The following is a 57,165-nucleotide window of genomic DNA, read 5'->3' as shown; positions in this document are numbered from 1 at the left end:
AATTCGACCGCGATTCCGGCCGCTTCGGCGGTCGGAATCGCGACGGTCGTCAGCGTGGGCCGCGTGTCGCGGGCGAGGTGAATATCGGTAATGCCGACGATCGACAGGTCCTCCGGCACGCGCCTGCCGCGATCGGCCGCCGCGTGCAGCGCGCCGATCGCCGGCAGGTCGTTGGTCGCGACCAGCGCGGTCAACTGCGGGTGCGCATCGAGCAGCCGGCCCGCCGCGCGCAGGCCGCCCTCGATCGAATCGCGCTCGGCCTCGACGATCGACGCGTCGAGCCCCGCGTCGCGCATCACGTCGACGAAGCCGTCATAGCGCGCCGCCTGCACACCGCTCGCCGCGCCGCCGACGATCACGCCGATTTTCTCGTGACCGAGTTCGAGCAGATGCCGCGTCGCGATCCGTCCCGCCTCGCGGAAATCGATGGCCACGCACGGCAGCCCGTCGGGCGGCGCCTCGGGCCGCTCCCACAGGCACAGCACGACCGGCACGCCACGCCGCGCGACGTCGAGCAGATCCGGCAGGTGCAGGTTCGCATTGGTCACGAGAATGCCTTCGGAGATCGTGCCGGCGATCTGGTCGAGATACGCGCGCCCCTGCAACGGATCTTCGTTCGTATTGCAGACGATCAGGAACTGCCCGTTGCGCCGCACCGCACGCTCGACCGCGAGCGCGAACTCCGGGTAGAACGGGTTCGCGATGCTCGATACCATCAACGCGACCGTCGGCGCACGCCCTTCCGCCAGCGCCCGCGCGGCGAGGTGCGGCCGATACCCGAGCGCGTCGACTGCTTCGAGCACCCGCGCCCGCGTCGCGTCGCCGACCCGGCCGCGGTCGCGCAGCACGTTCGACACCGTCGCGGCCGTCACGCCGGCGCGGCGCGCCACTTCATCCAGAGTAGCCATCGTTTGCCCACTATATGAGACGTCGATCCAGTATTTGCTTCGCTCAGCGAAGCGGCGCACTATCGCCGCACACCTTGCCGCCCGACCGACGGGCGCGACTCGGCCGCGATCACCTCGCCTCTTTTTTTGATCGCGATGATTAAGCGCTTAATCACGCAGTACGGCGCATTAGAACATGGAGCGGAGACAATGGCGAGCATCTCGATGCGGCGCGTGCAGAAAGCCTATGGCGAGCATGCGCCGGTCATTCGCGACGTCGATCTGGAGATCGGCGCGCACGAGTTCTGCGTGTTTCTCGGGCCGTCCGGATGCGGGAAATCGACGCTGCTGCGCATGATCGCCGGGCTGGAGGATCTGAGCGCGGGCGAGCTGTCGATCGACGGCCGCCGCGTCGACGACGTGCCGGCCGCCGAGCGCGGCGTGGCGATGGTGTTCCAGAGCTACGCGCTGTTTCCGCACATGACGGTGTACGAGAACATGGCGTTCGGGCTGAAGCTCGCGCGCGTGCCGAAGGCCGAGATCGACCGGAAGGTGCGCGACGCCGCACGGATCCTGCAGCTCGACACGCTGCTCGAACGCAAGCCGAAGGCGCTGTCGGGCGGCCAGCGGCAGCGCGTCGCGATCGGCCGCGCAATCGTGCGCGAGCCCGGCGTGTTCCTGTTCGACGAACCGCTGTCGAATCTCGACGCGGCGCTGCGCGGCCAGACCCGCATCGAGATCGCGCGGCTGCATCGGCAGTTCGAACGCGCGAGCGTCGTCTACGTGACGCACGACCAGACAGAGGCGATGACGCTCGCCGACAAGATCGTGCTGCTGCACGCCGGCGCGGATACCGCGCGGCACGGCAGCATCGCGCAGGTCGGCGCGCCGCTCGACCTCTACCATCACCCGGCCAGCCGCTTCGTCGCGGGCTTCATCGGCTCGCCGCGCATGAACTTCCTGCCGGCCGTCGTGACCGCGTGCGACGCGCATCGCACGACCGTCTCGCTCGTGCCGTCCGGCGAAATCTTCGTGCTGCCGCGCGACGGCTCGGCGCTCGGCGCCGGCGCCGCCGTGACGCTCGGCATCCGCCCCGAGCACCTGACGCTCGGCGCCGCGCCCGATGCGACGACGCTCGCGCGCGACGTCGCGCTCGTCGAGCGCCTGGGCGAGCAGACCTACGTGCACCTCGATCCGTGCGGCCAGCCCAGTGCGACGCCGCTGATCGCGAAGGTGCCGGGCGACGCGCAGGTGCACACCGGCGAACGCGTGCACGTGCACGCGCCGGCCGCGGCCTGCCATCTGTTCACCGAAGACGGCCGCGCGGTGCCCGCGTGCGCCGACGTCCACGTTCACCACTACGCATAAGGATCGGCATGCGCCTCGGAGTCTGCTACTACCCGGAACACTGGCCGGAATCGATGTGGGCCGACGACGCCCGCCGGATGAAAACGCTCGGCATCGCGCAGGTGCGGATCGCCGAATTCGCGTGGAGCCGTATCGAGCCGTCGCCGGGCGAATACGACTGGGGCTGGCTCGACCGTGCGGTCGACGTGCTCGGGGCGGCCGGCCTCGAGATCGTGATGTGCACGCCGACCGCCACGCCGCCGAAATGGCTGGTCGACCGCCATCCCGACATCCTCGCGATCGGCGCCGACGGCCGGCCGCGCGCGTTCGGCTCGCGCCGCCACTACGATTTCTCGTCGCCGACCTATCTCGAAGCGTCGCGCCAGATCTGCACGGCGGTCGCCGAACGCTATGGCCGCCACCCGGCCGTGCGCTACTGGCAGACCGACAACGAGCTGGGTTGCCACCAGACCGTCGTCAGCTACTCGCCGGCCGCGCTCGTGCGCTTCCGCGAATGGCTGCAGGCGCGCTACGGCACGATCGACGCGCTCAACCGTGCGTGGGGCACCGTGTTCTGGAGCATGGAGTATCGCCATTTCGACGAAGTGGACGCGCCCGTGGGCACCGTGACCGAAGCCCATCCGTCGCATCGCCTCGACTACCGGCGCTTCGCGTCCGACGAACTCGCGCGCTATCACCGAATGCAGGTCGACGTGATCCGCGCGCACTCGCCGGGCCGCCCGGTCGCGCACAACTTCATGCAGCTGTTCACCGAGTTCGATCACTACGAAGTCGCGCGCGACCTCGACGTCGCGACGTGGGACAGCTACCCGCTCGGCGCGCTCGAGGAGCTGTGGTTCGCGCCCGACGTGAAGGCGCGCTGGCTGCGCACCGGCCACCCCGATTTCGCGTCGTTCAATCACGACCTGTACCGCGGCATGTCGAAGCTGCCGTTCTGGGTGATGGAACAGCAGCCGGGCCCCGTGAACTGGGCGCACTGGAACCCCGCGCCGCTGCCGGGCATGGTGCGGCTGTGGAGCTGGGAAGCGTTCGCGCACGGCGCCGGCTGCGTGTCGTACTTCCGCTGGCGGCAGGCGCCGTTCGCGCAGGAACAGATGCACGCGGGCCTGCACACCCCCGACGACCAGCTCGACGAAGGCGGCCGCGAAGCGCAGCGCGTCGCGCGCGAGATCGTGGCCGTGCACGACGCCGGCGCGGACGCGGACGGCCCGGTGCGCGCACCGGTCGCGCTGGTCTTCGACTACGAGGCGAAGTGGCTGTTCGAAGTGCAGCCGCAGGGCGCCGATTTCCACTATCCGCGTTTCGCGTTCGAGTACTACTCGGCGCTGCGCTCGCTCGGCCTCGACGTCGACATCGTGTCGGCGCACGCGCCGCTCGACGGCTACCGCCTCGTCGTCGTGCCGCCGCTGCCGATCGTACCGGACGATTTCGCGTCGCGGCTCGCCGCGTCGGGCGCGCATGCGGTGTTCGGGCCGCGCACCGGCTCGAAGACCGCCGACCTGCAGGTTCCGCCGGCGCTGCCGCCCGGCCCGCTCGCGTCGATCCTGCCCGTGCGGGTATGGCGCGTCGAATCGCTGCGGCCGAACGTGACCGAACGGATCGACGGCACGTTGCGCGACGGCGCGCCGTTCGCGGGCGACGCGCGTCACTGGCGCGACCTCGTCGAACTGCACGACGACACGCGCAGCGTCGTGCACGCGCGCTTCGCCGACGGCCATCCGGCGTGCATCACGCACGGTACGCTGCACTACTGGGCCGCACCGTTCGACGATGCGACCACCACGCGACTGTTCGCCGATGTCGCGGCCGAAGCCGGCCTCGCGCCGACGCCGCTCGGCGACGCCGTACGCGTGAGCCGGCGCGGCGGGCTGACTTACGTGTTCAATTACGCGAGCACACCGCACACGATCGACGCGGTGCCGCCGTCCGCGTTCGTGGTCGGCGCCGCACAGGTCGAGCCGCAAGGCGTCGCCGTGTATCGAAGCCGTTCGTAACCTCCCCCGGCGCCGCAACGCGCCGGTCACGCACAACGACACACAGGACTGGAGACACCATGACATATCGCCCCCTTCGCGCCGCCGCCCGGCTCGCCACGGCCGCCGCCGTCGCCTTCGCGTCGCTCGGCACGACGGCGCCCGCCGATGCCGGCACGCTGACGATCAACATCGCGTTCAAGGGCGCGAGCCAGCGCGCCGTGTGGCAGTCGACGATCGAAGCGTTCCACAAGGCGCATCCCGACATCGACGTGAAGCCGACCTTCGTCGACGAGGAAGCGTACAAGGTACAGCTCCCCGCGTGGCTCACGACCGTCGCGCCGGACGTCGTGAACTGGCACGCGGGCGAGCGGATGGCGTACTACGCGAAGCGCGGGCTGTTCGAGGACCTGAGCGGCGACTGGACGAAGAACGGCTGGGATGCGATGTACGCGTCGACGCGCAGCGCATCGTCGTACAACGGCAAGCAGTACGCGGCGCCGACCGTCTATTACTCGTGGGGGCTGTTCTACCGCAAGGACCTGTTCCGCAAGGTCGGCATCGCCGACGAACCGAAGACGTGGGACCAGTTTCTCGATGCGTGCAAGAAGCTGAAGGCCGCGGGCATCACGCCGGTGGCGATCGGCGGCCGCGATGCGTGGACGCTCGCCGGCTGGTTCGATTATCTCGACCTGCGGCTGAACGGCAACGCGTTCCACCAGCAACTGATGGCCGGCGACGTGCCGTACACCGACCCGCGCGTGAAGAAGGTCTACACGACGTGGAAATCGCTGATCGATGCCGGTTACTTCATCGACAACGCGCTGTCCTACGATCTCGACGGCGCGCAGCCGTTCCTGTTCCAGGGCAAGGCCGCGATGATGCTGATGGGCACCTTCATCGCGGCGGGTTTCCCGCCGAACGTCAAGCAGGAAATGGGCTACTACCGCTTCCCGATCATCGACCCGAAGGTGCCGACCGCGGAGGACGGCCCGGTCGAATCGCTGCATATCCCGACCAAGGCGAAGAACAAGGCCGACGCGCACACGTTCCTCGCGTTCGTCGAAACGCCGGAGATCGGCGCGAAGCTGGCCGAAGGGCTCGGCTCGCTGTCGGCCAACAGCAAGTCGCCGGAGCCGGCCGATCCGATCTCGCGCATCGGCTTCCGGATCCTCGCCGACACGAAGGGCGGCGTCGCGCAGTTCTACGATCGCGACATGACCAAGGAAATGGCCGACGAAGGGATGAAGGGCATGCAGCAGTTCCTCGCGAATCCCGCGCAGCTCGATACGGTGCTCGCGCAGCTCGAACAGACCCGCAAGCGAATCTACAAGAAGTGACCGCGTGACCCAACCGGCGGCCGCGCGCCGCCGTGTCCGTTCAGGAGGCTTGCCGTGTCCAGTCCGATCGCGTCCCCCCCGCCCGCCGGCACCGCGCCGCCGCGCGGCCCATCCGCCACCACGCTGCCCGCGCGCCGCCCGTCGCCCGCCGTGCGGCGGCAACGGCGCGCCGCGTGGCTCTTTCTCGCGCCGGCCTGCGCGATGGTAGCCGTCTATGTGATCTGGCCGATCCTGTCGACGCTGTGGCTGAGCCTGTACAACTGGGACGGGATGACCGAACGCACCTTCGTCGGTCTCGCGAACTATGCGGAGCTGCTGCACGCGCCGACGTTCTACACGGCGCTGCGCAACAACGTGATCTGGCTCGCGCTGTTCATGCTCGCGCCGCCGCTCGGCCTCGCGCTCGCGCTGTACCTGAACCAGGCGGTCGGCGGCATCCGGCTCGTGAAATCGCTGTTCTTCGCGCCGTTCGTGCTGTCGGGCGTGGTCGTCGGGCTGATCTTCTCGTGGTTCTACGATCCGACCTTCGGGCTGCTCGCGCTGCTCGCCGGGCATGGCATCCCGGTGCTCGGCGACGCGCGCTATGCGACGTTCGGGATCGTGTTCGCCGCGCTGTGGCCGCAAACGGCGTACTGCATGATCCTGTACCTGACCGGGCTCACGTCGGTCAACCCGGAACAGATCGAGGCCGCGCGGATGGAAGGCGCGCGCGGATTCGCGCTGCTGTGGCACGTCGTGCTGCCGCAACTGCGGCCGACCACCTTCATGGCGATCGTCGTCACGGTGATCGGCGCGCTGCGCAGCTTCGACCTGATCTCGGTGATGACGGGCGGCGGCCCGTTCGAAAGCTCGACCGTGCTCGCGTATTACATGTACGACCAGGCGATCAAGTACTACCGGCTCGGCTATTCCGCGTCGATCGCGGTCGTGCTGTTCGCGATCATGCTCGTCTACATCGTGTTCCAGTTGCGCCGCATGCTGCGCAACGAGCAGTGACCTTTCGGGAGTGCGCTCATCATGTTTCCGACACCCGTTGCCCACTGGAAGCCGGTATCGCGCCGGCTGTACAAGCTGTCGCTGCCCGTCGCGCTGCTCGTCTGGCTGCTGCCGATGATCGCGGTGTTCGTCACGTCGGTGCGCTCGACCGAGGAACTCGTCGAAGGTCATTACTGGGACTGGCCGCGCCGCTTCGCGATGATCGAGAACTATCGCGACGCGCTGACCACGTCGCCGATGCTGCATTACTTCTGGAACAGCGTGCAGATCACCGTGCCGTCGGTCATCGGCTCGATCGCGCTCGCGGCGATGGCCGGCTTCGCGCTCGCCACCTATCGGTTTCGCGGCAATACCGCGCTGTTCGGCACGTTCGTCGCCGGCAATTTCGTGCCGGTGCAGGTGTTGATGATTCCGGTGCGCGACCTGTCGCTGCGGCTCGGCGTGTTCAATACCGTCGAAGCGCTGATTCTGTTTCACGTCGCGTTCCAGACGGGCTTCTGCACGCTGTTCCTGCGCAACTTCATCAAGCAGTTGCCGTTCGAGCTGATCGAGGCGGCGCGCATCGAAGGCGCGGGCGAATGGACGGTGTTCTGGCGAATCGTGCTGCCGTTGATCCGGCCGGCGCTGGCCGCACTCGCGATTCTCGTGTTCACGTTCGTGTGGAACGATTACTTCTGGGCGCTGTGCCTCACGCAAGGCGACGAGGCGGCGCCGATCACGGCGGGTGTCGCGGCGCTGAAGGGGCAATGGACGACGTCGTGGAATCTCGTATCGGCCGGGTCGATTCTCGCCGCGCTGCCGTCGGTCGCGATGTTCTTCGCGATGCAGAAGCATTTCGTCGCGGGGCTCACGTTCGGCGCGACGAAAGGCTGAACGCGCGCCGGCTGCGTCTTCGTATCTCCCCCTCCGCATCGTGAGGTTGCCCGCTTCGGCGGGCTTTTTTTTGCGGATTCTGTTGCGGATTCGGGTAGGGTCCCCTGGCGAACCTGGCCCGCCGTCCAGGCTTCAACGCCATCGACCGATTACACTCGTCGCTCGCCGGGGGTTCGACGCGCGTGGGCGTCAGGGCACGACTTTGCCCGACATCGATTCAACTAGGCATACTTGTCGCCGACCGTACTGCGAATCGGATGGGTGTCGTACACGATGATCATCCGTTCGATGAGCCCCGCCGTGTCGAACTCGAACACGTCGACGCACTCGAAGCGCGCCACCGAACCGTCTTTCAGGCCCCAGTCGTAGATGAAGTAACCTGTCGCACGTCGAGCCCCGCTCGTGCTGACGCAGATATCGATCGGTGTAATCCTGCTTTCTCCCGATGCGGCAGCGACCTTCGAAAAGAAGGGCTCGGGGTGCATCCAGCCGAGAAATGGCGAGAAAATCCGCGCGTCCGGCGTAAATAGCGCGCAAATGGCGCAGACGTCGCCTCGCTCCAGTTCCCGAAGGTAAGCGCGAACCTGTTCCGTGTAGAGTGATTCCGACGTTGAGCCCAAAATTATCCTCCGATCATTCGTCGACGACCCCGTTCATTCGCGAGAACAGGGCATCCGGTAGACGCACGATAGCGACGCACCGATGACCGAACAATCGAAAAATTTGCAACCCGGGTATGCGGCGCATGCATATCCGCTGGCCGATCTGACGCGCCCGCTCCCGCCGCTGGCGGCGATTCAGTCGTTCGTCGCCGCGGCGCAGCTGGGCAGCGTCAGCAAGGCCGCGGATCATCTATGCCGCACGCAAGGCGCAGTGAGCCGCCAGATACAGCAGCTGGAAACGCATTACCGATGCGCACTGTTCGTGCGCCATGTATCGGGGCTGACGTTGACGCCGGAAGGCAATGCACTGCTGACGGTCGCGGTCGACGTGCTCGCGCGATTGGTCAGGCATGCGGATGCCCATGCACGGGCGACCTCGGTTCTCACGTTGAAGTTGCCGTCCACGTTCGCCGTTCGCTGGTTGCTCCCACGGCTGCCGGACATTCATCGCGCGATGAGCGGGACGGAGCTGCGTCTCTCGACATCCGCGGACGACACGCCGGATTTCGCCACGTCCGACGTCGACGCCATCATCGTGCGGGGCACGGGGCAGTGGACCGGTATGGACGCGGTACCGCTGTTTCCCGAGCGGCTCACGCCAATGTGCGCGCCCGCATTGGCGACATCGCTGCGATCCGTTGCCGACCTCGCGCATGTCGATTTGCTCCATCCCGGGCCCAGCCGCGCAGAGTGGCGATGCTGGCTCGATCACGTGGGGGCACGCCAGATCGATGCGGGACGCGGGCTCGTATTCGATACCCTCGAATTGACGCTCGCGGCATCGACGGAAGGACACGGCATTGCAATCGGCGACCCGCGAATGGCGCGAGACCGACTCCGTGCCGGATCGCTCGTGACACCGTTCGAGGATGTGGCTGAAGACGGCCTTTCCTACTTCCTCGTCTATCCGCCCCAACGGGCGGCACAACCGAAAATTCGAGCCCTCGCCGATATCCTGCTACGACTGGCGCGAGAAGATTGATTGACAGGCGAGCATCCGATACGTGGCTCGGAGCCGATCTTCAAATGGCGCCCCCAACCTGCCGACGAATGACGGGCCCGGTCAGAGATCGCCGCGTACTTCACCGGTTCCCAGCGCGCTGCGCTGCCGGTTGACTTCCGCCCACAGCGCATCGCTGTCGTCTTCGCGCAGCACGACCATGCAGTCCAGTTGATCATCGGTTATGCCGAAGTACTCCAGAATTTCCCGCCGGACCCCCTCGATGAACTCCGCGTATTCCGGCGTTGCCTGCGCCTGCGCGTGCAGGGCGTCGTATTCCGCATCGTCCACGCCGCCGCCGTGCTCGTCGATATAGCGCGAGATCCACTGGTCTCGTTCGTGGTCGTAATCGGCCTCGGCGCGCATCGCTTGCACAGCCGTGTAGAAATCCAGTTGGGCAAATGCGGCAATCGCCGCCGTTGTCGCCTCGTCGAATGTCGTCGTCATTCCATCTCTCACTTCAGTCATCGCCCATCATGGGTCACGCGGGGAAGCCGCTATCGCACGCGGTTTCAGGTCGCGAGCGAGAAAACCGGCAGCGCGGTTCCGAACCGCCCGTATGCGTTCACTGCATCGGACGGTTCGATCGTATCGGGCACGTTGAAAGGGAAGGGTTCAGTCTATCGGGACGGTTTGCCAGGTTTGCCACGCCCGCCGGCAGATTTGCCCGCAGCCTTCCCCGCGGGCGGCTTGGCCGCCGGTTTGCTGCGCGGCTTCTGCACGCTGAACGGGCTGCCGATGGTGTAGTCGGGACCCTTGCCGGCACCCGTGGCCGTCGCATGCTGCGCCCCGGACTTGCGCTTGCCTTCGCCGCCCTGCGTATGCGGCTTCTTGCCCGGCCCCGGTTTGGCGACCGGCACGGCTTGCTGCACCTTGGGCTTCTTCGGCTTTTTCGGCTTCTTGACGATCTGACCCGTCGCGCTGGTTTCCGGCACGCGGTGTTCGGCTTCGAAACCCGGCTCTTCTTCCCGACGCAGCGTCTGCCGGATCAGCGCTTCGATCGCGGCCAATTGCGGCGCTTCATCGGCGCACACGAGCGATACCGCGACACCGCTGGCGCCCGCACGGCCGGTACGGCCGATACGGTGCACGTAGTCTTGCGCGACGATCGGCAGATCGACGTTGATCACCAGCGGCAGATCGTCGATATCCAGCCCGCGCGCCGCCACGTCGGTGGCGACCAGCATCTGCACTTCACCCGTCTTGAAACGCTCCAGCGCGCGCAAACGTGCGGGTTGCGGCTTGTCGCCGTGGATCGTATCGACTGCGTAGCCCGCTTTCTCCAGCATGAGCGCCAGATAATCGACGCCATTGCGGGTCTTGACGAATACCAGCGCATGCTCCCACTTGTTTTGGGCCACCAGGTGCATGAAGAGATCCGGCTTGTTCCGCTTGTCGACCGGCACCACCCATTGCTTGATCTTGCTCGCCGTGGCGTTGGGCGGGCTGACGCTGATGTCGACCGGGCTGCGCAGAATGCCCGCCGCCATCGTGCGGATCTCGTCGGAGAACGTGGCCGAGAACAGCAGCGTCTGGCGCTTGGCGGGCAACGCGGCAAAGACCGCGTCGAGTTCGCGCGCGAAGCCGAGATCCAGCATGCGGTCGGCTTCGTCCAGCACCAGCGTCTGCACCTGATCGAACTGCACGGCGTTCTGGCGATGGAGGTCGAGCAAGCGGCCCGGCGTGGCAACGAGCACGTCCACGCCCTTGCGCAGCTTCATCATCTGAGGATTGATGCTCACGCCGCCGTACGCGGCCAGAAATCGCAGATCGAGCCCTTTGCCGTACGCAACGAAGCTCTGCAGCACCTGTTCGGCCAGTTCTCGCGTGGGCACCAGCACCAGCACGCGCGCACGGTTGCTGGACACCGCCGGGCCGTGTTGCACCAGCCGTTGCAACAGCGGCAGCGCAAAGCCGGCCGTCTTGCCGGTGCCGGTCTGCGCGGCGGCCATGACGTCCTTGCCGCCGAGCACGGCGGGAATCGCCTTGGCCTGCACCGGCGTGGGTGTCTGGTAATTGAGGCTCTGCACATTGCGCAGCAACGGCTCGATCAGGCCAAGCGAGGCAAAAGACATGGACGTATTCCGGGCGAAAACCACAATTCTAGCGGTTACCGTCCCGGTTGCGCCCCACCCGCGCCGCCGCGCAACCGCATGTCCACCGCCCCGCGTCGGGACCGTGTCGAGCGACCGGATCGCGTCGACGAGCACACTGCACCAGCGCGCCTCGTCCTGGCGGATATGGGCGGCTCGGCCGGCCCCCATTCGCTGACGCAACCCGAACTCGCGACGACACTCCGCGACAACAAGCTCGATGCGCTGGAAGCCGCGCAGCCCGACCTGATTGTCATCGCCAACGTCGGCTGCCAGACTCGTCTGAACGGCGCGGGCCGCACGCCCGCGCGTCACTGGATCGAGCTCGCCGACAACCGGCTGGTCGACTGACCGGCGATTCCGGAGGAAAGCCATGCAAACGAAACCCGAACTCGAACTGGCCGATGCCGAGCGCATGCTCGCCGCTGCCCGCGAGGAAGCGGAACGCCACGGCTGGGCCGTGTCGATCGCCGTCGTCGACGATGGCGGGCACCTGCTCGCGTTCGCGCGGCTGAACGGCGCATCGCCGGCCAGCAGCTACCTTGCGCAGGACAAGGCGCGTGCGGCGGCGCTCGGCCGTCGCGACACGAAGGCGTATGAGGATATGATCAACGGTGGCCGCACCGCGTTTCTGAGCGCGCCGCTGACGGGATTGCTCGAAGGCGGCGTGCCGGTTACGGTCGGCGGCCGGATAACGGGCGCGATCGGCGTGTCTGGCGTAAAGTCCGAACAGGACGCGCAGATCGCCCGCGCCGGCACACGCAGCGTCGCGGAATAACCAGCCAAGCCGCGCACGCGTTTTTCATTCCCCGGGAGGATTCACGATGATCGACCAAGCAGGACTGCAAGTCGCGCCAGCGCTGAGCCAGTTCATTGAAAACGAAGCGCTGCCGGGCACCGGCATCGACAAGGCCGCGTTCTGGAGCGGTTTCTCGGCCCTGGTGCACGATCTCGCGCCGCGCAACCGCGAGCTGCTCGCCGAGCGCGACCGCCTGCAGCAGGAACTCGACGCGTGGCATCGCGCGCACCCCGGCCCGGTACGCGACCATGCCGCGTATCGCGCATTCCTCGAACGAATCGGCTATCTCGTGCCGGTCCCGTCGAACGTCGCGGCAGCCACCGCGAACGTCGACAGCGAGATCGCCACGCAGGCCGGCCCGCAGCTCGTCGTGCCGCTGTCGAACGCGCGCTATGCGCTGAACGCCGCGAACGCGCGCTGGGGCAGCCTGTACGACGCGCTGTACGGCACCGATGCACTGCCGGAAGACGGCGGCGCCGAACGCACGTCGGCCTACAACCCGACGCGCGGCCAGCGCGTGATCGACTACGCGCGCGGCGTGCTCGACAACGCCGCGCCGCTCGCGAGCGGCTCGCACCGCGACGCACTGCGCTACCGCGTGCAGGACGGCCAGCTTGCGGTCGAAACCGGCAAGGGCGTCGTGCATCTCGCGCAGCCCGCGCAGTTCGTCGGCTACCAGGGTGCGGCCGACGCGCCGTCCGCGATCCTGCTGAAGCACAACGGCCTGCACCTCGAGATCCAGATCGATGCGTCGACACCGATCGGTCGCGCCGATCTCGCGAACGTGAAGGACGTCGTGCTCGAAGCCGCGGTCAGCACGATCATCGACTGCGAGGATTCGGTCGCGGCGGTCGACGCCGACGACAAGGTCCAGCTCTACCGCAACTGGCTCGGCCTGATGCAGGGCACGCTCGCCGAGGAAGTCGCGAAGGGCGGCAAGCTCTTCACGCGCCGCCTGAACGCCGATCGCGAGTACACGACGCCGGCCGGCGGCACGCTGTCGCTGCACGGCCGCTCGCTGCTGTTCGTGCGCAACGTCGGCCACCTGATGACCAACGGCGCGGTGCTCGACCGCGACGGCAACGAGATTCCGGAAGGGATTCTCGACGGTGTCGTCACGACGCTGTGCGCGCTGCACGACCTGAAGGCCAAACGCAATTCGCGCACGGGCTCGATCTACATCGTGAAGCCGAAAATGCACGGCCCGGCCGAAGTCGCGTTCGCCGACACGCTGTTCGCGCGCATCGAGGATCTGTACGGCCTGCCGCGCAACACGCTGAAGATGGGCATCATGGACGAGGAGCGCCGCACCAGCGTGAACCTCGCCGCGTGTATCGCCGCGGCCGCCGCGCGCGTCGCGTTCATCAACACCGGCTTCCTCGACCGCACCGGCGACGAGATGCACACCGCGATGGAGGCGGGCCCGATGATCCGCAAGGGCGACATGAAATCGTCGGCGTGGATCCAGTCGTACGAGCGCAACAACGTGCTCGCGGGCCTGTCGGCCGGCCTGCGCGGCCGCGCGCAGATCGGCAAGGGCATGTGGGCGATGCCGGACCTGATGCACGCGATGCTCGAGCAGAAGATCGCGCATCCGCGCGCCGGCGCGAACACCGCGTGGGTGCCGTCGCCGACCGCCGCGACGCTGCACGCGCTGCACTACCACCTCGTCGACGTGCAGGCCGTCCAGCAGGAACTCGAGAAGACGCCGTACGCGAGCGAGCGCGACGCGCTGCTCGAAGGGCTGCTGACGGTGCCGGTCGTCGAGCGCGCCGCGTGGAGCGAAGCCGAGATCCTGAGCGAGGTCGAGAACAACGCGCAGGGCATCCTCGGCTACGTCGTGCGCTGGGTCGAACAGGGCGTCGGCTGCTCGAAGGTGCCGGATATCCACGACGTCGGCCTGATGGAAGATCGCGCGACGCTGCGCATTTCGAGCCAGCACATCGCGAACTGGCTGCGCCACGGCGTGATCACCGAGGCGTTCGTGCTCGACGTGTTCAAGCGGATGGCCCGCGTCGTCGATCAGCAGAACGCCGGCGACCCGAACTACCGCCCGATGGCGCCCGGCTACGACCAGTCGACCGCGTTCCAGGCCGCGTGCGCGCTCGCGCTGCAAGGTACGTCGCAGCCGAGCGGCTATACCGAGCCGCTGCTGCACCGGTTCCGGCTCGCGTTCAAGGCGCAACAGCACGGCGCATGATCCTGCGCATGCGGGCGCTCCCGCATGCCGGGCGCCGGCTGCACGCCGGTCTTGCGAAACGGGCAGCCTCGCGGCTGCCCGTTTTCATATTCGCGTTCACCCGACCGTCGAAACCGATAATGGGCGCCTGTCGCGCACTTTCGTGGACGATGCCGCCGGCCGTTAATCCGCCGGTATCCGCAACCGTTTGCCGCGCGACCTGTCCCGCCGCCCCGCAAAGCCTTGCGCCGCAACGCTCCGCCCGATATCGGCAAGCGCCGGATTACGCCGTAATTTGACCCTGATCAACAGGTTGCGACATTTTCCGCGCACGCAAACACGCGCGTTATACTCCGTGGCATTCGCATCGCGCGATTCGTCGGACCGTCGAATTGCAGCAGACGTTACCTGTGAATACAGGCTTCATCGGTTTATCCGGCCGCGATTGCCGATAATCGGTACCCGTTTTCTCCGCTGAACGCAACGCATCCACGGGAAGGGCTGCGCACCGGATCGCCACCGGTAGTCATACGAACAATCGCATCGGCCCGCCGCGCGGCGACGATGCCCCCGATCCACGGACCATGGCAGAAACCGACTACGCAATGCCCAGCGAATCCGGCCTGACGAGTCGTGTCGCCGCTCATCTGCGCCGGTTCCTGCTGCCACACCTGATTTTCTATACGGGGCTGCTGATCGCGCTGATCCTGCTGCTCCTGTGCGGAATCGTGCTGTACGAAGGCCGGATCGACGCGCGCGACCGCTCGCGCAGCATGCAACAGAACCTCGCGCTGATGGCGTCGTGGGACATCGAACGCAACATCGAGATCTATTCGCTTTCGCTGCAGGCCGTCGTCGAAGGCATGAACGACCCCGCGGTCGTCGCATTGCCGATGCCGATGCGCCGCCAGGTGCTGTTCGACCGCGCGACGACGGCCAAGTACCTCGGCGGCATCTACGTGCTCGACGCGAAAGGCGACATCGCGGTCGACGGCAAGAGCGACGTGCCGCGCAAGGCCAACTTCGGCAACGAGCCGTACTTCACCGTGCACCGCGACCGGCCCGACGTCGGCCTGTATGTCAGCGATCCGTATCATTCGCGGCTGCGCGGCGGCTCGCCGAGCATCGCGCTCAGCCGACGCATTACGCGGCCCGACGGCTCGTTCGGCGGCGTCGCCGTGATGTCGATCCGGCTCGAATATTTCCAGAACCTGTTCTCGCGCCTGTCGCTCGGCGATCGCGGCTCGGTCGCGCTGATCAACACGGACGGCAAGATGGTCGCGCGCGAGCCGTACGACCCCAAAATCGTCGGCCGCGACATCAGCCGCGCGAGCACGTTCCGGCACTTCATGACCGCCAGCGAAGGCAGCTTCGCCGATACCGCGTCGATCGACGGCGTGCGGCGCCTGTACGTGTTCCGGCACCTCGAACACCTGCCGCTCATCGTCATGGTCGCGCGCTCGGAAGCGGACACCTACGCCGCATGGTACGACCGTGCGATCCCGATCGGCTCCGCGATGGCCGCGCTCGCGATCGGCTTCGTCGGCCTGTCGCTGCTGCTCGACGTGCAATTGCGCAAGCGTCATCGCGCGGAAACCGAGCTGCAGGCGCTCGCGCGCACCGACGGTCTGACGGGCCTCGACAACCGCCGGATGCTCGACGTCACGCTCGCGCGCGAATGGCGCCGCGCCGCGCGCTCGCAACATGCGCTGTCGCTGCTGTTCATCGACGTCGACGACTTCAAGCGCTACAACGACACGCAGGGCCACCAGGCCGGCGACGACGCGCTCGCCGCGGTCGGCCACTGCGTCGCCGGCTGCCTGCGCCGCCCGGCCGACTATGCGGCGCGCTACGGCGGCGAGGAATTCGTCGTGGTGCTGCCGGACATCGACACGGCCGGCGCGGTAACGATCGCCGAAACGATCCGCACGGGCATCATCGATCTCGGCATCCGGCACGACGCCGGCACGGTCGGCCGGCTGACGGTGAGCATCGGCGTGACGACCAGCTATCCCGAACGCGACGACAACATCCAGGCTGCGCTCAAGCGTGCCGACGATGCGCTGTATCGGGCGAAGGAAGGCGGGCGCAATCGCGTCGTCGTGCAGGCGGCCACGCTGGCCGACGATCTCGAATCGCGGCGGGCCTGAGCGTCCAGGCAGCGGGGGCGGCCGCCGTCCGCATGCAAAATCGTCGACAATACCGGCTCGATACGCCGCCGCGCGGCCGCGCGGCTGATGCACCCGGCCCGCGGCGCCTGGCCGGCCGCGCCTAGCCGGCCGCGCCGCTTCGCACCACCATGAGACTCAAGGCAAAGATCTTCCTTCTGGCCATCGTGCCGTTCCTGCTCGCGATCGCCGGCATCGGCTTCGGCGTGCGCCAGCAGGCGACGTCGCTCGCGCGCACCCAGCATGCGACGATCCAGGCCGCGTACCTGTCGAGCAAGGAAGTCGAACTGAAACACTACGTCGAGCTCGCGACCAGCGCGATCATGCCGCTCTACGACGCGAGCGGCCGCAACGCGCGCGACGACGCGCTGCTGCGCACGCAGGCGCTCGCGATGCTGCAGAAGATGGATTTCGGCCCCGACGGCTATTTCTTCGTCTACGACCTGCACGGCAATTCGCTGATGCATCCGCGCGAGCCCGAGCGCGTCGGCCACAACTTCTGGTCGATGCGCGATCCGCAAGGCGCGCTGACCATCCAGAAGCTGATCGGCGCGGCCTCGCAGGGCGGCGGCTACGTGCGCTACGCATGGCAGCGGCCGTCGACGGGCCGCGTCGCGCCGAAGCTCGGCTACGTCGTCGCGCTCGAGCGCTGGGGCTGGATGGTCGGCACCGGCATCTATCTCGACGACGTCGACACCGCACTGCAGCGCATCGACGCGCGCGCGTCCGCGAACATCGAGCGCACGATGAGCTGGCTCACCGCGATCGCGCTCACCGGCGCGGCGGCGATCGCCGTGTGCGCGCTGGTGCTGAACGTCAGCGAGTCGCGCAGCGCCGATGCGAAGCTCAAGCTGCTCGCGCAGCGCGTCGTCGAATCGCAGGAGCAGGAGCGCGCGCGGCTGTCGCGCGAACTGCACGACGGGATCAGCCAGATGATGGTGTCCGCGAAGCTGATGCTCGAATCCGCGCTCGCGCGCTTCGAGCGCGGCACGTCGCGCATGCCCGAAGCCGAGCAGGCGCTCGCGTCGGGCGTCGGGCGGCTCGGCGACACGCTGCGCGAAGTCCGGCGCATCTCGCATGCGCTGCGGCCGTCGATGCTCGACGATCTCGGCCTCGCGGCCGCGCTCGAGCAACTCGTACGCGAGCTGGGCGCCGAAAGCGGCATCGACATCGGCTATACGCAGGTCGCGCACAGCGGCACGCGGCCGCTGCCCGAAGCCGTCAACACCGCGCTGTTCCGGATCGCGCAGGAAGCGCTGAGCAACATCGTGCATCATGCGCGGGCGTCGCGCGCGGCCGTCACGCTCGACGTCGGCGCGCAAACCGTCACGCTGACGATCGCCGACAACGGCTGCGGCTTCGACGCCGAACGCTCGCAGGCCGACGCGCGCCGCGGTATCGGCCTGCGCAACATGCGCGAGCGCCTCGACGCGCTCGGCGGCACGTTGTCGATCACGTCGCAGGTCGGCCATACCGTCGTGGCCGCACGTGTGCCGCTGCAGCGCGCCGCCGCCTGAGCACGCGCCCCCCAACCGGAGACCTTTGCCCATGAGCGCCCCCGATACCGCCCGTCCCGCCGCCCGACTGCTGCTCGTCGACGATCACCCGCTCGTGCGCGACGGCTTGCGGATGCGGCTCGAAGCGGCCGACCTGTCGGTGGTCGGCGAGGCCGGCAACGCGGACGAGGCGCTCGCGCTGGCCGCGTCGCTCGAACCCGATCTCGCGCTGATGGACGTCGGCATGAACGGCATGAACGGCATCACGCTCGCCGGCGTGTTCCACGAGCGTTTTCCGGGCATTCGCGTGCTGATGCTGTCGATGCACGACAACATCGAGTACGTGACGCAGGCGGTGCGCGCCGGCGCGAGCGGCTATCTGCTGAAGGATTCGCCCGCGAGCGAGATCGTCCGCGCGATCGGCGCGGTGCTGGCCGGGCAGACGTTCTTCAGCGAAGGGCTGGCCGCGCGGATGATCCAGGCCAGCGCGACCGCGTCGCCGCTGGATCGATTGACGCCGCGCGAACGCGACATCCTCGACGCGCTGGCCGAAGGGCTGTCGAGCAAGCAGATCGCGCAACAGACGGGGCTGTCGGTGCGCACGGTCGAGACGCACCGGCTCAACCTGAAACGCAAGCTGGAGATCGAAGGGCAGGCCGAGTTGATCAAGTTCGCGGTCGAGCATCGGCGGCGGTAGGCGCGCCTGTCGAGCCGATCCGCCGCGAAAGGCGCGACCGATCACATCATCGCGGCGCCGGAAACGGATCGCGCCGCGTTCGTCGAAGCGGTGGTCGACGATTGCGTGCGGATGCCCGGCGTCGGCGCATAACGCGCAGTCGACGCGCCGCGATGAAAAAAGGGCGCCCTCTGGGCGCCCTTCGTGCCTCCGGACCGCGGCGTTGCAGCAGCCGTCAGTTCGTCCGCGAATTGTGCTTCTGCAGATACGCGATCAGCCCGTCGATCCCGCCCGTCGCGATCTGGCTCTTGAACTGGCCCTGGTAGACCTGGATCAGCCACGCACCCGACATGTCGATGTCGTAGATCTTCCAGTCGTTGCCGACCTTGCCCAGACGATAGCCGACCGACTGGCTGTCGCCCGGCGTCGTGACCGTCGACTGCACGAGCGCGTCGGCGCCCGACGCGCCGCCGGCCTTGAACGAGAACTTCGCGTCCTGGTTGCCGAGCTGCGCGAGCGACGCGGCGTAGGTGCGCGTCATCAGCAACCGGAACTGCTTGTACAGCTCCTGCTGCTGTTGCGGCGTGGCCTGCTTCCACGCGTCGCCGACCGCAATGCGGGTCGTGCGCTCGAAGTTCGTCACGGGCAGGAAACGCTGCTCGACGACTTGGGTGATTTTCGCCATGTCACCGCCGCGCGCGGCCGGATCGGCCTTCATCGCATTGACGGTGCCCTCGACCGCGGTGCGGACGACATCGACCGGCGCGCTCTGCGCGAAAGCGGAAACCGACACGGCGGCCGCCGCGACGAAAGCAAACAAATGACGTTTCATACGAATTTCGCACTCGATGGGAAAAAACGGCCGGCGCTTTGCATCGGCCGGTGGAGCAAAGTATACCGGGCCTGACGCCGCGGTGCCGCCCGGTGACCGACTGTTACCTTTCAGCGCCGTTTGTCACAGGCGGGCGAGCGAGTGTCGACGCACCGCCGCGCCGATTATGTAAATATCCCCATACAAATGAGCCGGTCGCGCGATCCGTTTGCCACGTCTGGAGCAAATATCCTTCCCGCCCCGAATCTCCACGACGTCACGACCGTCGCCACGCCGCGCCGGTATACTTGGCTACTTTGCCCTAGCCAGCCGCTCCCCACCGCCACATGGTGACATCTCTCATCGTCCGACTCGTTGCGTGGTCGGTGCGCCGCCCCGTCTGGGTCGTCGTCCTGTCGCTCGTCATCGCCGCCTTCAGCGGCGTCTACGTCGCGCAGCATTTCAAGATCAACACCGACATCAGCAAGCTCGTCGATGCGGAACCGCAATGGGCCGCGCTCGGCAAGGCCGTCGACAAAGCGTTCCCGCAACGCAACGGCACGATCCTCGCGGTCGTCGAGGCGCCCGCGCCCGAATTCGCGACGGCCGCCGCGCATGCGCTGACCGAAGCACTGCAGAAGGACGCCGCCGCCGGCCGCATCGGCCCGGTCGCCGAACCGGGCGGCGGGCCGTTCTTCGAGCACAACGGGCTGCTGTTCCTGTCGCCGCAGGAGGTCTCCGATACGACCGCGCAACTCGCGAGCGCGCGCCCGCTCGTCAACGAACTCGCGAAGAACCCGAGCCTCGCCGGGCTCGCCACCACGCTGTCCACCACGCTCGGCCAGCCGCTCCTGACCGGCCAGGTGAAACTGCCCGCGATGGCGAAGCTGCTCGCGCGCAGCGCGGCGACGGTCGACGACGTGCTGGCCGGCAAGCCGGCCGCGTTCTCGTGGCGCGCGCTGGTCGACAACGATGCCGCGCGGCAGCCCGCGCGCGCGTTCGTCACCGTGCAGCCGGTGGTCAACTACGGCGCGCTGAAGGCCGGCGCGGCAACGAGCCAGGTGATCCGCGACGCGGCCCGCTCGCTCGACCTCGAAAAACGCTACGGCGCGGCCGTGCGCCTGACCGGCGAACAGCCGCTCGCCGACGACGAATTCGCATCGGTCGAAGACGGCGCCGCGCTCAACGGCGCGCTCACGCTGCTCGCCGTGCTCGTCATCCTGTGGCTGGCGCTGCGCTCGAAGCGGATGATCGGCTCGGTGCTCGTCACGCTGTTCGTCGGCCTCGTCGTGACGGCGGCGCTCGGCCTCGCGATGGTCGGCTCGCTGAACATGATCTCGGTCGCGTTCATGGTGCTGTTCGTCGGCCTCGGCGTCGACTTCTCGATTCAGTACGGCGTGAAGTACCGCGAGGAACGCTTCCGCGACGCGCGCATCGATCACGCGCTGATCGGCGCCGCCCACTCGATGGGCATGCCGCTCGCGCTGGCCACCGCTGCCGTCGCGGCGAGCTTCTTCTCGTTCATTCCCACCGCCTATCGCGGCGTATCCGAGCTCGGCCTGATCGCGGGCGTCGGGATGTTCGTCGCACTGCTGACCACGCTCACGCTGCTGCCGGCGTTGCTGCGTCTGTTCGCGCCGCCGGGCGAATCGAAGACGCCGGGCTTTCCGTGGCTCGCGCCGGTCGACGATTACCTCGATCGCCATCGCAAGCCGATCCTGATCGGCACGCTCGCGGTCGTGATCGGCGCGCTGCCGCTACTCGCGTTCCTGCATTTCGACTTCAACCCGCTGCACCTGAAGGATCCGAACAGCGAATCGATGGCGACGCTGCTCGCGCTGAAGGATTCGCCGCAAGCCGCCGTCAACGACGTCACGCTGCTCGCGCCGTCGCTCGCGCAAGCCGATGCAGCCGCGAAGCGCCTCGACGCGCTGCCCGAAGTCGGCCGCACGACCACGCTGTCGACCTTCATCCCCGCCGACCAGCCGGCCAAGCGCGCGGCGATCGCCGCGGCCGCGAGCGAGCTGCTGCCCGCGCTGACGCAGCCGGCCGCGCCGCCCGCGACCGACGCGCAACGCGTGGCGGCGCTCAAGCGCGTGTCCGACCTGCTGAGCTACGCGGCCGAAGATCACCCGGGCCCGGGCGCCGCGGCCGCGCAGCACCTGTCCGCGTCGCTCGCGAAGCTCGCCGCCGCCGACGGCGCGACGCGCGACCGTGCCGAACGTGCGTTCTCCGATACGCTGCGCATCGCGCTCAACCAGCTCGCGTCGCTGCTGCAGCCGCAGGACATCACGCGCGAATCGCTGCCGCCGCAGGTCGTGCGCGACTGGGTCGCGCCGGACGGCCACGCGCTCGTGCAGATCTCGCCGAAGGTGCCGAAGGGCGTCGACCCGAACGATGACACGATGCTGCGCCGTTTCGCCAAGGCCGTGAAGGCCGCGGAACCCGGCGCGACCGGCGGGCCGATCTCGATCCTGCATTCGGCCGACACGATCATCAACGCGTTCCTGCACGCGGCGCTGTGGTCGATCATCTCGATCACGATCCTGCTGTGGGTCACGCTGCGCCGCTTCGGCGACGTGCTGCGCACGCTGGTGCCGCTGCTCGTGTCGGGCATCGTGACGCTCGAGATGTGCGTCGTGCTCGGCATGTCGCTGAACTTCGCGAACATCATCGCGCTGCCGCTGATGCTCGGCGTCGGCGTCGCGTTCAAGGTGTATTTCGTGATGGCGTGGCGCGCAGGGCAGACGGGGCTGCTGCATTCGAGCCTCACGCACGCCGTGCTGTTCAGCGCCGCGACGACGGCGACCGCATTCGGCAGCCTGTGGCTGTCGCACCATCCGGGCACGTCGAGCATGGGCAAGCTGCTCGCGCTGGCCCTGACCTGTACGCTGATCGGCGCCGTGGTGTTCCAGCCCGTCCTGATGGGCAAACCGCGCGTCAAACGCGCCAAGAACCAATCGCAAGGAATCAATGAATAAGGTGCGAATCATTGCGGCGACCGTCGCCGCCAGCGCGATGCTGACCGGCTGCGCGACGGGACCGAACCGCAATCCCAACGACCCGCTCGAGCCGATGAACCGGGCGATGTACAAGTTCAACGACACGGTCGATTCGAACATCGCGGTGCCGATCGCGAAGGGTTACCAGAAGATCACGCCGACGCCGGTGCGCACCGCGATCAGCAACTTCTTCTCGAACCTCGGCGATCTCGGCAACATGGCGAACAACCTGCTGCAGTTGCGCATCACCGATGCGACGCAGGATCTGATGCGCGTGGCGATGAACTCGCTGTTCGGCGTCGCCGGCCTGATCGACATCGCGACGCCGGCCGGGCTGCCGAAGCATCATCAGGATTTCGGACTGACGATGGCGCGCTGGGGCATGCCGTCCGGTCCGTACCTCGTGCTGCCCGTGTTCGGGCCGAGCACGATCCGCGACGGCGTCGGCCGCGCGGTGGACGTGCGCTTCAACCTGCTGAACTACATCGAGCCGGCCGCGCGCAATCCGATGTACATCGCGCAGTTCATCAGCGCGCGCTCGGACCTGCTCGGCGCGACCGACCTGCTGAAGCAGGCCGCGCTCGACCCGTATTCGTTCGTGCGCGACGCGTACCTGCAGCAGCGCAAGTCGTTGACGTACCGGGGCCAGTCGGCGTCGGCCGCGCCGCCGAGCTACAACGAACCGGGCGAATCGGGTGCCGTGCCGGCGGCCGCGCCGGGCGTGCCGGGGCTGCCGAACTACGAGGATCCGGGCGATGCGGGCGGCGCATCGGGCGCCGCGCCGAACAACGCACCGGCCGCGCCGGGATTGCCGCAATACGACGATCCGGGCGCGGACAATGCGATGCCCGCAAGCGCACCGGCTGCCGCGCCGGTCGCTGCGTCGGCGGCTGCACCGGCGGCCGCTTCGGCCGGTGAGACGACAACGCCGGCCGCCAACGGCGCGCCGATTGCGCCGGCGATGCCGACACCGCCCGCGAGCAGCCCGGCCGCGCAGTAACGCCGCAACGGCGGCCGCGCAAAAGCAAAGAGCGCTGCATGTGTGCAGCGCTCTTTTTTTGTCCGCGCGAAACGGCGGACCGGAAAGCGGGGGAAGACGGCGGCGGTGCGTGCCGCTCAGACGATCCGCATCGCGCCCGCCCGCTCGAACGCGTGCCGCGCCTGGATCAGGGTCGTGCGCGCCGCGCGCGCGTCGCTGGCGACCTGCAGCAGCGGGCCGAGCTGCGACGGCTGCTTCAGCAATTCGCGCAGGATCGGCAGGATCGCCGTGCTGCCGTCGTCGCGCAGGCCGGCCGTTGCCGCACGCGGCAGCGTGCGCCACGCCGGATCGACGATCGCGCGACACACCGCGAACGGCACGCCGCGCGCGGCCGCGAACGCGGCGGCGATGTGCGACTCCATGTCGACGGCCAGCGCGCCTTTCGCGCGATGCAGCGACGCCTTGTCCTGTTCGCCGACGACCGGCGCCCCGACGGCCGCGACCGTGCCGCGCGCGACCCGCGCCCACAACGGCGTGTCGTGCAGCGCGGCGACGAGCCGCGTGCTCCAGCCCGCATCGGTCTCCACGCGGCCGAACGGCCCGTCGATCGCGCTCGCGATCACGAGCGCGCCCGGCGCCAGATCCGGCGCGAGGCCGCCCGCCGTGCCGAAGCTGACGATGCCCGCGCAACCGTGCGCGGTCGCATCGGTCAATGCGCGCTCGAGCCGGTCGGCCCGCGCGGCGAACACGGCCTCGACGCCGTGGCCGCGCGCGATGCGCGCCTCGAACGCCATCCCCGTCACCGCGATGACGGGCAATGCGCCGTTGTGCCGTGACATGCCCACGCGTTACATCCCGACCGTGACGCGCGTCTCGTTCGCGCGCTTCAGGTTGCGGTAGCGCGCGAGCGCCCACAGCGGGAAGAACTTGCGATAGCCGTGGTAGCGCAGGTAGAACACGCGCGGGAAGCCGGTCGCGGTGAAGCGCGTCTCGTCCCACAAGCCTTCTTCGTTCTGCCGGGCGACCAGGTAGTCGATGCCGCGCGCGACGGCCGGATTGTTCACTTCGCCGGCCGCCATCAGGCCGAGCAGCGCCCACGCCGTCTGCGACGCCGTGCTCGGTGCCTGTTCGAATCCGCGGTAGTTCAGTTTGTAGCTGTCGCCGTCCTCGCCCCAGCCGCCGTCCTTGTTCTGGATCGACAGCAGCCACTGCGCAGCGCGCTTCATGCGCGGATCGTCCGGCGTCAGGCCGGCCGCGTTCAGCGAGCACAGCGCGGTCCACGTGCCGTACACGTAGTTCATCCCCCAGCGGCCGTACCAGCTGCCGTCCGGCTCCTGTTCCTTCAGCATGTAATCGAGCGCGCGGCGGGCCGGCTCGCTGTTCAGCGGCGTCTCGCCGAGCTGCGACAGCATCGACAGGCAGCGGCCCGATACGTCGGCCGTCGGCGGATCGAGCAGCGCGCCGTGATCGGAAAACGGGATGTTGTTCAGGTAGTACTGCGTGTTTTCCGGTTCGAACGCGCCCCAGCCGCCGTCGCTGCTCTGCATGCCGACGACCCATTCGCGCGCACGCGCCATCGATTCGCGATACGTGTCCGACTGCGTGAGCTTCTGCGCGCGGTCCATCGCCATCACCACCACGGCCGTATCGTCGACGTCCGGGTAGTACGCGTTCGCGTACTGGAACGCCCAGCCGCCGGGCCGAACGTTCGGGCGGCGCGAGATCCAGTCGCCGCGCACGTCGAGGATCTGCAGCGGGCGCAGCCATTCGAGGCCGCGCAGCACGGCTTCCTGCGCACGCGCATCGCCGGTTTCGAGCAGCGCATGCGCGGCGAGCGACGTGTCCCATACCGGCGACAGGCACGGCTGGCAATACGCTTCGTCGTCGTGCACGACGAGCAGCTTCTCGACCGACTTGCGCGCGAGCGCGCGGTTCGGATGGTCTTCCGCATAGCCGAGCACGTCGTACATCATCACCGCGTTGGCCATCGCCGGATAGATCGCGCCGAGGCCATCCTCGCCGTTCAGGCGCTCGTCGACGAACGACACGGCCTGACGGATCGCGCGTTCGCGCGTATAGCTCGGGAACAGGCCGTCGACCGCGCGCAGCGCATGGTCGACCACGCGGAAGAACGCGAACCAGCCGGCGCTCTGGTGCCCCTGGCGCGGCAGCAGCCCGGCGTTGACGGGCGGATCGATGAACAGCTCGTCGATGCGCACGCCGCGCGGGTTCTTCGCGAGCGGACGCTTCGCGTTCAGCACCAGCAGCGGCACGATCACGGTGCGCGCCCAGTACGACACCTTCGACAGGTGGAACGGGAACCACTGCGGCAGCAGCATGATCTCGACCGGCATCATCGGCACCGCGCGCCACGGAATCGCCCCGTACAGCGCGAGCTGGATGCGCGTGAACACGTTCGACATCTCGGCGCCGCCCATCGCATGGATCGCCTTGCGCGCGCGCTGCATGTGCTCGGCGTTCTCGTCGTCGCCGATCACCTTCAGCGCGAAATACGCCTTCACGCTCGCGCTGATGTTCGGCGCGCCATCGGTGAACAGCGGCCAGCCGCCGTCGGCCTGCTGGATGCGGCGCAGATATTTGCCGATCTTCCGTTCGAGCTCGAGGTTCGGCGTCTCGCCAAGATAGTGGACGAGCAGCACGTATTCGGCGGGAATCGTCGAATCGGCTTCGAGTTCGTAGACCCAGTGCCCGTCCGGTTGCTGCGCGGCCAGCAGCGCGTCGGTCGCACGCGCGACAGCCGCGTCGACGCCGGCCGGCACGGCGCCGGCGGACAAGGTAGCCATTTCGGTGAGATCGTTCATCGGTCCCTCTGTTTATTGCGTCTGGAGCACGTCCGCGGCCAGCTGGCCGGAGCGGATCGCGCCCTCGATCGTGGCGGGCAAGCCGGTGGCAATCCAGTCGCCCGCGAGTACAAGATTGGTCCAGCGCGTACGCACGGCCGGACGTTTCATTTCCTGCGACGGCACCGCCGCAAAGCCCGCGCGCGGCTCGACGACGAGCTGCCACGCGGGGATGGTTTCCGGGTTCGCGCCGCTCACGCGCGCGACGTCTTCCCAAATGCGCCGCGCGAGTGTGTCGCGCGGCATGTCGAGCCAGCGGCCCGCATCGCGGATCGTCGCCGCGAGCAGGCCGTCGCCGGTCCGCACCGCATCGACGACACCGTTGACGACGGTCGTCTGCAGCGGATCGCCGGCCGGCTTCTCGACCGCGAAATACGCGGTCACGACCGCGCTGAACGTGTCGGGCGCGGCGAGTTCGGGCACGAGCGGCTGCGCGACTTCGGGCGGCACGGCCAGCACGACCGCGTCGCCCGGCGCGAGATCGATGCGCTCGCCGCCGACCGACACCGCATCCACCGCATTGCCGTACGCGCCGAATTCGAACGCGTCGAGCCGCGAATTCAGGCGAATCTGTGCACCGCCGTGCTGCAGCATCCGCAGCGCCGGTTCGACGAACGCGCTGCCGAGCCCGCGACGCGCGACGAGCGGACGGCAGCCGGGCCCGCCCGCCGCAAACGTGCCGCACAGCGCGGCGCGCGCGAGCTCGGCGCTCGCGTGGCGCGGCTCGATATTCAGCACCCCGAGGAAAAACGGCCGCAGCCAGCGATCCCACAGCACGCCGTCGCATCGCATCGTCTGCGCGAGCGAGCGGCCCGTGCGCGCGAACGCGAGCGGGGCGAGCGCGAGGTAGTCGAGCGGCGTCGTGCCCGGCGCGCGCGACGCGGCATCGAACAGCCACGACGGCCAGCGGCCGTTGCCGAAACGCAGCGTCCAGCGCTGCTGCGACGCGATGTCCATGACCGGGAATTCAGCCAGCGCGGGCCCCGCGAGCTGATCGGCCGCGCCGATCGCGCGCAGGTAGCGCTGCGTCGCGGGCTGTCCCGCGAAAACCGTGTGCAGCCCGCTGTCGAGCGTCGTGTTCAGCGCCCCGTCGAACCACGAGCGGCAGCGGCCGCCCGCGTGTGCGTGCGCGTCGTGCAGCACGATGCGCCGCCCGCGACGTTGCAGCTCGACCGCGGCCGACAGGCCCGCGAGTCCTGCGCCGATCACGTGGACGGTTCTGGGCATCGCGTCGGTCGACTCAGAACAGCGCGTAGCGCGCGGCGATCATCAGCATGCGCGCCTTCGGCTTGCGCAGCGGCGCGCGCGGCGCGGCAAAGCCGCGTGCGATCGCGGCATCGAGAATGCAGCGATAGGCACCCGACATGATGCGCGGCGCCTTCACCTGCGCACGCGGGCAGGTGTCCATCACCGCGTCGGCCTGACGGAAGTGCTCGAGCGCGCGCTCGACGAGCGTCGCGCACACCCGCGGCAGCGCCGGATCGCGCACGATCGTCGCCGGATCCGTGATCGCGATGCCTTCGCGCGCGAGCAGTTCGCGCGGCAGGTAGCACCGGTTGATCGCCGCGTCGTCGTCGATGTCGCGCAGGATGTTCGTCAGTTGCAGCGCGCGGCCGAGGTGGTGCGACAGCGCGATCCCTTCGGCTTCCGGCATCCCGAAAATGCGCACCGACAGCCGGCCGGCCGCGCTCGCCACGCGATCGCAGAAGAGGTCGAGCGTCGGCTCGTCGGGCGCGCAGATGTCTTGCTCCGCGTCCATCGCCATTCCGTCGATCATCGCGTGGAAATCGGCGCGCTGCAGGTTGAACGCGCGGATCTCGCGATCGAGCGCGGCCAGGTGGCGCGGCGGGCGGCCGGCGAAGCATGCGTCGATGTCCGCGCGCCAGCGATCGAGGCCCGCGTTGCGCTCGGCGCGCGGCAGGTCGCTGTCGGCGATGTCGTCGACCGCGCGGCAAAACGCGTAGACCTGGAACATCGCATCGCGCTGCACGGCCGGCAGGATGCGCATCGCCAGATAGAAGGAGCTGCCCGATGTGACGGCAGCGGCGTCGGTTTCTTGTTCGTCCACGACGGAATGGGAAACGGCCAAGACGAGCTCCACGGAGACACCCACGCGGGGCGATTGAAGAAGCCATGCCCGGCTGGGATGGTCAGGGCGTCAAATGCGTGCGAGATATGCGAACGATCGACGCAGACAGGCACAAATTACCGGCCGGAAGCCGGAATTGGCCGAAAGTATAGCAATCTTTGAAGTTCGATGGCGGACGCGCGCCACGTGTGGCGGGTGTCGGGCGCCGTCTGGGCGCCCGTGCGGCCCGCTTCGGCGAATCGACGCCGCGCGGCGCGTCAGCCGTAAACGATGTCGCGCTGCAGATCGAGCGCGATGAGCCCCATTTCGCGCGTGAGCTGGAGCATCGAGCGGCGCTCGAGGCGCGAGCCCATGAAGCTCGTCACGCGCCCGTCGGGCTCGACGGTGAACTGGAAAACCGCGCCGCCCGTACCGAACCACGCGCCCGGCACGTCGGGCGATTCCTGCCAGTCGATCTGTTCGAACACGCGCGCGATGCCCGCGCGCACCAGGTCGCCCGGGCCGATCGGCGGCGCGACGTCGCCCAGATCGTCGAGCGAATAGGGGCCGGGTTTGTTCGGCTTCCGGTAGAAGAGATAGTCGACGTTCATGGGGCGCAATCGCAGGTAAAGCAACAAATTAGCGCGCTTCGGCACAAATTCAAATCGGATCAGGACGAAATGTCGCCTGCGCGACACAACGGGACGGTTCGTTGCCGGTCGAGAAACGCGGGCGCGCGATCGCGTCTCGATGCCGGCGGGTTCGTCTAAGATGACACCTTTCTCGAAAAAATACGGACACCATGGAGACGAACGACACCGCCACCCCGCAGTCCGATCCCCCCGTTTTCGTGCTGGTGCACGGCGCGTGGCATGGCGCGTGGTGCTACGCCCACGTGGCGGCCGCGCTCGCCGCGCGCGGCTACCTGTCGATCGCGCGTGACCTGCCCGCGCACGGCATCCATGCCCGCTTTCCCGCGTCGTATCTCCCACGGCCGCTCGACAAGGACGCGTTCGGCGCCGAGCCGTCGCCGGTCGCGAACACGACGCTCGACGACTACGCGACGCAGGTGATGCAGGCCGTCGACGACGCGTATGCGCTCGGCCGCGGCAAGGTCGTGCTGGTCGGGCACAGCATGGGCGGCCTCGCGATCACGGCGGCCGCCGAACGCGCGCCGGAGAAGATTGCGAAGCTCGTCTATCTCGCGGCCTTCATGCCCGCGTCGGGCGTGCCGGGCCTCGACTACGTGCGCGCGCCGGAAAACAAGGGCGAGTTGCTCGGCCCGCTGATGCTCGCGAGCCCGCGCGTGGCCGGTGCACTGCGCATCGATCCGCACAGCGGCGACGCCGCGTATCGCGAATCGATGCAGCGCGCGCTGTACGACGACGCGCCGCAGGCCGACTTCGACGCGGTCACGAACCTGATGAGCTGCGACGTGCCGGCCACGCCGTTCGCAACCGCGATCCCGACCACCGCCGCACGCTGGGGCGCGATCGACCGCCACTACATCAAGTGCCTGCAGGATCGCGTGATCCTGCCCGCGCTGCAGCAGCGCTTCATCGACGAAGCCGACGCGTTCGCGCCCGGCAATCCGACCCACGTGCACCAGCTCGACAGCAGTCATTCGCCGTTCGTGTCGCAGCCGGCCGTGCTGGCCGGCGTGCTCGCCGACATCGCGAAAAGCTGAGCGGAACGGGCGCGGCCGGTCAGGCGTACGCGACCGACCGATCGCGCCCGAGCCGCTTCGCACGATAGAGCGCGGCGTCTGCCTCGTTGACGAGCACGTCGCAGCTCAACGCGCCGGCTTTCGCGCACGCGGCGCCGACGCTCGCCGTGACCGGCACGCCGACGCCCTCGGCATCGACCGGCATGCTGCCGATCGCCTCGCGCACCTTGTCGGCCACCCGCATCGCCTCGTCGAGATTCGTGCACGGCAGCAGCAGCGCGAATTCCTCGCCGCCGAAACGGCCGAACGTATCCTGCGCGCGTACGATCGACGCGACCCGGCGCGCCGTCTCGCGCAGCACGGCGTCGCCCGCCGCATGCCCGAAGCGGTCGTTGATCGTCTTGAAGTGGTCGAGATCGAACAGCAGCACCGACAGATCGCCGCCGTAGCGCTGCCAGCGCAAGAATTCGTCGCCGAGCCGCGCCTCGAAGAAGCGCCGGTTCGCGATGCCGGTCAGCCCGTCGCGATTCGCGTGTTCGCGCAGCTTCGCGACCGCTTCCTCGCGCTCTCTTTGCATCACGCTCACGTGCGTGACGTCCGAGATCGTCACGCACACGGCTTCGACGTCACGGCCGCGCGTGAGCGGCATGAACGTGCAGTCCTGCTGCATGTAGTCGACGCCGCCCGTGATCGGCCGGTCGTGCTCGAAGCGGAACAGGTAGGGCCGCTGCTCCCACGAGCTGAAGGCGAAGCTGCCGAGCTGAAACACGCTCTCGAGCTTGCGCGACAGCCACGCGCGCGGCAGGTCCGGAAAGCAGTCGAACAGGTTGCGGCCGATCACGTCGGCGGCCGGGATGCCGCTGTGGTCCTGCATGAAGCGATTCCACATCAGGACGGTCATCGAACGGTCGAGCACGAACAGGCCGAAGCCGACCCGCTCGATCACGAGGTCGCTCAGCGACGGGGCGGCGGCCGTCATAGCGCGGACAGCAACGCGTCGAGCGCGTCGCCCATCAGCCGGATCGAATCCTCGGCCATCAACATCACGAAATGCGCGCGGAACGTGTGATCCTCGAGCCCGAAGTTCACCTCGAGCAGCAGCGCGACGCTCCACCCCAGCTCGTTCGGCTGGAAGACGTCGTCGAACGACACGTTCGCGCCGAGCAGCCCCGGCGGAAAGAACACCGGCTTACGGCCGAGTTCGTCGAGGATCGACGCGACGCAGGCGCCCATCAGCACGTTCGCGACGTCGAACACGAGCTCGTCCGGCGTCGCCATCCCGCCGTACACGCCGTCGCCGAACGTGCGGTCGACGACCGACATGAGCCGCGCGACGCCCGCCGTGCGGCACAGCACGATCGCCTCGCCCTTGATGTCGGAACGGAAGCCCTGGCGCACCGCGGTCACGTTGTCGTGAATGCCCGTCATCTCGCGCAGCGCGGCGCCCGCGTCGGCCGCTTTCACGACGCGCACGCGCGGCACCGACAGCTCGATGAAGTGCCCGAGCAGCAACGCAAGCCGCGCGGCGGCGCGGCCCATTGCAAGGTTGGCGATTTCCTGCAACGCGTCGCGTTGCTCCGCCGTGAACACCGATTCAGGCATACAACCCATACTCCTTGAGAATGGGCAGCAATGCCTCCGACGTCACGGGTTTGGCAACGAATGCGATCGCGCCCAATTCACGCACGCGTGCTTGCGCCTGCGGCTGGATATCGGCGGATACCACGATCACGAACGTGTTCAGATCTTCGTGGCGCAGTGTTTCCAGGACCTGATATCCGCTCATGTCGGGCATCGTCAGGTCCAGAAACATCACGGAAGCTTTGCCGTCACGATAGAGCGCCAAGGCCTCGCGACCATTCGCTGCATACGCGACGTCAACGTCCCAATCTCCCGGCAGCGCCTTTGTCAGAAGTTTGCGAGCGAGCAGCGAATCGTCGGCAATTACAATCGGCAAAGGCATGGGGCGATGCGGTATACGGAATGGTCTCTCTCGCGTTAACGACCGCGCGGCGCATTTCTTGAGTGCCATGCGTTTCGGGCGCGGGGCAACCGCCTCGCAGCCGCGCACGGGCGCCGCGACGCAGGTGCGCGCGACGCACCGCGCGGCAATCGCCGGCGGGCGCATGTATCTGTCATAGGGGAAAGCAAGGCGCGATTCTCGGAGTAAACCGGAGGCGATGCAACTCGCCATTTTCACCATTTCGAACAGAATCGATCCGATCGCGCGCCATTCCGAAAACAGCTGCGACCATTTTCGAGATAAGCACGCAAAATTTTTCCTTGTGTACGTTTGCGCTGCCGGATTCGTCGCGTTTTCAATCTGACGGTTTCCGGCGGGCGGATTCGACGGATCGCATGCGTACGGCGCCGCACGGCGGGCCACCGCAACTCGTTTATGATGGCAGGCACCTCTGCTTCACCCCCTTTCCTCGATGACGTCCGAACGGCCTGCCGCCTCCCAAGCTTCCGCCCCCCCGCCCGCCGACGACTGGCAGGACGACGGCAGCTACGCGTCCGGCGCACCCGAGCACGATTTCGCGGTGCGCCGCGTGACGCTGATCGTGCTGCTCGTCGCGGCCATCGTGCTGCCGTGCATCTACGTGGTGGTGATGGCGTACAACGACCTGAAGGCGCGCGAGGCCGCCGCGAGCGACGTGACGATGCGCACGGTGCGCGTCGCCGAGGAGCATGCGCTCAAGGTGTTCGACCTGAGCGAAACGCTCGATGCGCGCATCGTCGACCTCGTGCAGGACATGGACGACGCGACCGTGCGCAGCAAGGAATCCGACATCCACGAAGCGCTGAACACGATCGGCGGCGGCTATCCGCAGGTGGCGGCCGTGTCGATCTTCGGCGCGAGCGGAATGCTGCTCGCCAACAGCCTCTACTATCCGGCGCCGTATGCGTCGATCGTGAATCGCGACGACTTCGCCGGCATCCGCGACGGCAAGGTCATCGAACACATCTCGCGGCTGATGATGGGGCCGCTCAAGCTCGAGAACATTCCCGTGTTCAACACGGGCGTCGCGCGACGCCATAGCGACGGCTCGTTCGCCGGCATGGTGTCGATCGCGCTGAAGTCGTCGTATTTCAACGCGTTCTACCGCGACCTGCTCGGCGGCGCGAGCACGCCGATGACGATGGCGCTCGCGCGCTCCGACGGCGCGGTGATCGCGTCGTATCCGCCGCCGCCGTCGCTTGCGCACACCGATCGCTCGGTCACGTTCGGCAATCCGCACAACGATCCGCGCGCGGGTGTCGTGCGCGTGCGCCACGACGGCACGAGCAGCGAGATCGTCGCGTATCGCCAGGTCGGCAGCTATCCCGTCTACGTGAGCTGTGCGTACCGCACGTCGGCGATCTGGCATGAATGGTACGAACACCTGAGCGTGCTGTTCATCTCGATGTTCGCGCCGTCGGTCGCGCTGTGGTCCGTGATCTGGCTATCGCTCAAGCGGCTGAAGGCCGAAGAGCAAGCATGGGATCGCTGGCAGGCCGAAGCGTCGATGCGGCGCTCGATCGAATCGGCCTACCGGCAGTCGCGCAAGATGCAGGCGCTCGGCAATCTCGTCGGCAGCGTCGCGCACGACTTCAACAATCTGCTGATGATCATCTCGAGCAACGTGCAGATCGCGCGGCGGCGAGGCGTGCAGCATCTCGACAAGGAGCTCGACGCGATCGAACGCGCACTGAAGAACGGGCAGTCGCTCACGCGCCAGTTGCTCGGCGTCGCACGCAAGCAGCCGCTGCACAACGAGACGATCGACGTCGGGCAATGGCTCGGCACGTGCCGCGAACTGCTGAAGACGTCGCTCGGATCGAAGTCGTCGCTGGTCGTCGCGATCGAGCCGGGCGTCTGGCCGATCCGCGTCGATGTCGCGGAGCTCGAGCTCGCGGTGATCAACCTCGCGGTCAACGCGCGCGATGCGATGGCGACGGGCGGCCGCTTCACGGTCGGCGCGCGCAACGTCACGCTGCGCCGCGAGGACGGCTTTCCGCTGACCGGCGATTTCGTGCAGATCTCGCTCGACGACACGGGTTCGGGCATGGCGCCCGACGTGCTCGCCCGCGCATTCGAACCGCTGTTCACGACGAAGCCGCAGGGGATGGGGACGGGGCTCGGCCTGCCGCAGGTATTCGCGTTCTGCGAACGCTCGGGCGGCCTCGCGACGATCGACAGCGCGGTGGGCGCGGGTACGTCGGTGCGTCTGTACCTGCCGCGCGCGCGCGCCGAGGACGTCGTCGCCCGGCCGGCGGCCGGCGCGCACGACGCGGGCAGCGGGGCACTCGCGGGCTTGCACGTGCTGCTCGTCGAGGACAACGGCGAAGTCGCGGCCGGCACGGAAGCGCTGCTGTCGCTGCTCGGTCATCGCGTGACCTATGCGCCCACCGCCGACGACGCGTTGCGCCTGATCGAAGGCGCCGCGGCGAACGACGCGTTCGATCTCGTGATTTCGGACATCCACATGCCGGGCCGCCTGAACGGTATCGACCTCGCCGAAGCGGTCGAAAAACGGCCGGGGAAGCTGCCCGTGATTCTCGTCACGGGTTACGCGGAGGAGCTCGACCGTACGCGTACCGTCAACGTCCGCGTGCTGTCGAAGCCGTTCGACATCGCGCTGCTCGACGAGATCCTGCTGGGCATCCGCGAAGCGCGCGACGCACGACACACCGGCGCGTGACCGGCCGCGTGCGGCCGGCGCCGGCGCCGACGCGACGGCGTGAACGGGCGCATCGATCGGCCCGACGACGTCAGGCCGATTTCAGCAGGCGCACCCAGCCCGCATAGCGATCGACGAAGCCCTGCAGGAACTTGCGGGTGTCCTCGCTGACGATCTGCCCCTGGTCGTCGATGCGCGCCGGATCGTGCTTGATGAACATCTCGGGCTGACCGAGCGTCTTCACGTCGAGGTACGCGAGCACGTTGCGCAGGTGCTGCTGCGCGAGCGCGGTACCGACTGCGCCCGGCGACGTGCCGAGCACCGCGCCCGGCTTGCCCGACCACGAGTTGGAACCCCACGGGCGCGAGCCCCAGTCGAGCGCATTCTTCAGCACGCCCGGAATCGACCGGTTGTATTCGGGCGTGACGAACAGCAGCGCGTCGGCGGCTTCGATCGATTGCTTGAAGCGTTTCGCGACTTCGGGGAAATCCGCGTCGTAGTCCTGGCTGTACAGCGGCAGTTCGCCGATCTCGACGAACTCGAACGAAAAATCGGCGGGGGCGAGCGAGATCACGGCGTGCGCGAGCGCGCGGTTCGTCGAAGCGCTGCGCAGGCTGCCGACGACGACCGCAATACGATAGGACATGGCATTCTCCTTCCGGTGAGTGAGGAATCGGATCGATTGCTTCCGAACGGGCGACAAAGGTCTGTTTATAGGCAAGCCAGCCCGCGAGCCGTCCCACGGGGCCGTCCGGCCGACTTTCCACAAGGTTTTCCACAGAAATTGTGGATAACTCGACCGTTATGTTCCGACGTTACAGATTGCCGCCGCGCGCCAACGTCGACGCGCGCGACAACGCGCGACAAGGTTCGGCAAGCATAGCGCAGCGCGGCGGCCGGTTTCGTGAATTCGTGACGGAACATTGCGTTGCAGGCCGGCACCGCGCCCAGTAAGCTGCTCGCACCGCGACGCGCCCGCTGCGCGACGCTCGCGCGATTCGCTTCGAGACACTGCCAACCAGACATGCCGTCCGCACACGACGACCCCATCTATCTCGCGCAGCTGCGGCGCGACCTGCTGCGCTTCGCACGACTCCAGCTCCGCGATGCCGACGCGGCCGAAGACGCCGTGCAGGAAGCGCTGGCCGCCGCGTGGTCGCATGCCGGCGATTTCGCCGGGCTGTCGGCCCACAAGACCTGGGTATTCGGCATCCTGCGCAACAAGCTGATCGACGTGCTGCGCGCACGGCAGCGGATGGTGAGCCTGAGCGCGCTCGATGCGGAGCTCGACGGCGAATCCGTACTCGATCGCGAACTGTTCAAGGACAACGGACACTGGGCCGCGCATGCGAAACCGCGACCGTGGCCGAAGCCCGAAACGCTGTTGCAGCAACAGCAGTTCTGGACGCTGTTCCAGGTCTGCCTCGACCATCTGCCCGAGCAGATCGGACGCGTGTTCATGATGCGCGAATTTCTCGACGTCGAGATCGCAGACATCTGCAGCGAGTTGACGTTGACGACGAATCACTGCAGCGTGCTGCTGTACCGGGCGCGTACGCGCCTGCGAACCTGCCTGAGCGAAAAAGGAATGACGACCGAAGATGCTGCCGGGGAAATGTACTGACGTGACACGACTGCTGTCGGATGCGCTCGACCGGCATCTGACGCTGCACGAGCGCCTGCAGGTGCGCGTGCATTTGCCGACCTGCAGCGGATGCCGCGCCTATCGCGAACAGATCGCGCTGCTGCGGACGGCTGCGAAAGCGGCGGCGGGGCGAGGCCCGGACGACGACGATGGATCGCCCGGTGGAGGCTAGGCATCCGGGACGTATCGTTCCGGCGGCGGCGAGCAGGTTGCCCGGCGATCGCGTCGGCCTGGACTGCCGTTGCGTGTGCCGGGTTGGGCTGAGCCACGTTGATGCAATAAGAAAAATACGCCGGCCAAGAATTATTCGAACAGCGCCCTCACCGACTCGGGCGGGCGACCGATAGCCGCCTTGCCTCGATACACGACGATGGGGCGTTGCAGCAAAATCGGATGAGCGACGATCGCCGCGTAGGCTTCGGCGTCGGTCAAATCCGCGCGAGCCAGGTTCAACGTCTTGTACGGCTCCTCGCCGTCGCGCAGCATGTCGTGAACCGGACGGCCGAGCTGCCGATGCAGCGTTTCCAGTTCCTCGACCGTCGGCGGCGTCTTCAGGTACTCGACGACGTTCAGCGGCGCGTCGGCGGTATTCAGCGACTCGACCAACGTCAGCGTCTCGCGGGACTTCGAGCATCGGGGGTTGTGGTAGATCGTGATCATCATTCAAGCCTGGATGGTGGAGCCCTGTATTGTAGCCAGTCTGTATCGGGGAGCTCGGTGGGGTGGTTCGACCGAGATCAGGGTGGCTTTCCTTTCGACAGGTCGCTGAGACGGGTCGGTTTGGCGATGCGCGGTGATCGGGAGAGGGGCGTGTCCGGCGCCTAGGAGACGCTCAAAAGGGGTTGTGTTTATGCGCATAAATTCGGGGCGGCCTGCTTCGCGGGATCAGGAAGCGCGGTTAGCGCAGTCAATGCTTCGTGAGCGCTGCCTTGAAACGCATGCATGATGACGAGGCAAGGCGGTTGGTTTATGCGCATAAAGCCCGTGATCGTCGAGCGGGGTACTCGCGACGCCGGGTCTGGACACATGTCGATGCTAGAGCGCCCGGCAATCGCCGTATCTATATGCTGTCCTGCCACGACATCGTCGCGCGCCTGACTCAGGCGAGATTCCTGCCAGCGGCCCCTTCATCACAGGCCCTCGTTGCGTCGGGTTTATGCGCATAAACGCTGCGGCCCGACAGGGCGTTGCCTCGATGCGCGTCTTTCCGCTCAACGATGCCCGTCGTGGACACGCATTCGACTCGGGCTCGCAAATCACTCCTCTCACTTGCGAATGCCGGACGCTCTAACGACGGCGTCGCTCGTCCTGGCCGCCGCAGACTTTATGCGCACAAACTCCCGGCTCGGTGGCGACGCAGCTCGTCCAGCGAAAGGGCAGCGCGCCGAGACATCTTCGCAACGAACAGCCCTCCGACGCTGTGGCAGCCGTGAGGACCCAACCTCGAGCAGTCCATCCCGTCGGCATCCGCCTTTCGATCGCCAATACACCGCCTAAATGCGCCAACCCATCGCCGCCGCCTCGTTTATGCGCATAAACCGATAGACCGAATGGCCAACGCGTAGTTGTTGAACGACAATTTCATTGAAATTCAAATATCGTCCTGTAGAATTCCAACGACCCAAACAGGAGTGAAAATTGGCCGCGGAAATCATTGCAGTCACTCAACAAAAAGGCGGCGTCGGCAAAAGCACGATTGCCATGCATCTCGGCGCCGCGTTCCATGAAAAGGGGAAGCGCGTCCTCGTCATCGACGCAGACCGTCAAAACACGCTGGTTCACTGGTCGAGCGCATCCGGCGACAGCGACAACGGCATCCCGTTTCCGGTCGTCAATCTTGCCGAAGCCGACGGCCAGATCCATCGCGAGATCAAGAAGTTCATCAACGACTACGACATCATCGTCGTGGACTGCCCGCCGTCGATCACCGAGAAAGTCTCCGGCGTCGTCCTGCTGGCCGCATCGATTGCCGTGATCCCGACATCGTCGTCGCCGGCCGATTACTGGTCGAGCGTCGGGCTGGTCAAACTGATTCAGCAGGCACAGGTGATGAACGAAGACCTCCGCGCGGTCTTCCTGCTGAACAAGACCGAAGAGAAGCGCATGCTGACCCGCGAGCTCAAGCGTGCACTCGAGGAGCTCGGCTTCCCGCTGCTGAAGACGCAGATTCCGACTCGGGAAGCGTACAAGCAAGCAATGGCGCTCGGTCAGACCGTACTGCAGATGAACGATCGCGGCGGCAAGCTGGCCGCGGCCGAAATTCGCGCATGTGCCGACGAAATCGTCGCCATGCTGCCCTGACTTTATGCGCATAAAGGAGTCACATGAAACCCTCCCAATTTGCCAAAGGATTCCAAGCGCGCCCGGATATCACGACGAGCGAGAAGCGCACGGCGCTTGATCGCCTCAATGCGATCGACGGCATCGTCAAGTCCGAGACGCCCGCCGCGGCGCCGACCAAATCCGCGAAGAAAGACATCGCACCGCCGCCTGCTCCGGAATTCACGATCGATCCGTCGATCGACGAATCGCAGCAATATCGCGCGTGGCGCCTCGAGAATCGCTATGCGCCGGGGCAGGTGATCGAGCTGCCGCTGAAGGCGATCAAGCACAGCCCGTTCAACCCGCGGCACTTCTACCTGAAGTCGTCGATTGCCGAACTCGCGGTCAACCTCGCGAAGCAGGGGCAGCAGCAGGCGATTCACGTGATCCCCGATTACGACAATCCGGGCACGTATTTCGTGAGCGACGGCGGCCGTCGCGTGCGGGCGCTGAAGGAAGCGAACAAGGAGTCGGTCAAGGCAATCGTGATCGACGTGCCGATCGGCATCCAGAGCTACAAGCTCGGCTACGATCTCAACGTTCAGCGCGATTCGCAGACGGTGTTCGACAACGCTGTCGTGTGGCGCCGCTTCCTCGACGAAAAGCATTTCCAGAGCCAGAAAGAACTCTCCGAGCATCTGGGCCTCGACGAGTCGACGGTGGCCGTCGCGCTGTCGATCGGCAAGTTGCCGGAAGCGATCATGCAGGAAATGGTCGCGCGCCCCGACCGCTTCGGGTCGAACATGGCGTATCAGGTTGGCCGCTATCACAATGCGCGCGGCACCGAGGCGACGCTGCGGCTGATCAACAAGATCGTGTCGGACGATCTCAGCACGCGTCAGGTGTCGGACATCGTCAAGGGCCGCGTCGCGGCACAGGAGACGCCGAAGGCCGCGGGCCGTCAACGCTATGCGCAGCGTCTCGAGATCAAGCTCGGCGGCAAGTCGGTCGGCGACCTGAAGTCGTATGGCGAAGACCGCATCGAACTGCGCCTGCGCGGCCTCCCGAAAGACAAGCGTGACGCAATCCTCGAGCAGCTCGAGCGGATGCTGTTGTCGGAATGATGGAGGCGGCCGGCGGGGCCTGGTGAGGACGCCGGCCCCACCCGAGGGCTAGGACCGGCGGCGGCCCGTCAGCGGGCCTGAGCGGGCCTCAAGCGGCCCGCGACTGGTTCAGCGTGAACGACAGCAGATCGCCATCCGTCGGCTCGCCCCAGGTCTTCTGCGCGAGCCAGTCGAAAAAGGCCGTCTCGGCCAGCTTGGAATCGAGGCCGCGTTTGCGCCAGTCGTCGCGCAGATGCGAGCCCATCGTCGGCAATGCCTCCGATTCGAACGACTCGCGCGCCACTTCGCGCTCCGCGTCGCCCTGCTCCTCGTACAGCACCTTCGCTTCCTTGCGACGGAACGCCGCGAACTCGCTCAGCAAGCGCGCCTTCAGATCGTCCGGTTGCGCCGCCGCAACCTTCGCGGAAGGCATGCCGGCCGGCAGCGCGTCGACCGACTCGACCGGCGGCGCATACCCCTTCTTCAGCGCATCCTTGAACAGCGCCGGCGCACTGCGTACCGGCGGCAGCGTCGTGCTGCGCATCCGCTGCTCGGTCATCTGCAGTGCGGCGCGAATCCGGTTTTCCTCGCTGTCCGCATAGAGCGTCTGCGCTTCCTTCAGCGGAATCCCGAGCTTCACCATCCGGTCGACCAGCGTGCTGTCGAACACGTTCGGGTGTTCGTCGAGCGCGAGCATCGGCTGCTTGCGTTCGGTCACGCGGAACTGGATCTCGGCAACCCGACGCCCTTCGCGATGCTCGATCAGCTCGACGAAGATGTTGGTGACCGCGTTGACTTCCGCGATCGCGGGCCGCAGGTAGTCGCGCTTGAAGTACTTGTACTCGCGCTTCGCTTCGTCGCCGGCTTCCGTGTCGGGCGTGCCTGACAGGATCGGCCGCCACCATTCCCACGGCTCGCGCATCGTCAGGTGGCTCGGGTTCGTCAGGTAGCGCACGCAGATCTCGTACAGCGCGAGGCCGGCGCTGCTGCGCAGCTGGCTCTGGAACTGCAGGCTCAGGCGCGCATACTGAACCGGGTCGAGCAGTTTCTTCTTGATCTTCGGTGCGAACGAGAATTCGACCCACACGCGGCGGGTCGTCGGATCCTCCAGAATTTCCGCATCGGCGATCAGCGTGGAGATCCCCCACTTGCGGCCCGGCTTCTGGCTCGAGGTTCCCGTGCTCCATTCGACCTGCACCGACACCATGCGGCGCAGGTGTTCCTTCACCAACGCGGTGTCGTTCGAATCGAAAGCGGAGTTGGCGACGATGTCCGACAGCAGCGCGCGATACGTGTCGCCCGAGTCGTCGGCCTGCTGCGCGACGGCCAGCAGGACATTGAACAGCTTGCGAGTGAGGAGCGTGATCTTGCCGCTCTTCGGCTGAATGGCGATCGCCTCGACGGCCTTTCGCAATTCGGCTGAACTGGCACTCACCACATCCACATCGGTTTTCTTGGCGCGCTTCGTCGTGGCCATACGTCGGGTCGGAGGAGAAGTTTCCCGGAAGGATAGCGCCTGCGGTGATGTGCGTCCAGAACGACATGCTCACCATAGCCGGTGAAGCGCACCGGCAAAACGGCGCTCACCCGAACCGCTCCCGAAAAGGCTCACCGGTCCGCCAGTGCAACGTTCCGGACTCTTCCAGACGTGCCGCGGCATGCGCCGATTCACAGAATTTCACCTGTGCAGGACACGTGCGAAATTGGCTCCCGTATCGGCTCACCTTTCGATTTGTCGTAATTTTGCGACTTCACAGCCGTGAGTCCGACACAGGGTCGCGATTGCACCTCACCGTTCCTCCCCGAGCGCCGCAGATAGGCCTGTATGCATGTACAGGCGCGGCCCGCCGGAAGATCGGTTCGGCTTCGACTCGTGGAAAACCGCCGGCGAAACCGGCGCGTGCGGCCCGATCAGCGGTTACTCGGCCAGTCCGGGCGGGCATTGTACAGCGCACGAATCGTGTCGGGTCCCGAAAATGCTCACCTTTGACACAGCATGTTGATTCGTCCGGATAGCGACGAAGGCCCGACACACGCGGGACTGGCTGCCGAACATTCCCGAAAACGCTCACCTTTCGGGAAAAATGCGGCACAGCAGCGGGCACGGAAATGGCTCCCGAAAAGCCTCACCGTAACCGGCGCGGTATCAAAAATCCCAATCCGTTCCGATACTTATGCATGGAAGGCATTTGGCTGTGCAGCGCCGCGATCCCCCGAAAACCCTCACCTTTCGACCCGGATCCTTCATACGACACCCGTATGTCGCCTCCCGAAAATTCTCACCTGTGCCAAAAGGTGGCACAGAAAAAACGAGATTTCTTCCAGTCCTGGCGGGCTTTTCGGCGAATTGGGCCGGTCACAGGTCCCGAAAAGCCTCACCTTTGACCATTTTTTCAGCAAATACGACTCCCGAAAAACCTCACCTGTGAGCCAAGTCACGGCCTGTGGCCGACGCCCCGAAAAAGCTCACCTTAAGGAGATCGGAGCAGGAAAACCCGGATTTCCCTCCCGAAAAACCTCACCTTTGGGGCATCACAGGCCCCGGAAAGCACTTTTGCTGTGCAAAATGGCGTCCGCCTCCCGGAAATCCTCACAGCAAATTCCCGTGGAGTCCCGTGAAACCTCACCTTTCGCCAAATCTGCCCAAAAGATGGGCAGAATCGGGGCGCAAAGCAGGTCCTGCAAATTCTCACCTATGTCTGCACAGGCAGAAAACCGTGCAGTCAGGCGCCGCGCGGCTTTCGTGGCTGTGCGGCCCCGAAAACCCTCACCTTTGGGAAAACTCGTGTTTTACTGTGATCCCGAATCCGCTCACGACCTTTCCTGCAACGGCTCACGCAGCTCCCTGAACCCCATCACGTCAGCTCCCGCAGAAGATCACCTTGGCTCCCGTAAAACTTCACCTTGTCGGCCGGAAAGTCTTGCCCCATAAGGCTGTGCCGTGGCGTTAACGTTTTTAACTAAGGGTTCAAGGGTGTTTACTTCTAATACTCTCAAGACATCGGCCGACGAGTTTTCCACAGACACCCCAACCCCTGAACACCCACGGGCAACCGGATTCGTCGTCATGTGAAACAAATGCCCAAATTCGGGGCTCGCTGGAAATCGCTTGTAATACAAGGGCTTGGCTGATTTTCTTCGCTTTGTTTCACGGAATTCCAGCCTACCTTCGGCAGGATCGGCTCAGAACCCCGATTTCTGTGCAAAGCGACGTAAATTCACAACGGACCCTCGAAAGAAGTATCAATAGATACGTATTTCGTTATGATTGCCACATTCATTGTCTGCGAGTGTTGCCATGACCCTGGACGAAATGCGTCAAGTCATTCGGGAAGAACTGGAAGTGCTGCGCGCAAGCGGTGCGCGGCGCCAGGAATTGTCGCTGCATGCGTGCAAGCGCTTGTTCTTCGATCTCGGTATCCGGCCGTCGGCCGCCAACGTCCGCGATCTCACCCAGACCGGCAGCGCCAGCGACATCCCGAAAGACATCGACCATTTCTGGGAACGCATCCGTTCCGCCTCCAAAATCAGGCTCGACGGCGCGGCGATACCTAAAGCCGTCGAGGAAAAGGCCGGCGCGTTGCTCGGCGCGCTCTACGAAGAGGCATTGAAAGCCGCGCGCGACAGCCTCGATGGAGACCGGGAAAAGGTTCGCGCCGACATCGCCGACGCCGAGCAGCGATTGCGGGACGCAACCGTCCGCCAGGAAACGCTCGAGGGAGCGCTCGCGCGCGGTGAAGCGAGAAACGAGCAATTGCAGGCGCGGGTGACCGAACTCGAGGTGCAGCTCGCGTCGCAAACCACCCACGGTTCGGCAAGCGAAGCCACATTGCTCACCACAGTCGCCCGACTGGAAAAAGAACTAGCCGCGGCTGCCAGCCGGATCGATGCCGAACAGGCACAGAATGCCGCGCTGCGCGACCGCATCGATGCGCTGCAAGCCGAATTGCAGCAGCGCACCGAGCACTACGCGCAGCAAATCAAGGATGCGGTGGCCGAAGCCGAACGCCGTGTCAAACCGATGCTGGTCGAACTGGACTCGTTGCGCAGCATGGCGTCGACCTACCAGAGCGGGTTGCGCGACGTTCAGCGCAAGGAGTTCGATTTCCTGCAGCAATTGAGTTCGGCGAAGGCGCGTGCCGACCGGCTCGAAGAACAGTTGCGCGCCCAGAGCGACGAACTGGACCGCGCAACGCGCGACATGAGCTCGTTGCGTGCGAACCGAGGAATGAATCCGGAAATCGCCGAGCTGCTGCGGCGCCTGGCCGACGCCGGACAACTGGATGCGGATGCGTATGCCGCGATCGGCACCTCGCTGGATCACGAGATTCCGGCGCCGACCCGGTGTCCGCATTGCGATGGCGAACCGGAACTGTCACATGGCGACGAGGGTTTCGAAGTCACGTGCCCCGAGTGCGAGCACGCGTCGGGCGCATGGCCGTCCCGCTTCGAAGCCGCCGCGCGTTTCGCGCATACCTGACCCGAAGGCCGGCAACGCCGCACAGGTGAGAGGATCCGGGAAGCCCGCGGTGAGGATTTTCGGGAGCTGTGAAAGGGTGAGGCTGCGCCACGCAAGGCTGCTCACGGATCGATTCGCGTGAGCAGCCGTTTCCGATCAGTGAGTTTCGTCGCGGTCGGATGCGTCACCGCTGCCGTCGGCCAGCCCGTCGCGCCAGTTTTTCCATGCGCGATGCAGGCGATTCGACGAGATCGGCCGCATGAAGCCCAGCCATTTGCCGACGCGCTCGGGCGGCACGTCGTGTTCGAACAGCTCGGCCGCGTAGGTATTGCGCAATGTTTGCGGGCTTGCACGCGCGGTGCGTGACGACGTGAGCCCGGCCGATTCGACGATCGCGTCGATCGCGCGCAGCATCGTCGCCTTGTGCATCGGCCGCCCGGCATGCGATGCGGGGAAGACGAGCTCCCCCGGAATCTGCTGGCGTTTGCGTTCGGTGAGCCAGGCTTCGAGCAAGGCGATCGCGAACGAAGCCAGATGGGTTTCGCGTGCGTAATCCGGATGCGTCGACTCGATCCGCAGCGACGTCGTGCTCGTATTGATGCAACTAATCGTAAGTGCGCGCGCTTCTCCGGTTTTGATGCCGGCACCGAGAAACGCGGCGACGAGCGCCCGATCACGGCGTTCCTTCCAGTACGCGGAACCCGATACGCCGATCGGCGAAAACAGATACGCGAGCAACGTCGCGCGTTCCGCCGGCGTGAGGAAACCGGTCGGTTCGTTGTCGCGGGCCTTTCGCCAGTTCGCTTCGCCATCCTGAGCAATGAAGCGGGCCGGGTTGGTCGATGCGTACTCGGTGCGGCGGACATGATCGAGCACACGCTCGATCAGCCGAAGATAGCGCATCCGCTGCGTTTTCTTGATCGGCAACTCGCCGACGAAGTTCGCGATGGTCGGCGTATCGACCGTCGCCAGGTTCTTTTGATGTGCACGCATCCACGCGAGAAACGCGCCCCATTGCGCGCGATAGACATCGGCCGACGAGCGGCGATAGTCCTGCATCGCCAGCCACGCGTCGAACGCGGTTTCGGGCGAGACGACCCAGTCGGACGCATCGTGGTCGAACAGATCCTTTTCTTCCGGCGGGGCGGTGGTGTCGGGAGAGGCGGGAAGGGACATGGCATTAATTCCGTTAGTTGCGTATATGGTAGCCCTTTCCGCAACGTATCGGGTGGCAAACGGGTGAGCCGGCCGCAGTGCGCCGCGGCCGGGGCTGGGCCATCAGTCGCCCCACGCCTTGGATTGGCGGTGAGCGCGCGCGGGACGCGCGGTATCGTGCGTCGTTGCCGCGGCTTCGTAAGCGAGAACGGCGAATGAAAAGACCGCGGGCAACGCATTCGAGCGCCCGAAGTCGATCGGATCGTCCGTCTCGGGAAACGTCATGTCCGACGGCCGTTCGAACAGTTGACGCATGCCAGCGTCGTGCCGGCTGGCGAAGCCGAGATCGGCGAGCGCTTCGGCTTCGATCGCGTGCAGCAGGCGCCACGTCAGCGGCACGCGCTGACGGATGTAGCGTCCGGCGATATGGCGAACGATCAATTCGAGGTCGTGCGCGGCAGCCTTGAAGCTGAGCGCGGCCAAGTCTTGTTCTTCTGTCATTGCAGGCTCCTGTCGACCGGGGCGGGCGCCTCGGTGCGCCAGCTCCGGCCCTTGCATGGCGGAATGTCCGTTTACTGTACAAACATACAGTACTTTCCGCAACTGGCCCGCGATTGGCCTTTTGGCCGGCTATACGCGCCGTCAGCGATGTATCACGATCAACAAGGCCCGTGCTTCGGTCTTGCCGGGATTGCGGATCGCATGCGGCTCGTCGGCCGGGTAGCGCGCGGTGTCGCCCGCCTTCAGGCGCCGGCTGGCCGCGGCGGCTTCGATTTCCATCGCGCCCTGCAGCACGGTGAGGTGCTCGCGCGTGCCGGGTTCGTGCGCGTTCGATACCAGTGCGCCGCCGCCCGGCAGCGTCAGCTCGTACCACTCGAACTTGCCGGCGAGATCGATCGGGCCCCATACGCGCAACTGGTACCGGCCGTCGTGGCCCGCAAGCGTCGGAATGTCGTGCGGGCCGTCCACGCGGATCGTCTCGGGCGCCTTCGGCTGCGAGAACAGTTCGTCGAGCGTGATGCCGAGCGCGTTCGTCAGCCGCCACGCGACGGCGATCGTCGGGTTGGCCTTGTCGCGTTCGATCTCGGAGAGCATCGATTTCGATACGCCGGCCGCGCGCGACAGGTCGTCGAGCGTCAGCTTGCGTTCGTTGCGCAGGCGCTGGATTTGCTCGCCCACGCGCGGCGGGGTCGCGGCCGGCGGCTGCGGGGCGGCGTCGGCACGCGTGCGCCGCGATCCGGAGGAACTTGCCATTTGAATTCCGTTCGCTTAGAGTTGTTCGATATTTCGAATTCTAGTTCGGAATATCGGATAAATGCGGTCAACCGAACGACCGACTATAACAGTAGCAGGCCGCAGCGCCGCCACGAGCCGTGCGCTGCGGAATGCGAATCCCTGTCAGGAGCTTTGCGATGCGTGATGCCTTTCTCGCCCAGGTGCGCGGGACGCTCGACCAGATCCGCGCGGACGGTTTTTACAAGACCGAGCGCGAGATCGCGAGTCCCCAGGCGGCAGCCGTGCGGCTCGCCGGCGGCGCCGGCGTGCTCAATTTCTGCGCGAACAACTATCTGGGCCTGGCGAATGATCCGCGCCTGATCGACGCGGCGAAAGCCGGCCTCGACCAGGACGGCTTCGGCATGGCATCGGTGCGCTTCATCTGCGGCACGCAAACCGTTCACAAGCAACTGGAAAGCGCGCTGGCCGCGTTTCTCGGCACCGAGGACAGCATCCTCTATTCGAGCTGCTTCGACGCGAACGGCGGGCTGTTCGAGACGCTGCTCGACGAGAACGACGCTGTGATCAGCGACGAGCTGAATCACGCGAGCATCATCGACGGCATTCGCCTGTGCAAGGCGAAGCGTCTGCGCTACAAGAACAACGATCTTTCCGACCTCGAGGCGAAGCTCAAGGAAGCCGACGCCGCGGGCGCGCGCCACAAGCTGATCGCGACCGACGGCGTGTTCTCGATGGACGGCATCATCGCCGACCTCAAAGGCATCTGCGATCTCGCCGATCGTTACGGCGCGCTCGTGATGGTCGACGATTCGCATGCGGTCGGCTTCATCGGCACGCACGGCCGCGGCACGCCCGAACACTGCGGCGTCGAAGGCCGTGTCGACATCATCACCGGTACGCTCGGCAAGGCGCTCGGCGGCGCCTCGGGCGGCTATGTCGCCGCGCGTCGCGAGGTGATCGAGCTGCTGCGCCAGCGCTCGCGCCCATATCTGTTCTCGAACACGCTCACGCCGAGCATCGCCGCGGCGTCGCTGAAGGTGCTGGAACTGCTCGGCAGCGACGAGGGCGCGAAGCTGCGCGAGCGCGTGCGCGAGAACGGCGCGCGGTTCCGCAAGCAGATGACCGAAGCCGGCTTCACGCTCGTGCCCGGCGCGCATCCGATCATCCCGGTGATGCTCGGCGACGCGCAGCTCGCGACGAACATGGCCGACAAGCTGCTCGGCGAGGGCGTCTACGTGATCGGCTTCTCGTTCCCCGTCGTGCCGCGCGGCCGGGCGCGCATCCGCACGCAGATGAGCGCCGCGCATACGCCCGAACAGATCGACCAGGCGGTTGCCGCGTTCGTGCGCGTCGGCAAGTCGCTCGGCATCGTCTGACGGAGGCGCGACCATGAAAGCACTGGCAAAGCTCGAACGCGGCCCCGGCCTCACGCTCACGCGCGTGAAGCGCCCCGAAGTCGGCCACAACGACGTGCTGATCAAGATCCGTCGCACGGCGATCTGCGGCACCGACATCCATATCTGGAAGTGGGACGACTGGGCGCAGAAGACGATTCCGGTGCCGATGCATGTCGGCCACGAATACGTCGGCGAGATCGTCGAGATGGGGCAGGAAGTGCGCGGTTTCGCGATCGGCGATCGCGTGTCCGGCGAAGGCCACATCACCTGCGGTTTTTGCCGCAACTGTCGCGCCGGGCGCAGGCATCTGTGCCGCAACACGGTCGGCGTCGGCGTGAACCGCGAAGGCGCGTTCGCCGAATACCTGGCGATTCCGGCGTTCAACGCGTTCAAGATTCCGCCCGAGATTTCCGACGATCTCGCGTCGATCTTCGATCCGTTCGGCAACGCGACGCATACGGCGCTGTCGTTCAATCTCGTCGGCGAAGACGTGCTGATCACCGGCGCGGGCCCGATCGGCATCATGGCCGTCGCGATCGCGAAGCACGTCGGCGCGCGCAACATCGTCATCACCGACATCAACGACTATCGGCTGGCGCTCGCGCGCAAGATGGGCGCGACGCGCGCGGTCAACGTCGCGCGCGAGTCGCTGCGCGACGTGATGGCCGACCTGCACATGACCGAAGGCTTCGACGTCGGTCTCGAGATGTCCGGCGTGCCGAGCGCGTTCACGAGCCTGCTCGAGGCGATGAACCACGGCGGCAAGGTGGCGCTGCTCGGCATCCCGCCCGCGCAGACGGCGATCGACTGGAATCAGGTGATCTTCAAGGGGCTCGAGATCAAGGGCATCTACGGTCGCGAAATGTTCGAGACCTGGTACAAGATGGTCGCGATGCTGCAAAGCGGCCTCGACCTGTCGCCGATCATCACGCATCGCTTTGCGGCCGACGATTACGAGCAAGGCTTCGCCGCGATGCTGTCCGGCGAAAGCGGCAAGGTGATTCTCGACTGGACGGTCTGAGTCGCGTGTCGAGACGGGGCAGCGCGGCGCGTTCGCCGCCTGCCCCGTGTTCGTTCGTACGCGCACGTCGAACCTCGGAAGCGCGATTCAACGCTTGAGGTGAGATTATTCGGGAGCCGTGTTTGCGCGCCGAATCGCCACGCGATCCCACGTCGGTGACGTGCAATTGCATGTTCGTTTCACCCGTCGATACACGCGTCGCTGCTTTCCGTCACGCCATTCGGCGCCCGTTTCTCCCCTTCCACACCTTCCCCCGCTTTACTTGGCGTGCGATATCGTGCCGATCCGGCACATCGACAGTGAGTCGCATGCAGCGTCGCGACTCACTAATGCACGATGCCATCCACATCGATCGGCCTCGATCGGTGCGTAGGCCGCTACCTGATCCGTTCACCCTTCGATCCGCTCGTGTCGGGCCGAAGGCTCGACATGACGCGCCGGCTCGACATGACGCGCCGGCGCGTCGGGCACGATTCGCCCCTCCCACCAGCAGGGACTTTTCATCCGGGTATTGACGGCGGAGAACGATCGTTCTACCGTAAACCCATGAACACATCTCTCGATTCCGCCGGCGAACCCGGCGTTCGCGACCGGCTGCTCGACGCGGCCGAAGCGCTGATCTATTCAGGCGGCATCCATGCGACCGGTGTCGATGCGATCGTCAAGCGATCCGGTGCGGCACGAAAGAGCTTTTATTCGCATTTCGAATCGAAAGAGGCGCTGGTGGTCGCCGCGCTCGAACGTCGCGACGAGCGCTGGATGCACTGGTTCGTCGACGCGACGCTGGCGCGCGGCAAGACGCCGCGCGCGCAACTGCTCGGCATGTTCGACGTGCTGCGCGACTGGTTCGGGCAGCCCGACTTTCACGGCTGCGCGTTCCTGAATGCATCGGGCGAGATACCCGACGCCGACGATCCCGTGCGCGTCGTGGCCCGCATGCACAAGGCACGCCTGCTGGCGTTCGTGCGCGAGCGCTTCGACGTCCATGCCGACGAAACCGGCATCGAGCGCCGCGGGCTCGCACGCCTCGCGCGTCAGTGGCTCGTGTTGATCGACGGCGCGATCGGCGTGGCGCTCGTCAGTGGCGATGCAAACGCCGCGCGCGATGCGCGCGCGACCGCTGAACTGCTGCTCGATACCGTATCGCGGTAGCCGACGCAGGCATCCGAACCGGCTGTGTGCATTCGCAGCCCGAACCCTGAACAGGAGCAACCCATGTCCGCCTCCCCCGAAGTTCGTCCGCCCGTTCCGCCTTTCACGCTCGAAACGGCGCGCCAGAAGGTGCGCGCCGCCGAGGACGCGTGGAACACGCGCGACCCGCAACGCGTGTCGCTCGCCTATACGCCGCAAAGCCGCTGGCGCAATCGCGCGGAGTTCGTGATGGGCCGCGACGAGATCGTCGGGCTGCTGCAGCGAAAGTGGACGCGCGAACTCGACTACCGGCTGATCAAGGAGCTGTGGGCGTTCGGCGGCAACCGCATCGCGGTGCGCTTTGCGTACGAGTGGCATGACGACGCGGGCAACTGGTTCCGTTCGTACGGCAACGAGAACTGGGAGTTCGATGAAAACGGCCTGATGGCGCATCGTCACGCGAGCATCAATGATCTGCCGATTCGCGAGGCGGACCGTCTTTATCACTGGCCGCTCGGCCGTCGTCCGGACGATCATCCGGGGTTGTCCGACCTCGGGCTGTGATGCTCGTACACGTTCAACGGATCGGCGAACGCATCGGCCGGGTTCAATGGTGAGGAAATTCGGGAGCTGGCCGCTGAAGGTGAGATTTTTCGGGACGAGGTGAAATGTCGCGTCGAGCTGTGTGCATTGAACAGATCGACGCGACATCGCATGAGTAAAGCGAGGCATGCGTCGAAGTACTGCGGTGTGCTTCCCTGCGCGATGCATCTCACCGATCGCGCCGAAGCGATCGTGCATCGACGATCGGTGTGTGCGAGCGCGACGTGCAACTCACCGATCGGATCGTCTTTCGACTTTTCAAGGAAAACCGCACGAGCCGTGCGCGTTGCGATGTGTCGTTGCTCACCGCTCGACTTTACCGCCGACGCAACTGTGGAGTCCGCACAAGTGCGTAACCGCATCGCGTGTCGCTCACCGCAGACGGATGCTTGAGCGCAGCGCAGCCCGGCGCGAACGCCGGGCACGACCCTCACTCAACCCGCAATCCGCGCGGCGATCGCCTCGCCCACTTCCTGCGTGCCGGCGTTGCCGCCGAGATCGCGCGTACGCGGCCCCGTGCGCAGCACGTCCTCGATCGCGGCGACGATCGCATCGTGCGCGTCGCGTTCGCGGCCCGTGCCGTTACCGAGGAAGTCGAGCATCATCGCGGCCGACCAGATCATCGCGATCGGGTTCGCGATGTACTGCCCCGCGATGTCGGGCGCCGAACCGTGCACGGGTTCGAACAGCGACGGGAACGTACGGTCGGGGTTCAGGTTCGCCGACGGCGCGATGCCGATCGTCCCCGTACAGGCCGGCCCGAGATCCGACAGGATGTCGCCGAACAGGTTCGACGCGACGACGACGTCGAAGCGGTCCGGCTGCAGGACGAACCGCGCACACAGGATGTCGATGTGCTGCTTGTCGACCGCGATCTCCGGATAGCGTTCGGCCATCTCGGCCGCGCGCGCATCCCACCACGGCATGCTGATCGCGATGCCGTTGCTTTTCGTCGCGACGGTGACGCGCTTCGCGCGCCGCTGCGCGAGCTCGAACGCGAATTTCAGCACGCGCTCGGTGCCGTGCCGCGTGAAGATCGACTGCTGCATCACGACTTCGCGCTCGGTGCCTTCGAACATCGTGCCGCCGACCGACGAATATTCGCCCTCGGTGTTCTCGCGCACGATCATGAAATCGATGTCGCCCGCGCGGCGGCCGGCGAGCGGCGACGGTACGCCGTCGAACAGGCGCGCGGGCCGCAGGTTGATGTACTGGTCGAATTCGCGGCGGAATTTCAGCAGCGAGCCCCACAGCGAAATATGATCGGGCACCGTCGCCGGCCAGCCGACCGCGCCGAACAGGATCGCGTCCATGCCCGACAGTTGCGCTTTCCAGTCGTCCGGCATCATCGTGCCGTGCTGCGCGTAGTAGTCGCAGCTCGCCCAGTCGATCTCGACGAAGTCGAAACGCACGCCGAAGCGCGCGGTCACGGCGTCGAGCACGCGCACGCCCTCGGGCATCACTTCGCGGCCGATGCCGTCGCCGGGGATCACGGCAATCCTGTAAGTCCTGTCGGTCATGCAAATCTCCTTGGCTGTTCGGCCGGCTGCCGGGAAGGCAGCGGCCCGTCACGTCATTCTATTTATTTCCATATGGATTAAAATCGCGCAAAAGTTAATCGACTTTCCACGAATCGTGAATAAATCGCCGAACCTCGACGACCTGCGCGTGTTCAGCGTGGTCGTCCGCCTCGCGAGCTTCAGCGCGGCCGCCGAACAGCTCGCGGTGTCGCCCGCGTACGTCAGCAAGCGCGTCGCGATGCTCGAGGCGCAGCTCGGCACGCGCCTGCTGCATCGGTCGACACGCCGCATGACGGTCACCGAAGCCGGCGAACGCGTGCTCGCGCGCGCCGAAAAGATTCTCGACGACGTCGATCATCTCGTCGAGGACGTGTCGACCACGCGCACGGTGCCGCGCGGCACGCTGCGCATGTCGAGCAGCTTCGGCTTCGGCCGGCACGTCGTCGCGCCGGCGCTGCTCGACTTCAGCGCGCGTTATCCGCAACTGAACGTGCGGCTCGATCTGTTCGACCGGCTCGTCGATGTTGCCGGCGAGGGCTACGACCTCGACGTGCGCATCGGCGACGAAATCGCCGATCACCTGATCGCGCGCCGCCTTGCCGCGAACCATCGCGTGCTGTGCGCGTCGCCCGACTATCTCGCCCGCCGCGGGACGCCGCGCTCGCTCGCGGATCTGGCCTCGCACGACTGTCTCGCGATCAAGGAGCGCGATCATCCGTTCGGCGTATGGCGACTGAACGTGCGCGGCGAAACGGCTACGGTGAAGGTCGGCGGCGCGCTGTCGACGAACCATGGCGAGGTGGCCGTGCAATGGGCGCTGGCCGGGCGCGGCATCGTGCTGCGCTCGATCTGGGAGGCCCGGCCGCTGATCGAGGGCGGCGCATTGTGTCGCGTACTGCCCGATGCGATCCAGCCCGCGAACATCTGGGCCGTGTATCCGGAACGCGTCGCGGCGTCGGCGAAGGTGCGCGTGTGTGTGGATTTTCTGGTGGAGGCGTTGGCCGGCCTGGATGCCGCCGCGGGTGACGATACGGCCTGAAACCGGCTAAAGGTGAGCTTTTACGGGGGCGTGCGCAGGCACCGTCGACGATGCCTGCGGGCGCGTCACGCCGCGTGTCGCGCGCCGAGCATCAAGTCGAGATTCTGCACGGCGGCGCCGGATGCCCCTTTGCCGAGATTGTCGAACACGGCGGACAGCAGCACCTGGGTGCCGTCTGCGTTGACGAACACGCCGAGCCGCAGATCATTGGTGCCGTTCAACGCTTGCGGATCGAGATGCGTTGCCGCGCGTGCGTCCGCGAGCGGCATCACGTCGACGTGACGCGCATCCGCGTAGTGATGCGCGAGACAGGCATGCAACCGCTCGCCCGTCACCCCGGCCGGAAGCAGGCGCAGCTCGATCGGGATGGTGAGCACGATGCCTTGCCGATAGGCACCGTAGGCCGGCACGAAGAACGGGCGGTGTGCGAGCCCCGCGTGTTGCCGGATCTCGGGCACGTGCTTGTGCTCGAGTGCGAGGCCGTAGACCTGCAGCGGCAACGCGCGTGCGGCGGCGTCGCCCGATTCGAATGCATCGACGGCGGCCCTCCCGCCGCCCGAGTAACCGGACACCGCATGGATGCTCACCGGGTAGTCGCGCGGCAGCAGCCCGGCTTGCAGCAGCGGGCGAAGCAGGCCGATCGCGCCCGTCGGATAGCAGCCCGGATTGGTCACGCGCTTGGCCTGCGCAATGTGTCGCGCCTGTCCGTCGGCCATCTCGGGAAAGCCGTAGACCCATTCGGGCTGCGTGCGATGCGCTGAACTGGCGTCGATCACGCGTACCGCCGGATTCCGGATGAAGCCGACCGCTTCGCGCGCGGCCGCGTCGGGCAAGCACAGGATGGCGATATCGCACGCGTTGAGTGCGTCGGCGCGCCGCGCGGGGTCCTTGCGTTCGGCGGCGGGAAGCGTGAGCAGCCGCACGTCGCTGCGGTCGCGCAGACGCGCGTGAATCTGCAACCCGGTCGTGCCCTGGTCGCCGTCGATGAAGACAGTGGGGAAGCTCATGATGGTCGTGTTCGTCGCGTTCGGTCGTCGGGGGAAGCCGTATCGTCCACCGAAAGCCTAGAATAGGAAAAGTTGAATTTACTGACCGTCCGATTCAGCTTTCCTGAACGAGAGGTGTGTGATGCGCGAAATCAGTCTGGACCGCCTGCGTACGCTGGTCGCGATCGCGGACCAGGGCTCCTTCGTGGCGGCGGCGCAATGGCTTCATCTTGCTCCGCCGACCGTCAGCCTGCATGTTGCCGAGCTCGAAAGCCGCGTCGGCGCGCCGCTGCTGTCGCGCACCCGCGGCAACGTGCGCCCCTCCGTGATCGGTGAAGTGCTGGTGGAGCGGGCGCGGCGTCTGCTGGCAGAAGTCGAATCCACGCTGGACGACGTGCAGCGACAGGTGCAGGGGTTGACCGGGCGTGTACGCCTCGGCGCATCCACCGGGGCGATCGCGCATCTGTTGCCGCAGGCGGTGGCCGGATTGCGTGCGAAGCATCCGGATATCGATGTGCAGATCGCGGTGCTCACGTCGCACGACACGCTGTCGCGCATTGCACAAGGCACGCTCGATGTCGGGTTGGTCGCGCTGCCGCAAGCGCCGGTCGCGGGGCTGACGATCCGCCCATGGCGCCGCGATCCGGTGATGGCTTTCCTGCCCGCGGACTGGCCGCTTCCGGCCCGGGTGACGCCGGCGTATCTGGCCGCGCGGCCGCTGATTCTCAACGATGCGACGACGCGCCTGTCGCGGCTCACGACCGAATGGTTCGCGCTCGGCGGCCACCGGCCCGAGCCGCGGATCGCGCTCAACTACAACGATGCGATCAAGAGCCTGGTCGCCGCAGGTTACGGCGCGACGCTGCTGCCGCACGAGGCGGGCGCCCCGTTGCCGGATGCGCGCATCGTCATGCGGCCGTTACGCCCGGCGTTGTGGCGCGAGCTGGGGATTGCTCATCGAGCCGGCCCGGTCGAACGGGCGACGCAGCACGTGCTCGATGCGCTGCGGGCGCTCGGCGCGCGATAGCGGGCCGTCGCGCGGCCGGGCCGTGCGACCCGAACGCGCGTTCAGAGCCGGTTGTCCTTCGCGAGCATCAGCACGCGCGCCCAGCGCTGCGCATCGCGCTTGTCCATCATCGGCAGCTTCCATTCACCGCGCACGGCGTCGCGCACGCGCACGACGAGATGCCAGCGGCCGTCGATCGGTGCGGCCTCGCAACCGTCGAGCTGCGACAGCGTATAGCGGCCGTCCGCGCCGTCATGCGACAGCCACAGCAGCCCTTGCGTCGCGGACACGCGCAACTCGCCCCACGCGCGATGCACGATATGCGTCCAGCCTTGTTCCTTCGTGTTCGGTGCGATGTCGCGACGGCGCTTGAGCCACCACGCGATCAGTGCGATCAGGAGCGCGGCGGCCAGCACGGCGGCCGCGATCGCGACCGGCTGGCCGAACTGCGCGGCGATGACGTGGAACAGGTGAACGGCGCCCCATCCCAGGGCGATGAGCGCGAATAGCGCAATGAAGATCGGCATGTCGAATCGGAAAGGAGGACGGGCCGGCGCATGCGGCGCGCCGGCCCGTTGCACGCGGCATTACCGGCGGCGGTGAATGTCGTGCGTGACGAAGCCCGCGTCGTTGACGGGCAGCGCGAGGCCGTCCTTCACCGCGAGCGTCTTGCGGATGTCGTCGAGACCGGCAGACCAGTGGTCGCGCATCGTCGACAGACCGAACTGATAGTCCTTGTAGTGATGCTCGTACGCTTTCTGCTGATAGATCAGATGCTGGATGTTGTACTTCTTCCCGCTCGACATCTCTTCGGCCTCGACGCACCACGGGTCGTTCTTGCGCTGCTCTTCCGGCACTTGGTCGAGCACGTGACGCAGCACGTTGCGGTAGCGCTGTTCGCGCTGCAGCGTATCGGTGACGAAACGCGTGCGGCTCGAATACTGCACGTCCTTCGTGCGCTCGGCGACGTCGGCCATCGTGCGCGGCAGCGGCCCGCGCGCGCTCCACAGATCGACCTGGAACGCGAGCGTGTCGCGACGCGGCCGGGCGCGGAGCACTTCCATCAGCGGCGTGTTCGACACGACGCCGCCGTCCCAGTAGTACTCGCCGTCGATCTCGACGGGCGGGAATGCGGGCGGCAACGCACCGGACGCCATGAAATGCTCGGGCGCGAGACGGATGCGCGAGTTGTCGAAGTACACGAAGTTGCCGGTGCCGACGTTGACGGCGCCGACCGACACGCGCGTCTCGCCCGAATTGATCCGGTCGAAGTCACACAGTTTCAGCAGCGTCGTGCGCAGCGCCGACGTGTCGTACCAGCTGATTTTTTCCGGATGATCGGACACTCCGGGCAGCGGCGGCGGAAAGCGCGGCACGAAAAAGCCCTGCTGGCCCTGCATCATCGCGCTGGCGGCCTGCGACGCGGTGAAGAACGTGCGGACCTGATCGATGCTGTTGAACAGCGCGAATTCGAACGCGGCCGGAATCGCCGGAAAGAACGCCGGCTGGCAGATCGTTTCCCAGAATTCGCGCAGGCGCTCGACGCGATGCTCGGGCGCGTTGCCGGCGATCAGCGCGGTGTTGAGCGCGCCGATCGAGATGCCGGCGATCCAGTCGAGCGGAATGCCTGCTTCGTGCAGCCCTTCGAATACGCCGGCCTGATACGCGCCGAGCGCGCCGCCGCCTTGCAGGACGAGCGCGATCGTTTCGTACGGCAGCGACCGCGCAGCGGCCGGCGCACCGGCTTCGTGGTGCAGGTCCGCCGCATCGACGGCCTGCTTTTCTGTACGCGCGTGCGGTTTCATCAGTTGCTCCGAGAAATCCCGCCGTGGACGGCGGTGATGGATGGCGTGGCGTCGGTCGACGACGGCACGCCATCGCAAGAATGGCGGCGGCGCGGAAACGCGCCTGCCGCCGGGAAAGCGCCGGCGTTACTGCATGAACCAGCCGTGGCTGACGATGAACGACTGGCCCGTGAGCGCAGCGCTCGGGAATGCCGACAGGAACAGCACCGTCTGCGCGACATCCTGCACCGTCGTGA

Annotated in this window: 49 protein-coding genes and 2 pseudogenes (1 of these 51 only partly in view); 27 read left to right on the top strand and 24 right to left on the bottom strand. The window is 66.6% G+C overall.

All coding sequences use genetic code 11. The features are described from left to right. Window positions 1–908: the 5' portion of a LacI family DNA-binding transcriptional regulator gene (locus WS89_RS19065; RefSeq protein ID WP_059792672.1), read on the bottom strand. Its footprint begins 148 nt before the window's first position; the window shows 908 of its 1,056 coding nt (coding positions 1–908); its start codon is at window positions 906–908; its stop codon lies beyond the left edge, outside the window. Between the two features lie 189 nt (window positions 909–1,097). On the opposite strand from WS89_RS19065, the gene WS89_RS19060 reads away from it, so the two are divergent. The 5 genes from WS89_RS19060 to WS89_RS19040 are packed head-to-tail and all read left to right on the top strand — an operon-like array spanning window position 1,098 to window position 7,437. Next, entirely contained in the window at window positions 1,098–2,255 is a 1,158-nt protein-coding gene (locus WS89_RS19060) for an ABC transporter ATP-binding protein (protein ID WP_059792670.1), read from the top strand. Window positions 2,256–2,263: 8 nt separating this feature from the next. Further along, window positions 2,264–4,249: a beta-galactosidase gene (locus WS89_RS19055; protein ID WP_059499583.1), complete on the top strand. Its 1,986-nt coding sequence runs from the start codon at window positions 2,264–2,266 to the stop codon at window positions 4,247–4,249. 59 nt (window positions 4,250–4,308) lie between these two features. Continuing rightward, window positions 4,309–5,568 carry an ABC transporter substrate-binding protein gene (locus WS89_RS19050; protein ID WP_059792668.1) on the top strand — a complete coding sequence of 420 codons (1,260 nt, stop codon included), beginning with the start codon at window positions 4,309–4,311 and terminating at the stop codon, window positions 5,566–5,568. Between the two features lie 54 nt (window positions 5,569–5,622). Continuing rightward, a complete protein-coding gene (locus WS89_RS19045) occupies window positions 5,623–6,564 on the top strand; it encodes a carbohydrate ABC transporter permease (protein ID WP_059499585.1) in 942 nt (313 codons plus the stop codon). A gap of 21 nt (window positions 6,565–6,585) precedes the next feature. Continuing rightward, window positions 6,586–7,437, top strand: coding sequence for a carbohydrate ABC transporter permease (locus WS89_RS19040; RefSeq protein WP_059792666.1), 852 nt, complete (start codon window positions 6,586–6,588; stop codon window positions 7,435–7,437). 221 nt (window positions 7,438–7,658) lie between these two features. On the opposite strand, the gene WS89_RS19035 is transcribed toward WS89_RS19040, so the two are convergent. Continuing rightward, window positions 7,659–8,057, bottom strand: a complete 399-nt coding sequence (locus tag WS89_RS19035) for a nuclear transport factor 2 family protein (RefSeq protein WP_179949875.1) — start codon at window positions 8,055–8,057, stop codon at window positions 7,659–7,661. An 82-nt stretch (window positions 8,058–8,139) separates the two neighbouring features. On the opposite strand from WS89_RS19035, the gene WS89_RS19030 reads away from it, so the two are divergent. Continuing rightward, entirely contained in the window at window positions 8,140–9,081 is a 942-nt protein-coding gene (locus tag WS89_RS19030) for a LysR substrate-binding domain-containing protein (RefSeq protein ID WP_059792662.1), read from the top strand. A gap of 81 nt (window positions 9,082–9,162) precedes the next feature. Here the strand turns inward: WS89_RS19030 and WS89_RS19025 are convergent, their stop codons facing one another. Next, complete coding sequence (locus tag WS89_RS19025; protein ID WP_059792660.1) at window positions 9,163–9,546, bottom strand: hypothetical protein; 384 nt, start codon at window positions 9,544–9,546, stop codon at window positions 9,163–9,165. Window positions 9,547–9,719: 173 nt separating this feature from the next. Further along, window positions 9,720–11,174, bottom strand: coding sequence for a DEAD/DEAH box helicase (locus WS89_RS19020; protein WP_059792658.1), 1,455 nt, complete (start codon window positions 11,172–11,174; stop codon window positions 9,720–9,722). A 171-nt stretch (window positions 11,175–11,345) separates the two neighbouring features. Between WS89_RS19020 and glcF the strand changes: the two are divergent. From glcF to WS89_RS18990, 6 genes and pseudogenes are all read left to right on the top strand, one after another. Further along, window positions 11,346–11,543 (top strand): annotated as a pseudogene (gene glcF / locus WS89_RS19015) (glycolate oxidase subunit GlcF); the annotation flags it as partial. A gap of 22 nt (window positions 11,544–11,565) precedes the next feature. Continuing rightward, window positions 11,566–11,970 carry a GlcG/HbpS family heme-binding protein gene (locus tag WS89_RS19010; RefSeq protein WP_059499591.1) on the top strand — a complete coding sequence of 135 codons (405 nt, stop codon included), beginning with the start codon at window positions 11,566–11,568 and terminating at the stop codon, window positions 11,968–11,970. Window positions 11,971–12,016: 46 nt separating this feature from the next. Further along, entirely contained in the window at window positions 12,017–14,191 is a 2,175-nt protein-coding gene (locus WS89_RS19005) for a malate synthase G (protein ID WP_059792654.1), read from the top strand. Window positions 14,192–14,754: 563 nt separating this feature from the next. After that, window positions 14,755–16,320, top strand: a complete 1,566-nt coding sequence (locus WS89_RS19000; protein ID WP_059792652.1) for a sensor domain-containing diguanylate cyclase — start codon at window positions 14,755–14,757, stop codon at window positions 16,318–16,320. Window positions 16,321–16,469: 149 nt separating this feature from the next. Continuing rightward, on the top strand, window positions 16,470–17,855 hold the full coding sequence (locus WS89_RS18995; protein WP_059499594.1) for a cache domain-containing protein: 1,386 nt from the start codon (window positions 16,470–16,472) through the stop codon (window positions 17,853–17,855). 31 nt (window positions 17,856–17,886) lie between these two features. After that, window positions 17,887–18,531 carry a response regulator gene (locus tag WS89_RS18990; RefSeq protein WP_006485936.1) on the top strand — a complete coding sequence of 215 codons (645 nt, stop codon included), beginning with the start codon at window positions 17,887–17,889 and terminating at the stop codon, window positions 18,529–18,531. Between the two features lie 214 nt (window positions 18,532–18,745). Here the strand turns inward: WS89_RS18990 and WS89_RS18985 are convergent, their stop codons facing one another. Further along, on the bottom strand, window positions 18,746–19,342 hold the full coding sequence (locus tag WS89_RS18985; protein WP_034205827.1) for an MlaC/ttg2D family ABC transporter substrate-binding protein: 597 nt from the start codon (window positions 19,340–19,342) through the stop codon (window positions 18,746–18,748). A gap of 326 nt (window positions 19,343–19,668) precedes the next feature. On the opposite strand from WS89_RS18985, the gene WS89_RS18980 reads away from it, so the two are divergent. Continuing rightward, a complete protein-coding gene (locus WS89_RS18980) occupies window positions 19,669–22,302 on the top strand; it encodes an MMPL family transporter (protein ID WP_059792650.1) in 2,634 nt (877 codons plus the stop codon). Beyond that, window positions 22,295–23,323, top strand: coding sequence for an MlaA family lipoprotein (locus WS89_RS18975; RefSeq protein WP_059792649.1), 1,029 nt, complete (start codon window positions 22,295–22,297; stop codon window positions 23,321–23,323). The genes WS89_RS18980 and WS89_RS18975 overlap by 8 nt, the downstream gene beginning before the upstream one ends. 116 nt (window positions 23,324–23,439) lie before the next feature. Here WS89_RS18975 and WS89_RS18970 read toward each other — a convergent pair whose 3' ends face one another. The 5 genes from WS89_RS18970 to WS89_RS18950 form a co-directional block, all read right to left on the bottom strand. Then, window positions 23,440–24,141, bottom strand: coding sequence for a phosphorylase (locus WS89_RS18970; RefSeq protein WP_059499597.1), 702 nt, complete (start codon window positions 24,139–24,141; stop codon window positions 23,440–23,442). 9 nt (window positions 24,142–24,150) lie between these two features. After that, window positions 24,151–26,124, bottom strand: coding sequence for a squalene--hopene cyclase (shc, locus tag WS89_RS18965; RefSeq protein ID WP_059499598.1), 1,974 nt, complete (start codon window positions 26,122–26,124; stop codon window positions 24,151–24,153). Between the two features lie 12 nt (window positions 26,125–26,136). Continuing rightward, the gene (gene hpnE / locus WS89_RS18960) at window positions 26,137–27,390 is read right to left on the bottom strand and encodes a hydroxysqualene dehydroxylase HpnE (protein WP_059792646.1); all 1,254 of its coding nucleotides are present in this window, start codon (window positions 27,388–27,390) and stop codon (window positions 26,137–26,139) included. A 13-nt stretch (window positions 27,391–27,403) separates the two neighbouring features. Further along, entirely contained in the window at window positions 27,404–28,252 is an 849-nt protein-coding gene (hpnD, locus tag WS89_RS18955; RefSeq protein ID WP_059499632.1) for a presqualene diphosphate synthase HpnD, read from the bottom strand. Window positions 28,253–28,509: 257 nt separating this feature from the next. Then, window positions 28,510–28,842 (bottom strand): hypothetical protein, encoded by a 333-nt coding sequence (locus tag WS89_RS18950; protein ID WP_059499600.1) that lies wholly within the window; start codon window positions 28,840–28,842, stop codon window positions 28,510–28,512. A gap of 191 nt (window positions 28,843–29,033) precedes the next feature. On the opposite strand from WS89_RS18950, the gene WS89_RS18945 reads away from it, so the two are divergent. Next, the gene (locus WS89_RS18945) at window positions 29,034–29,918 is read left to right on the top strand and encodes an alpha/beta fold hydrolase (protein WP_059499601.1); all 885 of its coding nucleotides are present in this window, start codon (window positions 29,034–29,036) and stop codon (window positions 29,916–29,918) included. A 19-nt stretch (window positions 29,919–29,937) separates the two neighbouring features. Here WS89_RS18945 and WS89_RS18940 read toward each other — a convergent pair whose 3' ends face one another. From WS89_RS18940 to WS89_RS18930, 3 genes are read right to left on the bottom strand one after another with little or no spacing between them, the layout of a single operon-like run. Continuing rightward, the gene (locus WS89_RS18940; RefSeq protein WP_059499602.1) at window positions 29,938–30,876 is read right to left on the bottom strand and encodes a GGDEF domain-containing protein; all 939 of its coding nucleotides are present in this window, start codon (window positions 30,874–30,876) and stop codon (window positions 29,938–29,940) included. Further along, the gene (locus WS89_RS18935) at window positions 30,873–31,499 is read right to left on the bottom strand and encodes a chemotaxis protein CheC (RefSeq protein ID WP_034205817.1); all 627 of its coding nucleotides are present in this window, start codon (window positions 31,497–31,499) and stop codon (window positions 30,873–30,875) included. The genes WS89_RS18940 and WS89_RS18935 overlap by 4 nt, the downstream gene beginning before the upstream one ends. Continuing rightward, window positions 31,492–31,860, bottom strand: a complete 369-nt coding sequence (locus WS89_RS18930; protein WP_011548759.1) for a response regulator — start codon at window positions 31,858–31,860, stop codon at window positions 31,492–31,494. The genes WS89_RS18935 and WS89_RS18930 overlap by 8 nt, the downstream gene beginning before the upstream one ends. A gap of 472 nt (window positions 31,861–32,332) precedes the next feature. Here WS89_RS18930 and WS89_RS18925 point away from each other — a divergent pair, with 472 nt between their 5' ends. After that, window positions 32,333–34,582: a hybrid sensor histidine kinase/response regulator gene (locus tag WS89_RS18925; protein ID WP_059792645.1), complete on the top strand. Its 2,250-nt coding sequence runs from the start codon at window positions 32,333–32,335 to the stop codon at window positions 34,580–34,582. 70 nt (window positions 34,583–34,652) lie between these two features. On the opposite strand, the gene WS89_RS18920 is transcribed toward WS89_RS18925, so the two are convergent. Then, window positions 34,653–35,207 (bottom strand): NADPH-dependent FMN reductase, encoded by a 555-nt coding sequence (locus WS89_RS18920; RefSeq protein ID WP_059499604.1) that lies wholly within the window; start codon window positions 35,205–35,207, stop codon window positions 34,653–34,655. Between the two features lie 378 nt (window positions 35,208–35,585). Between WS89_RS18920 and WS89_RS18915 the strand changes: the two genes are divergently transcribed. Continuing rightward, the gene (locus tag WS89_RS18915; RefSeq protein ID WP_059792643.1) at window positions 35,586–36,185 is read left to right on the top strand and encodes an RNA polymerase factor sigma-70; all 600 of its coding nucleotides are present in this window, start codon (window positions 35,586–35,588) and stop codon (window positions 36,183–36,185) included. After that, complete coding sequence (locus WS89_RS18910; protein WP_059499606.1) at window positions 36,163–36,378, top strand: zf-HC2 domain-containing protein; 216 nt, start codon at window positions 36,163–36,165, stop codon at window positions 36,376–36,378. The genes WS89_RS18915 and WS89_RS18910 overlap by 23 nt, the downstream gene beginning before the upstream one ends. A gap of 131 nt (window positions 36,379–36,509) precedes the next feature. Here WS89_RS18910 and arsC read toward each other — a convergent pair whose 3' ends face one another. Then, window positions 36,510–36,866: an arsenate reductase (glutaredoxin) gene (arsC, locus tag WS89_RS18905; RefSeq protein WP_059793019.1), complete on the bottom strand. Its 357-nt coding sequence runs from the start codon at window positions 36,864–36,866 to the stop codon at window positions 36,510–36,512. 978 nt (window positions 36,867–37,844) lie between these two features. Here arsC and parA point away from each other — a divergent pair. After that, complete coding sequence (gene parA / locus WS89_RS18900) at window positions 37,845–38,507, top strand: ParA family partition ATPase (RefSeq protein WP_006480195.1); 663 nt, start codon at window positions 37,845–37,847, stop codon at window positions 38,505–38,507. 23 nt (window positions 38,508–38,530) lie between these two features. Then, on the top strand, window positions 38,531–39,592 hold the full coding sequence (locus WS89_RS18895) for a ParB/RepB/Spo0J family partition protein (protein WP_034205811.1): 1,062 nt from the start codon (window positions 38,531–38,533) through the stop codon (window positions 39,590–39,592). Window positions 39,593–39,680: 88 nt separating this feature from the next. On the opposite strand, the gene WS89_RS18890 is transcribed toward WS89_RS18895, so the two are convergent. Further along, a complete protein-coding gene (locus tag WS89_RS18890; protein WP_034205810.1) occupies window positions 39,681–41,048 on the bottom strand; it encodes a replication initiation protein in 1,368 nt (455 codons plus the stop codon). Window positions 41,049–42,869: 1,821 nt separating this feature from the next. Between WS89_RS18890 and WS89_RS18885 the strand changes: the two genes are divergently transcribed. After that, a complete protein-coding gene (locus WS89_RS18885) occupies window positions 42,870–44,051 on the top strand; it encodes a DNA-binding protein (protein WP_059792641.1) in 1,182 nt (393 codons plus the stop codon). Window positions 44,052–44,186: 135 nt separating this feature from the next. Here the strand turns inward: WS89_RS18885 and WS89_RS18880 are convergent, their stop codons facing one another. From WS89_RS18880 to WS89_RS18870, 3 genes are all read right to left on the bottom strand, one after another. Beyond that, entirely contained in the window at window positions 44,187–45,206 is a 1,020-nt protein-coding gene (locus WS89_RS18880) for a tyrosine-type recombinase/integrase (RefSeq protein WP_059792639.1), read from the bottom strand. A 102-nt stretch (window positions 45,207–45,308) separates the two neighbouring features. Then, on the bottom strand, window positions 45,309–45,686 hold the full coding sequence (locus tag WS89_RS18875) for a DUF2471 family protein (RefSeq protein ID WP_059499609.1): 378 nt from the start codon (window positions 45,684–45,686) through the stop codon (window positions 45,309–45,311). 141 nt (window positions 45,687–45,827) lie between these two features. Then, window positions 45,828–46,439, bottom strand: a complete 612-nt coding sequence (locus tag WS89_RS18870; protein ID WP_034205807.1) for a helix-turn-helix domain-containing protein — start codon at window positions 46,437–46,439, stop codon at window positions 45,828–45,830. A gap of 158 nt (window positions 46,440–46,597) precedes the next feature. Between WS89_RS18870 and WS89_RS18865 the strand changes: the two genes are divergently transcribed. The 4 genes from WS89_RS18865 (at window position 46,598) to WS89_RS18850 (ending at window position 50,534) form a co-directional block, all read left to right on the top strand. Further along, on the top strand, window positions 46,598–47,797 hold the full coding sequence (locus tag WS89_RS18865) for a glycine C-acetyltransferase (RefSeq protein WP_059499611.1): 1,200 nt from the start codon (window positions 46,598–46,600) through the stop codon (window positions 47,795–47,797). Between the two features lie 13 nt (window positions 47,798–47,810). After that, the gene (tdh, locus tag WS89_RS18860; RefSeq protein ID WP_059792637.1) at window positions 47,811–48,839 is read left to right on the top strand and encodes an L-threonine 3-dehydrogenase; all 1,029 of its coding nucleotides are present in this window, start codon (window positions 47,811–47,813) and stop codon (window positions 48,837–48,839) included. Between the two features lie 546 nt (window positions 48,840–49,385). Next, window positions 49,386–49,991: a TetR/AcrR family transcriptional regulator gene (locus tag WS89_RS18855; protein WP_059792635.1), complete on the top strand. Its 606-nt coding sequence runs from the start codon at window positions 49,386–49,388 to the stop codon at window positions 49,989–49,991. Window positions 49,992–50,054: 63 nt separating this feature from the next. Next, window positions 50,055–50,534, top strand: a complete 480-nt coding sequence (locus WS89_RS18850; RefSeq protein WP_059792631.1) for a nuclear transport factor 2 family protein — start codon at window positions 50,055–50,057, stop codon at window positions 50,532–50,534. Window positions 50,535–51,007: 473 nt separating this feature from the next. Here WS89_RS18850 and WS89_RS18845 read toward each other — a convergent pair whose 3' ends face one another. After that, the gene (locus WS89_RS18845; protein WP_059792629.1) at window positions 51,008–52,093 is read right to left on the bottom strand and encodes a tartrate dehydrogenase; all 1,086 of its coding nucleotides are present in this window, start codon (window positions 52,091–52,093) and stop codon (window positions 51,008–51,010) included. Window positions 52,094–52,208: 115 nt separating this feature from the next. Here WS89_RS18845 and WS89_RS18840 point away from each other — a divergent pair, with 115 nt between their 5' ends. Next, the gene (locus tag WS89_RS18840) at window positions 52,209–53,132 is read left to right on the top strand and encodes a LysR substrate-binding domain-containing protein (RefSeq protein WP_034205801.1); all 924 of its coding nucleotides are present in this window, start codon (window positions 52,209–52,211) and stop codon (window positions 53,130–53,132) included. Between the two features lie 65 nt (window positions 53,133–53,197). Here the strand turns inward: WS89_RS18840 and argC are convergent, their stop codons facing one another. After that, window positions 53,198–54,139 carry an N-acetyl-gamma-glutamyl-phosphate reductase gene (gene argC, locus WS89_RS18835; RefSeq protein WP_059792627.1) on the bottom strand — a complete coding sequence of 314 codons (942 nt, stop codon included), beginning with the start codon at window positions 54,137–54,139 and terminating at the stop codon, window positions 53,198–53,200. 121 nt (window positions 54,140–54,260) lie between these two features. Here argC and WS89_RS18830 point away from each other — a divergent pair, with 121 nt between their 5' ends. Continuing rightward, complete coding sequence (locus tag WS89_RS18830) at window positions 54,261–55,145, top strand: LysR family transcriptional regulator (RefSeq protein ID WP_059792624.1); 885 nt, start codon at window positions 54,261–54,263, stop codon at window positions 55,143–55,145. 41 nt (window positions 55,146–55,186) lie between these two features. Here WS89_RS18830 and WS89_RS18825 read toward each other — a convergent pair whose 3' ends face one another. From WS89_RS18825 to WS89_RS33870, 3 genes and pseudogenes are all read right to left on the bottom strand, one after another. Then, window positions 55,187–55,651 carry a hypothetical protein gene (locus tag WS89_RS18825; protein WP_059786260.1) on the bottom strand — a complete coding sequence of 155 codons (465 nt, stop codon included), beginning with the start codon at window positions 55,649–55,651 and terminating at the stop codon, window positions 55,187–55,189. A 60-nt stretch (window positions 55,652–55,711) separates the two neighbouring features. Continuing rightward, window positions 55,712–56,929 (bottom strand): patatin-like phospholipase family protein, encoded by a 1,218-nt coding sequence (locus tag WS89_RS18820; RefSeq protein WP_059499619.1) that lies wholly within the window; start codon window positions 56,927–56,929, stop codon window positions 55,712–55,714. Window positions 56,930–57,055: 126 nt separating this feature from the next. Further along, window positions 57,056–57,165: pseudogene (locus tag WS89_RS33870) on the bottom strand (3-hydroxybutyrate dehydrogenase); the annotation flags it as partial.

Origin of the sequence: Burkholderia sp. MSMB1072 (assembly GCF_001524725.1) — a bacterium.
Taxonomy (GTDB): domain Bacteria; phylum Pseudomonadota; class Gammaproteobacteria; order Burkholderiales; family Burkholderiaceae; genus Burkholderia.
The sequence above is the reverse complement of the archived record's forward strand: the minus strand, read 5'-3'. Positions and strand labels throughout refer to the sequence as shown.

Coding starts and splice junctions, on each gene's coding strand:
- WS89_RS19030 (WP_059792662.1), top strand. CDS start 8,140: ATGACCGAACAATCGAAAAATTTGCAACCCGGGTATGCGGCGCATGCA.
- WS89_RS18980 (WP_059792650.1), top strand. CDS start 19,669: ATGGTGACATCTCTCATCGTCCGACTCGTTGCGTGGTCGGTGCGCCGC.
- WS89_RS18825 (WP_059786260.1), bottom strand. CDS start 55,651: ATGCCGATCTTCATTGCGCTATTCGCGCTCATCGCCCTGGGATGGGGC.
- WS89_RS19020 (WP_059792658.1), bottom strand. CDS start 11,174: ATGTCTTTTGCCTCGCTTGGCCTGATCGAGCCGTTGCTGCGCAATGTG.
- WS89_RS18950 (WP_059499600.1), bottom strand. CDS start 28,842: ATGAACGTCGACTATCTCTTCTACCGGAAGCCGAACAAACCCGGCCCC.
- WS89_RS19055 (WP_059499583.1), top strand. CDS start 2,264: ATGCGCCTCGGAGTCTGCTACTACCCGGAACACTGGCCGGAATCGATG.
- WS89_RS18855 (WP_059792635.1), top strand. CDS start 49,386: ATGAACACATCTCTCGATTCCGCCGGCGAACCCGGCGTTCGCGACCGG.
- WS89_RS18935 (WP_034205817.1), bottom strand. CDS start 31,499: ATGCCTGAATCGGTGTTCACGGCGGAGCAACGCGACGCGTTGCAGGAA.
- tdh (WP_059792637.1), top strand. CDS start 47,811: ATGAAAGCACTGGCAAAGCTCGAACGCGGCCCCGGCCTCACGCTCACG.
- WS89_RS18845 (WP_059792629.1), bottom strand. CDS start 52,093: ATGACCGACAGGACTTACAGGATTGCCGTGATCCCCGGCGACGGCATC.
- WS89_RS18930 (WP_011548759.1), bottom strand. CDS start 31,860: ATGCCTTTGCCGATTGTAATTGCCGACGATTCGCTGCTCGCTCGCAAA.
- WS89_RS18820 (WP_059499619.1), bottom strand. CDS start 56,929: ATGAAACCGCACGCGCGTACAGAAAAGCAGGCCGTCGATGCGGCGGAC.
- WS89_RS18970 (WP_059499597.1), bottom strand. CDS start 24,141: ATGTCACGGCACAACGGCGCATTGCCCGTCATCGCGGTGACGGGGATG.
- WS89_RS18850 (WP_059792631.1), top strand. CDS start 50,055: ATGTCCGCCTCCCCCGAAGTTCGTCCGCCCGTTCCGCCTTTCACGCTC.
- WS89_RS19040 (WP_059792666.1), top strand. CDS start 6,586: ATGTTTCCGACACCCGTTGCCCACTGGAAGCCGGTATCGCGCCGGCTG.
- WS89_RS18910 (WP_059499606.1), top strand. CDS start 36,163: ATGCTGCCGGGGAAATGTACTGACGTGACACGACTGCTGTCGGATGCG.
- argC (WP_059792627.1), bottom strand. CDS start 54,139: ATGAGCTTCCCCACTGTCTTCATCGACGGCGACCAGGGCACGACCGGG.
- WS89_RS19060 (WP_059792670.1), top strand. CDS start 1,098: ATGGCGAGCATCTCGATGCGGCGCGTGCAGAAAGCCTATGGCGAGCAT.
- WS89_RS18890 (WP_034205810.1), bottom strand. CDS start 41,048: ATGGCCACGACGAAGCGCGCCAAGAAAACCGATGTGGATGTGGTGAGT.
- arsC (WP_059793019.1), bottom strand. CDS start 36,866: ATGATCACGATCTACCACAACCCCCGATGCTCGAAGTCCCGCGAGACG.
- WS89_RS19025 (WP_059792660.1), bottom strand. CDS start 9,546: ATGACGACGACATTCGACGAGGCGACAACGGCGGCGATTGCCGCATTT.
- WS89_RS18915 (WP_059792643.1), top strand. CDS start 35,586: ATGCCGTCCGCACACGACGACCCCATCTATCTCGCGCAGCTGCGGCGC.
- WS89_RS19000 (WP_059792652.1), top strand. CDS start 14,755: ATGGCAGAAACCGACTACGCAATGCCCAGCGAATCCGGCCTGACGAGT.
- WS89_RS18920 (WP_059499604.1), bottom strand. CDS start 35,207: ATGTCCTATCGTATTGCGGTCGTCGTCGGCAGCCTGCGCAGCGCTTCG.
- shc (WP_059499598.1), bottom strand. CDS start 26,124: ATGAACGATCTCACCGAAATGGCTACCTTGTCCGCCGGCGCCGTGCCG.
- WS89_RS18895 (WP_034205811.1), top strand. CDS start 38,531: ATGAAACCCTCCCAATTTGCCAAAGGATTCCAAGCGCGCCCGGATATC.
- WS89_RS18990 (WP_006485936.1), top strand. CDS start 17,887: ATGAGCGCCCCCGATACCGCCCGTCCCGCCGCCCGACTGCTGCTCGTC.
- WS89_RS18870 (WP_034205807.1), bottom strand. CDS start 46,439: ATGGCAAGTTCCTCCGGATCGCGGCGCACGCGTGCCGACGCCGCCCCG.
- WS89_RS18865 (WP_059499611.1), top strand. CDS start 46,598: ATGCGTGATGCCTTTCTCGCCCAGGTGCGCGGGACGCTCGACCAGATC.
- WS89_RS18830 (WP_059792624.1), top strand. CDS start 54,261: ATGCGCGAAATCAGTCTGGACCGCCTGCGTACGCTGGTCGCGATCGCG.
- WS89_RS18975 (WP_059792649.1), top strand. CDS start 22,295: ATGAATAAGGTGCGAATCATTGCGGCGACCGTCGCCGCCAGCGCGATG.
- WS89_RS19050 (WP_059792668.1), top strand. CDS start 4,309: ATGACATATCGCCCCCTTCGCGCCGCCGCCCGGCTCGCCACGGCCGCC.
- WS89_RS19010 (WP_059499591.1), top strand. CDS start 11,566: ATGCAAACGAAACCCGAACTCGAACTGGCCGATGCCGAGCGCATGCTC.
- WS89_RS18875 (WP_059499609.1), bottom strand. CDS start 45,686: ATGACAGAAGAACAAGACTTGGCCGCGCTCAGCTTCAAGGCTGCCGCG.
- WS89_RS18945 (WP_059499601.1), top strand. CDS start 29,034: ATGGAGACGAACGACACCGCCACCCCGCAGTCCGATCCCCCCGTTTTC.
- WS89_RS18940 (WP_059499602.1), bottom strand. CDS start 30,876: ATGACGGCCGCCGCCCCGTCGCTGAGCGACCTCGTGATCGAGCGGGTC.
- WS89_RS18995 (WP_059499594.1), top strand. CDS start 16,470: ATGAGACTCAAGGCAAAGATCTTCCTTCTGGCCATCGTGCCGTTCCTG.
- WS89_RS18925 (WP_059792645.1), top strand. CDS start 32,333: ATGACGTCCGAACGGCCTGCCGCCTCCCAAGCTTCCGCCCCCCCGCCC.
- WS89_RS18880 (WP_059792639.1), bottom strand. CDS start 45,206: ATGTCCCTTCCCGCCTCTCCCGACACCACCGCCCCGCCGGAAGAAAAG.
- WS89_RS19005 (WP_059792654.1), top strand. CDS start 12,017: ATGATCGACCAAGCAGGACTGCAAGTCGCGCCAGCGCTGAGCCAGTTC.
- WS89_RS18985 (WP_034205827.1), bottom strand. CDS start 19,342: ATGAAACGTCATTTGTTTGCTTTCGTCGCGGCGGCCGCCGTGTCGGTT.
- WS89_RS18885 (WP_059792641.1), top strand. CDS start 42,870: ATGACCCTGGACGAAATGCGTCAAGTCATTCGGGAAGAACTGGAAGTG.
- hpnE (WP_059792646.1), bottom strand. CDS start 27,390: ATGCCCAGAACCGTCCACGTGATCGGCGCAGGACTCGCGGGCCTGTCG.